Genomic DNA, 56690 nt, shown 5'->3' with positions numbered 1-56690 from the left:
CGCCCGGCTGGGCGTTGAAACCGAACTGTTCAAGCAGGGCGCCAAGCCCGGTGACACGGTGGTCATTGGCGAGGACGACGGCGTGGTGTTCGACTGGGAGCCCACCATGATGGCAGGAGCTGAGCTCCTGGCCTCGCCGCGCGGCACCGACGTCCGATTCGCCGATATCGGCGACCGCCCCACCCGCAGCCAGAAGCGCGAAGAGCAGCAGGAGCGCCGCGACGCCAAGGCTGCCGCCCGCGCGGAGCTCGAAGCGGAGCGGAAAGCCGGAATCTGGACCGAGTCCGTCAGCGGCCGCCGTGCCGCCCAGACCGTCAAGGAAAGCGGACTGGAAGCGGACGATGACCTCTAGGGGCATGACTGCAGTACCCGGCGTGCCTGCGGGGGACAGGAGCGCGCTGGCCGGGGCCCGCCGGATCGTGGTCAAGGTAGGTTCCTCCTCGCTGACCAGCATCAAGGGCGGCATCTCGGAGGAATCCCTGACCGCCCTCGCTGACGCCCTGGCGGCTAAACGCAATGCGGGTGCCGAGATCATCCTGGTTTCCTCAGGGGCCATCGCGGCAGGCCTCGCGCCGCTTGGCCTGGCCAAACGGCCCCGGGACCTGGCCACCCAGCAGGCCGCGGCCAGCGTGGGCCAGGGGCTCCTGATGGCCCGGTACACCCAGGCCTTCGGTGCCCACGGCGTCACCGTCAGCCAGGTCCTGCTGACCGCCGAGGACCTGATGCGGCGCAGTCAGCACACCAATGCCCTCCGCGCCATGGACCGGCTGCTCAACCTTGGGGTGGTCCCGGTGGTCAACGAAAACGACACTGTGGCCACCCACGAGATCCGCTTCGGCGACAACGACCGGCTGGCCGCCCTGGTGGCCCACCTGGTGCGCGCCGATGCGCTCGTACTGCTGTCCGACGTCGACTCCCTCTATGACGGGCCGCCCGCCCAGGGTGCCCGGCGCATTCCGCTGGTCACCGGCGCGCACGACCTCGAGGGCGTGTCCATTGGCAAGGCCGGCAAGGCCGGCGTGGGTACCGGGGGCATGATGACCAAAGTGGAGGCTGCCGGCATGGCGGCAGGATCGGGAATCCACGCCCTGGTGACGTCCACGCCCAACGCAGCCGCGGCCTTGAACGGCGAGGACGTAGGCACCTGGTTCTCCGTCAACGGCTCCCGCAAACCTGTCCGACTCCTGTGGCTGGCGCACGTTGCGTCGGTGCAGGGCCGGCTGGTCCTGGACGAGGGGGCGGTCCGCGCTGTGCGGCACCACCGCACGTCCCTCCTGCCGGCTGGCATCTCCGCGGTGCATGGCGACTTTGAAGCCGGCGACGCCGTTGAGCTGGCCGGAGCCGACGGCACCATCATTGCCCGCGGGCTGGTGAACTACTCATCCGAGGAACTGCCGCGGATGCTGGGACGGTCAACGCATGAGCTGGGCGAGGAAATGGGCAGCGGCTACAACCGTGAAGTTGTTCATGTAGACGACCTGGTGCTGGTCTGAGCTGCCACCTCGCCTAAACTTGGATCATGACTGACGCACTGATCCACGCTGCTGAACATTCCGGACCCACCGCTGCGCAGGCGCAGCCGGGTCCTGCAGCTGAACCGGCATCGGCCCAGGCACCCCTGTCCGCCGCCGAGGTGGAGTCCGCGGTCCACGCCATCACCGACCGCGCCCGCCACGCCGCCCGCACGATGGCCACCGCCAACCGGGCCTGGAAAGACCGTGCCCTCCGCGCCGTGGGCGCCGCCCTGCAGGAGAACGTCCCCGCCATTCTCGCCGCCAACGCCATGGACGTGCAGCGGGGCAACGCCAACGGGACCTCCGCTGCCCTCCTGGACCGGCTCACCCTCACCGACGCCCGCGTCGCCGGACTCGTGGCAGCCCTTGAAAACCTGGCCGGCCTCCCGGACCCCGTGGGCAACGTGGTACGCGGACAGACTCTCCCCAACGGGCTTCGCCTCCGCCAGGTCAATGTGCCCATGGGGGTGGTTGCTGCCATCTACGAGGCAAGGCCCAATGTCACCGTCGACATCGCAGGACTTGCCCTGAAGAGTGGCAACGCCGTCATCCTCCGCGGCGGCAGCGCGGCCGAAGCCACCAACCAGGTGCTGGTCCGCATCCTGCGCGAGGCCCTGGAATCCGTCGGGCTGCCCGCCGACGCGGTCCAGACCGTGGACCAGTACGGACGTGCGGGCGCCACCGTCCTGATGAAGGCCCGGGGCAGGGTGGATGTCCTGATTCCCCGCGGCGGCCGCGACCTGATCCAGACCGTGGTCACCAACTCTGCCGTCCCGGTGATCGAAACGGGGGAGGGAAACGTCCACATCTTCATCGATGAGTCCGCCGACGAGAACATGGCCGTAGAGATCCTGCTCAACGCCAAGACGCAGCGGCCCAGTGTCTGCAATACCGTGGAGACGCTGCTGGTCCATTCCGGCTCAACGGTGCTGCCCGCCGTCGCCTCCGCCCTCCGCAGTGCCGGTGTCCGCCTCCACGTGGACGGGCGCATCAGCGCCGCACTGCCCGCCACGATCGACACCGAACCGGCGACGGATACGGACTGGGGAACGGAGTACATGGACCTGGACCTCGCCGTGGCGATGGTGGACAGCCTGGACGAAGCCGTCCGGCACATCCGTACCTGGTCCACCGGCCACACCGAGGCGATCCTCACCAACAACCTCGCCAACGCCGAGCGCTTCATCGCGGAGGTTGATTCGGCGGCCGTGATCGTCAACGCCTCCACCCGCTTCACCGACGGCGGCGAACTGGGCCTCGGTGCCGAGGTGGGCATCTCCACGCAGAAGCTGCATGCCCGTGGTCCCATGGGCCTGACCGAACTCACCACCACGAAGTGGATCGTCCAGGGCGAAGGCCAGGTCCGCGGGTAGCAACGCGGTAACATAGACCAGAACCCGGAAAGCAGCGGAAGGTTCCGCTGCCTGAAAATCCTTGAACAAGGGGAGAAAATGCTGCTCCAGCAGATTGCCACGTCCGTCGCCGCCGCAGGCGAATCAGGCCACGAGGAGCTCGCACCGCTGTGGGCCGAACCATGGGTCTTCGGCGTGTCCATGTTCGGCATCCTGGTGGTGCTGATGCTCATTGCCTGGTCCTACAACAACCTGGGCAACCGGCACGCCGCCACGGATGAGCACGCGGATCCGCACCGCCAGCACCCCAACAAGCACGATCGCGGGCAGGGCCACTAACATTTCCCACAACCTGCAACGCAATGGGGCCCGGGGGAGGCTGCGGCTGGGCGTGATGGGCGGGACCTTCGATCCCATCCACCACGGCCACCTTGTGGCGGCCAGCGAAGTCGCAGCGGAGTTCGACCTCGACGAGGTGGTCTTCGTTCCCACCGGGCAGCCATGGCAAAAGTCCCATAAACAGGTCAGCGAGCCCGAACACCGCTACCTGATGACCGTCATCGCCACGGCCTCCAACCCGCGCTTCACCGTCAGCCGTGTCGACGTCGACCGCCCCGGTCCCACCTACACCATCGACACCCTGCGCGACCTCAGGGCGCAGCGCCCCGATGCCGACCTCTTCTTCATCACCGGCGCGGATGCCCTGGCGCAGATCCTGTCCTGGAAGGACATCGACGAACTCTGGTCGCTCGCCCACTTCGTTGGCGTGACCCGGCCGGGCCACGTCCTCGACGGTATGGGCCGGGACGATGTCAGCCTGCTGGAAGTGCCCGCCATGGCCATCTCGTCAACTGACTGCCGCGCCCGGGTAGCCTCCAACAGCCCGGTCTGGTACCTGGTCCCGGACGGGGTGGTCCAGTACATCGCCAAGTACGGCCTGTACTCGGACGCACCGGAAGGCGCGGATGACGCAACGTCCGAAGCACGCGAACCAGCCAGCACCGAATGAGTTCTCAATGAGTCAGGAACAGCCACCAATCCGCAGCCGCCGGGAACTCCGGAAGGCCAGGGACGCCCAGCAGGCCACCTCGCCTGCCACGGAGCAGCGCCCGCCAGCCGCCGACCGGCTGGCTGGCAGCGCGCCCGCGCAGGACGGCCAGGACGCTGCGGCCGGCACCGGTTCCGCCGGGGGAGCCGCCCCCGCGGTTCGCCCCCAGGCGCCGGCGGACCAGCCGGCCACTCAGCGCTCCTCCCAGATCCGCGCCCGCGACCGGGCGGCGCTGCGCACCATCAAGGAACTTGAGGAAAAGGAAGGGCAGCTTGCTGCCGGCGGGCCCCCCACCCGGCGCCAGCTGCGGCTGCAGCAGCTCAAGGAGCAGGCCCTGACGGCCGCCAACCCCATCGTTCCGGCCACCGCTGCTCCCGCCGACAAACCGGCCGCCAAGCCCGCAACGCCAGGTACCGCCAAGCCCGCCACGGCGGGCAAAGGCACCAGCGGGGCAGGAGAAGGCGCGGACAATCCCAACGCGGACAATCCCACGCCGGCCCCCGCCGGAGCCCCGGAGGGCATGACGGTGGAGCAGGCCCTGGAGGCGCGCGCACTCATCGCCGCGCAGGCCAGGAACCAGATTGCCAAGATGGAGCACATCGCTTCCCTGGATCCGGAAGCCGTGGATCCCGAAATCCTGGCTGAGCAGATTGCGTTGGCCGAACGGGCCGCTGTCATGAACCGCCGCGCCATGGCCCGGCAGAAACTTGCCGAGCAGGCCGGCAGCCCGGCCGGCGCCCCTGGCAGCGGTCCGGCGCAAAAAGACAACGCGGGCCCGTCTACGGCCAGCAACCTCGCAATGGTGACGCCCCTTGAGTTCGTCCAGGTTCCGGGTGTGGAGCGGCCGGTCATGAAACCGCCTGCCACCTCCCACGTTCCTGTCACCACCCGGCCCGGTATCAAGGTGCCCGGCACGAAGGTACCGGGTGCCGGGAAACGCAGGCCCGCCACACGTCCCAAGGCGCCCGCCCCGGATACGGCTACCGGCCGCTCGCAGGTCATCGCACGCGCCGAAGCGGCTGCCAAGGCCGCCAGCCGTCCAAAGCCGGTTTCGCGCCCGGAAGACCAGTCGGAGGATCTTTTCGAAGACCTTCCCAGGGTTCCCGCCCGGTCCGCCTACGGGCTCGACCCCCTGGATGCCGCAACCGCCGGGCTTACCAGGGCCCGCCGGAACCGCATTCTCCAGTTCTGCATCCTCGCGTTCGGGATCCTGGCCCTCGTCGCCGGCATCATCCTGATCGTCAGCGGCATGTCCCGCTGACCTGCCGGCCGGCACCAACACTTAACCAAACAAGGAGTCCCGTGACTGCAACAGAATCGTCCATCGCCATAGCCCGTACGGCCGCCAAGGCCGCCGCGGACAAGATCGCCCAGGACATCGTCGCCATGGATGTGAGCGAACGTTTGGCCCTCGCCGACGTCTTCCTCATCGCCTCGGCGCCCAGCGAACGCCAGGTCAACGCCATCGTGGACGGCATCGAGGAAGAGCTCGCTAAGCAGGACCTGCGGCCCGTGCGCCGCGAGGGCCGGTCCGGCGGCCGATGGGTCCTGCTGGACTACGCCGACGTCGTGATCCATGTCCAGCACGAGGAAGACCGCGTGTTCTACGCGCTGGAGCGTCTCTGGAAGGACTGCCCCGTCGTCGACCTGCAGCTCGGTGACGACGCGTCCGCTAAGGCCGGCGCCGTTTCCGACAGCGAGTAGGGGCGAATATTCCCGATTTGGAATTTTCGGAAATGCTGTTCTAAGATATTTGAGTTGCTTCGGGGGAGACCCTGAAGAAAGCCCGCAAGGGCAGCAGCAATCCGGGGCTGTGGCGCAGCTGGTAGCGCACCTGCATGGCATGCAGGGGGTCAGGGGTTCGAGTCCCCTCAGCTCCACCGGAGAAGTCCGCCGGAACCGTTTGGTTCCGGCGGACTTTTTTGTGCCCGCATCCCGGCTGCTCCGGATTTCACCGGCGCCCGGACCTTGCACCCCCGCGTTCCCCGGTGATCTGTCCAAGCGCGGGTGCATTCAGGGCGTGGACAGCGGACGGTGACGGCCGATTGGCGTCCAGCGGAAAAGTGCATTACTCTGGTCAGGTTGCTCCGGGGAATTCGACCGGAAAAACAAAAGTACGGGGCTGTGGCGCAGCTGGTAGCGCACCTGCATGGCATGCAGGGGGTCAGGGGTTCGAGTCCCCTCAGCTCCACCGTTACGGAAAGGGAACCATCACATGTGATGGTTCCCTTTTTTGTTGCCACCGGCAACCGATTCTGGGCGGAAAGCCTTCCGGCGCAGGTCAAAGCGCGGTACAACTGTGGTTGAGGGCACATCGTCCCGCCTCCGGACAGCTTTCATCCAAAGCGGCGGCCGCGGGACAGGCTGACGAGGAGGTCACAGATGTCCCACGCAGACGGCTACAGCCGTAACGGCGGAGCTTTTCCCGATGAACCGCGCCTGACGCGCGATACCGCCATCCGCGGACCAGCCAGGCCCGGCCCGTATATCGGCGCCGGTATCCTGCTGGCCGCCGCCATCCTGTTCCCATTGATGCCGCAGCTCTACTCCTTTGACGCGCCGCGGCTGGCCGGGATGCCCTTCTTCTACTGGTACCAGCTGCTGTGGGTGCCGATCTCTGCCGTCCTGACCGGCAGCGCGTACTGGCTGGTCACCAAGGAAGACCGACGACGGCGGGCCGAGGCGCGTGCGGGTGGTCCGCCCAAGGCGGGGACTGGCACCGCCGGGGCCGGTTTGGGAGGGGACCGGCCATGAACACCCGCGAGATCAACTGGACAGCCCTGATCATTGTGGTGCTGCTGTTCGTCATCGTGGCCGTGATGGGCTTCCTCGCAGCCAGATGGCGCCGGAGCACCGATGTAGAGGGGCTGCACAGCCTGGACGAATGGGGTCTTGGCGGCCGCGGCTTCGGCACCTGGATCACCTGGTTCCTCCTGGGCGGGGACCTGTACACCGCGTACACCTTCGTGGCGGTGCCGGCAGCCATGTGGGCCACCGGCGCTGTGAGCGGTTTCTTCGCGGTCCCGTACACGATCGTCCTGTATCCGATCATCTTCATCATCATGAGCCGGCTGTGGTCCGTATCCCACCGCCACGGCTACGTCACCTCGGCGGACTTCGTGGGCGGCCGCTACGGCAGCCGCTGGCTCTCCCTGGCCGTCGCCGTTACGGGCATCGTCGCCACGATGCCCTACATTGCGCTGCAGCTGGTGGGCATCAAGGCTGTGCTCACCGTCCTTGGCCTGGGGAGCTCCGGAAACGTCCTGCTGACCGACCTGCCGCTGATCCTCGCCTTCGTGGTGCTGGCCGCCTACACGTACACCTCGGGCCTGCGCGCCCCGGCGATGATCGCCGTCGTCAAGGACCTCCTGATCTACCTTGCCGTGATTGTGGCCGTCATTTACCTGCCCATCAAGTTCGGCGGCTGGGACACCATTTTCGGTGCAGCCCAGGCCAAGCTCGGCGCAGTAAACCAGGCCACGGGCAAGCCGGCGGGTGTCTTCGTCCCGGGCGCGGCCAACTACTCCGCCTACTGGTCGCTGGCGCTGGGCTCGGCCATGGCGCTGTTCATGTACCCGCACTCGGTGACCGCGGTGCTGGCCTCGAAGGCACGCAACACCATCCGCCGCAATGCCGCCATCCTGCCGCTGTACTCCCTGATGCTCGGCTTCCTGGCCCTGCTGGGTTTCGTGGCCATCAAGGCGGGCACCAAGCCAATCGACCTGGACGGATCCGTCAACCCGCAGCTGGTGGTCCCACAGCTGTTCCTTGACCACTTCCCGGCCTGGTTCGCCGGGATAGCCCTGGCCGCCATCGCCATCGGGGCGCTGGTGCCGGCAGCGATCATGTCCATTGCCGCCGCCAACATGTTCACCCGGAACATCTACCGCGACTTCATCCGCCCCGACGTCGATCCAAAGACGGAGGCGAAGGTGTCCAAGATCGTCTCCCTGGTGGTGAAGGTGGGCGCCCTGGTTTTCGTGATCGCCATGGACCAGTCGGCAGCCATCAACATGCAGCTCCTGGGCGGCATCTGGATCCTGCAGACCTTCCCGGCAGTGGTGGCCGGGCTCTACACCCGCTGGTTCGACCGCTGGGCCCTGCTGATCGGCTGGGCCGTGGGCATCATCTTCGGTACCGTCTCCGCCTACAACGTGGTCAACCCAGTGACCAAGGCGCATTTCGGTGGTTCGGTGGCGCCCATTCCCGGCACGGACTTCAGCGTCTACATCGCCGTATCGGCGTTCGCGCTGAACCTGGTGGTCGCCGCCGTGCTGACCCTGGTGATGCGGGCCCTCAAGGTCCGGACCGGCGAAGACCTTACCCGGCCCACGGACTACGCCGCCGACGAAACGGATCCTAAAGTGGTGCAAATCGAAAAGACCCAGCACTTCACCCAGCCGGGCGGACCCTCCCCGGTGGCCTAGCCGTAAAGTGGCCTGACCTCAGGGTCACCGAGCCGCCCTTCTGCCGGGTTGCGTCCCGGCAGGAGGGCGCTTCCGTCACAGCGCTTTCGTCACAGCCAGCCAGTGCGGCGCAACGGCGGTTCCTCCCCGCCCGGGCGGCGCACCAGGACCTGGTTGACTCCGGTGAGTCCGTTTTCGAATCCGATGGCGCTGGCGGCCATGTACAGCCGCCACACCCTTGCGCGACCTTCTCCGGCCAGTCGCACCGCTTCCGCCCAGTTCTGCTCCAGCCGCCCGACCCACGCACGGAGAGTCAGCGCGTAGTGGGGACGCAGTGCTTCCACGTCGAGGACTTCGAACCGGGCAGTCTCCAGGGCGGACACCATTTCGCCCAGGCTGATCATTTCGCCGTCCGGGAAGACGTAGCGGGGTATGAACGAGTCGGGATCAGGGTCGGTGGGGCCGGCGTTCCAGGAGATGGCATGGTTCAGCAGCCGGCCGCCGGGGCGGAGCAGCCCGAAGAGTGCTGCGGCGTAGGCAGGGGTCTGGGCCCGTCCCACGTGCTCGGACATACCGATGGAGCTGATGGCGTCGTAGGGCCCGTCGTCCACGTCCCGGTAGTCCTGGACCCGGATCTCCACCCTGTCGGTGAGGCCGGCCTCGGCTGCGCGCTTCCGCGCCAGGGTGGCCTGCTCCGTGGACAGCGTCACGCCCACCACTGTGGCGCCGTACTTGGCGGCAGCGTGCAGGGCGAAGCTGCCCCACCCGCAGCCAACATCGAGGACCCGTGTCCCCGGCTGGAGGCCCAGCTTGCGGCAGACAAGGTCCAGCTTGGCTTCCTGCGCCGCGTCCAGGCCATTGTCCGGGCCACCGCCGGCAGGGACGCCTTCGTCCGGCCACACAGCGCAGGAGTAGACCATGGATGGTCCCAGCACCAGGGCGTAAAAATCGTTGCCGACGTCGTAATGATGCGAGATGGCGGCCGAATCCCGTCCCCGGGAATGCATCCTGCCCTTCCTGGCGATCCGCGCCTCCTCGGGCGGCGGGGCAGGGTTGGGTCCCACAGCGCCCAGCCGGACAGCGGTGCGCAGCAGCAGCCAGACTTCGCTGGCGGAAAGCGGCCGGAACGGTCCGGGCTCGGCGAACTTCCCGGCCGAACTCAACGCTGCGAAGGCTGCGAAGACGTCACCCGGGGCGTCGATGTCACCTGCCACATACGCCCGGCTCAGGCCAAGCTGCCCCGGTGACCAGAGCATTCGTCGCAGTGCCTTCCGGGATTTGAACTCAAGAACCGGTGCGTTGGCAGGGCCTGCTTCCGAGCCGTCCCATGCCCGCAGCCGCAGCGGGACGTCGCTGGTGCCCAAAACCACCCCCAGCGCTTTCTCCAGCCTGGCGGCGTGCCCGCCCGCTCCGGTTCCGCTTTGTCCGGCATCTTCAGTGTCCATGCGCCCACCCTAAGGCCGGGCAGCCCTCCGCGACTATCATGGGGGAGTGATTCCTGACCCAACCGATGTGGTGGTCATCGGGGCTGGCCAGGCAGGCCTGTCGGCTGCGTACCACCTCCAGCGCCGCGGGCTGGGCTTCGCCGTGCTTGACGCCGAGGAAGGTCCCGGCGGCGCGTGGCGGCACCGGTGGAAGAGCCTGCGCATGGCCACCGTCAACGGGATCAGCAACCTTCCCGGAATCGCCAAACCAGATGTGGACCCCGCGGAACCAAGCTCGGAATTCCTGACCCGCTATTTCGCCGGCTACGAGGCGGAGCTGGGGCTTAACGTCCACCGGCCGGTGAAGGTGCGTGCCGTGAGGCGTGAGGACAGCAATCCGGCCGGCCGGCTGCGGATCGAAACGTCCGACGGCGACTGGAGCGCCAAGGCACTCATCAACGCCACGGGTACGTGGACCCGCCCGTTCTGGCCCATCTATCCCGGCCGTGCCTCGTTCGGCGGCAGGCAACTGCATGTGGCCGACTACGTGTCCGTGGATGAGTTCCGCGGCCTGCACGTGATCGTGGTGGGCGGCGGGATCTCTGCCGTGGGGCTGCTGGAGGAGATTTCCCGCGTCACCTCGACCAGTTGGTTCACGCGCCGGGAGCCGGTGTGGCGCGACGAGGCGTTTGATGCCAAGGCTGGCCATGACGCCGTGGCGCTCGTGGAGGAGCGCGTCCGCAAGGGGCTTCCACCGCAAAGCGTCGTTTCGGTGACGGGCCTGATCTGGACGCCTGCCCTTCGTGCGGCGAAGGAACGGGGCGCGCTGGAGCGGCAGCCCATGTTTACCGCCATTGAACCCGGGGGAGTACGCCGCGCCGACGGTACCCTGCTGAGGGCCGACGTCATCCTCTGGGCCACAGGGTTCAGGGCGGAACTGGAACACCTGGCGCCACTTCACCTGCGGGGTCCGGGCGGCGGGATCGCCATGGACGGAACCCAAGTGGCGGCCGAGCCCCGCGTGCACCTGGTCGGGTACGGCCCATCGTCGTCCACCATTGGTGCCAACCGTGCCGGACGGGCAGCAGTGGCAGCGATCCTGAAGCTGCCGGCGATGGCGACGGCGGCCGAGCCGGTAACGTGGAGGTGATGCCCCGGGTGCCGGGGCCGGCAGAGGCGACAGAAGGCGGCAGCACACCGGTGGCAGCAAACACCCTGGCGGACATCTTCGACGGGCTGAGACGGCGGCCCGATGTGGAAGCCCCCAACCTGCAGGCCTGGGACGCCACCGACCGGCTCCTGCTTGAAACTGCCGTCCAGCTGGGACGGGCGGGCGGCGCCGTGTCAGTCATCGGAGACCGCTATGGAGCACTCACTCTCGGCGCCGCCGAGGCCCTGGCCCCGGCCTCGCTGCGCGTGCACCAGGACCTCATCACCGGGGAGCGGGCCCTGCGGCTGAACGCGGCCGAACTGTCCGCCAGGCGGGAGGCTGCCGGGCTTCCGGCGGACAGCGCCGGGTCCGGTTTCGTGCAGCTGCCCCTGGGGCCCGAACTGCTGGCAGGGGCGGACACCGTCCTGCTGCAGCTCCCCAAGACCCTGGCTGAGCTTGAGGAGATCGCCGCTACCGTTGCCAGGTACGCCGCGCCGGGCGTCCGGCTGCTTGCAGGCGGGCGGGTGAAGCACATGTCACTGGGCATGAACGCCGTCCTTGAACGGTATTTCGTGTCCGTGCAGCCGCAGCTGGCGCGGCAAAAATCGCGGGTCCTCCTCGCGGCCGGTCCCAAAACCGCCGCCGCCTCCCCGCGTTTTCCGGTGGTGGAGCACCTCGTGGAACTGGACCTGGACGTTGCCGCGCACGGCGCTGTCTTCGCCGGCGCCAGGCTGGACATCGGCACGCGCTTCCTGCTGACGTTCCTGCCCGCCATGAAGCCGGCACGCCGCGCCGTCGACCTCGGATGCGGCACCGGCATCCTCGCCGCAATGTATGCCAGGCAGTTCCCGGACGCCGCGGTAACGGCTACCGACCAGTCTGCGGCCGCCGTCCAGTCCGCGCTGGCCACCGCCCGCGCCAACGGGCTGGCGGACCGGATCTCCGTGCTGCAGGACGATGCGCTCAGCACCTTTCCCGACGGGACAGTCGACGCGGTCCTGCTGAATCCGCCCTTTCATGTCGGAGCTGGAGTCCACGCCGGCGCCGGGCTGAAGATGATTGAAGCCGCCGGGCGGGTCCTGGCTCCAGGGGGCGAGCTGTGGACGGTCTACAACCGGCACCTGGCCTACCTGCCTGCCCTGGAGCGGTCCGTAGGGCCCACCGTGGTGGAGGGCCGAAACCTAAAGTTCACGGTCACCCGGAGCACCCGCAGGTCCCGCTGACCCCATCCTGCCCCTCACCGGCCACGACATCCGCCGCGCCGCTGCCGGACATGTGGGCGGCGGCGGACGCTTGACGTACGATTCAAAGCATCACCACCGCCAGGTAGCCGAAGACGTTTAGGGGACACAGTGTCTGAGATCCGCCAATCCTCTCCGAGGCGCGGAACCAACTTGCCCAGGATGGGGGACTTTAACCTCACCGTCATCCTCGACGCAATCCGCAGGACGTCCGGCGGACTGAGCCGCGTGGAACTCGCCCAGATCGTTGGCCTGTCGCCGCAGACCATCTCGAACATATCCCGCCGCCTGCTGGACCAGAACCTGATCGTCGAAGCCGGCAAAGAGGGCAGCGGCCCCGGAAAGCCCCGCACCATCCTGCGCCTGAACCCCGGCGGCATGTACGCCCTCGGGGTCCACCTGGACCCGGCCGTGACCACATTCGTGGTGCTTGACCTCGTGGGTGCTGTGGTGCGGCACTCCCGGATCAAGACCCCGGGCGGAAACGATCCTGCCGCAGTGATCGCTACGATCGCCGCGGAACTGGCCCAGCTCGTGGAGGATTCCGGCGTGGACCAGGCCCGCATCGCGGGACTCGGAGTGGCCGCTCCCGGTCCCATCGACCTGGACCACGGCACCGTGGTGGACCCCCCGCTGCTCCCCGGGTGGGACCGCGTGGAACTGCGGGACGCGTTGGCCAAGGCCACCGGCTACTCCGTGCTGGTGGACAAGGATGTGACCAGCGCCGCCGTCGCGGAAACGTGGGCGGGCGGCCCCAGCGGCGCCGGCAGCTTCGTGTTCATGTACATGGGGACCGGCATCGGCTGCGGGATCGTCCTCAACGATGAAGTTGTCCGGGGGACGTCAGGCAACGCCGGCGAGATCGGCCACATCATCGTGGACCCGGGCGGACCTCTTTGCGACTGCGGACAGCGCGGCTGCGTCAAATCCTCCGCCATTCCCCAGGTCCTGGTGGCGGAAGCGGTCGCCACGGGCATCCTGGAGGGCGCCCCGTCCGGAAGCGCGGCCGAAATCCAGCAAAGCTTTTCCGAGCTGTGCGCCCGTGCGTACGCAGGGGACGAAGGTGCCGCCGCCATCCTGGACAAGTCTGCCGTCCTGGTTGCCCGGGCGGTCTCCGTGGTCACGAACACCCTGGATGTTGAACGGGTGGTCTTCGGCGGCCCGTTCTGGACGTGCCTGTCGCAGCGCTACCTCGAACTGGTCCCGCCGCTGCTGGACGCCAACAGCGCCGCCCGCCTGATCCACCCGATCGAAGTGGTGGGCACGGGGGTGGGGGAGGACGTGGGAGCCATCGGCGCGGCCTCGCTGGTCCTGGAACATACGCTCGCGCCCCGCGCCCAGCGGCTCCTGCTGGAAAGCTGACAGCGCCATGTTTCGCCGGGCATCCAAAGCCGCATCGCTGGTGGCTGCAGCAGTTTTAGTCCTCACAGCGTGCACCCCTGCCGATCCTGCGGGCGGCAACCGGACCATCAAGGTGGCGTACCAGAAGACAGACTCGTTCACGGCACTGGACACCATGTTCCAGGATGCGAAGAAAGAGTTCGAAGCCGCGAACCAGGGCGTCACGATCGAACTGCAGCCCATCCAGGCCAATGATGACGACTACGGCACCAAGCTGGCCCTGGCCCTGCGGTCGCCTTCGACAGCCCCGGACGTCTTCTACGAGGACACGTTCAAGGTGCGCTCCGACGTGGACGCCGGGTACCTGCTGAATTTGGACAGCCGCCTGGAGGGGTGGAGGGACTGGGACAAATTCGACGACGCTGCCAAGGAAGCAGGCAAAGCGGACGACGGCGGCACGTACGCGGTGCCGTTGGGCACCGACACGCGCGCAATTTGGTACAACAAGAAAGTTTTTGCGGCGGCCGGCATTGACCTGCCGTGGGAGCCGTCCAGCTGGCAGGACATCCTGGACACAGCCCGCGAGATCAAGGCCGCAAACCCCGACGTGGTTCCCTTCAACATGTATGCCGGCAAGGGCACCGGCGAAGGAAGCGTAATGCAGGGCTTCTACGAGCTCCTGTACGGTACGGGGGCGACCCTTTATGACCCGGATTCAAAAAAGTGGGTCGTTGGCTCGGCCGGCTTCAAGGATTCGCTGGCCTTCCTCAGCACCCTCTACGGGGAAAAGCTCGCAGTTCCCCCGGCCGAGGCGCTGGACCCGAACATCTGGAAGAAAGTCTTCGGCGAATGGTTCCCCAAGGCAAAACTTGGCGCAACCGTGGAAGGTTCCTATGCGCCGTCGTTCTGGCAGGACGGCGGAAGCTACGCCTGGCCGGAATACAAGCAGGACATGGGAGTAGCCCCGTTCCCCACCCAATCAGGGGGTGCACCCGGCGCAGTGAGCATGTCCGGAGGGTGGACGTTAGCCGTCGGCGCGGAAACCAAGCAGCCCGACCTCGCATTCAATTTCCTGACCACCGCCCTGAACGCAAAGAACTCCCTGGCGTTCACGGTGGCCAGCTCGCAGATCGCCGTCCGCACCGACGTCGCTGCCGACCCCGGCTACCAGTCGGCCAACCCGTTCGTGAAGGACGTGTCCAGCCTGGTCGCAGTCACCCGGTACCGGCCGGCGACGTCCGACTACCCACGGATCTCCGCTGCCGTGCAGGAGGCCACCGAGGCTGTGATCACCGGTAACAGGACCCCGGAACAGGCGGCAGCCGATTACGACGCGGCCGTGGCCGGAATTGTGGGCGGCGACAAGACCATCCGGAAGTAGCGGTGCCCGCCAGCCACCGCACACGGCAGGTGGTCCGGTACCTGCCGGTACTGCCCGCCGTCGTGCTTTTGCTTGTGTTCCTCGCCGGACCGGTGCTGTGGGCCTTCCACGCCTCGCTGGCCAACGCCGGCCTCACCGGGCGGCACGCCAGGAACCCCGACTGGGTGGGCCTGGACAACTACCAGCGGCTGCTGCACGATCAAACTTTTCCGCTCTCCTTGGCGTTGACCGTCCTCTTCGTCGCCGGATCTGCGATCCTGGGCCAGAACGTGCTGGGGCTCGCCCTCGCAGTCCTGATGCGGCGCGCACGCCCGGTGGTTTCGGCAATTGTTGGGATCGCCGTCGTGGCCGCCTGGGTCCTGCCGGAAATCGTGGCGGCGTTCGCGGCCTACGCCTTCTTCAGCCGCGACGGGACGCTCAACCAGCTGCTGGGCCGGCTGGGGCTGGCGGAGACCGACTGGCTCTACGTTGTTCCCATGGCAGCCGTGATCCTGGCGAACGTGTGGCGCGGGACTGCCTTCTCCATGCTGGTCTACCGCTCCGCGCTTGGCGGAGTCCCCGGCGAGCTGGCCGAAGCTGCCCAGATGGACGGTGCCGGCGCCTGGCAGCGGCTGGTGTTCATTACCCTGCCGGTGATCCGGGGGAGCATCGCGACCAACCTGATGCTGGTCACGCTGCAGACCCTGGCCGTCTTCACCCTGATCTGGGTCATGACCGCCGGTGGTCCTGCCAACGGCAGCACCACCCTGCCTGTCCTGGCCTACCAGGAAGCCTTCAAGTTCGGAGACATCGGCTACGGCACCGCCGTAGCTACGGTCCTGATCCTCATCGGCGGAGTGTTCGGGGGAGCGTACCTTCGTTTGCTGAGGGAGCAGAGGCCATGACCGGTAAACGCAGCACCCTGGCGGATGTGGTCCTGCTGCTGATTGGCGGGTGCTTCCTGCTGCCGCTGCTCTGGCTGGTGCTCGGCTCGCTGGATCCTGCGGCCGGCCATGCGGTCAAGGTCCCCCAACAGCCGGGCCTGGACAACTTTGCCGCCGTCCTCACGCCGGAACTGTTGTTCCGGCCACTGTGGAACAGCCTGCTGCTGTCGGCAGGGACAGGGATCGTGACGCTGGCGGCCGCCGTGCTCGCCGCGTACCCTTTGTCCCGCTACCGCTCCCGCTTCAACACCCCGTTCATGTCAGCCATCCTCTTCGGCACCTGTTTGCCCGTCACGGCCATCATGGTGCCTGTCTATGGCATGTTCGTGCAGTTCCGGCTGCTGGATTCCCTCCCGGCCACGGTGCTGTTCCTGGCAGCCACCAGCCTGCCCATGGCCATCTGGATGACCAGGAACTTCATGGATGCCGTGCCCCTGGCGCTGGAGGAGGCAGCCTGGGTGGACGGCGCTTCCCGGCTGGCGGGCCTGCGTTCAATCGTCCTGCCGCTCATGGGGCCGGGTCTTGGCGTGGTGTTCATCTTCGTCTTCATCCAGGCCTGGGGGAACTTCTTCGTCCCGTTCGTGCTGCTGCTCTCCGAAGCCAGGCAGCCGGCAGCCGTATCGATCTTCAGCTTCTTCGGCCAGCACGGGGCAGTTGCCTACGGCCAGTTGGCCGCATTCTCGATCCTTTATTCAATTCCGGTCCTGGCCCTCTACGCCATCGTGGCGCGCGGGTCCGGCAATTCGCTGGCCCTGTCGGGAGCTGTCCGGGGCTAGTCGATGTCCTCGAGCACCACGCCGAACGGCAGGGTGTCGTCCAGGTGCGCCTGGTGGCCGTGGTGGGTGTCCACCACGCGGACGCCGTGCAGCTTTTCGGCCGCGGACTGCATCAGGATGGGCCTGACAGTGTCGATGACCACCTGGCTCTTGTCGGCGAGATATTCCTTGTAACTGGCTGGGAGCTCAATCATGGCAAAAGGATAGACCTGCCGGACCCGCATGGGGAGGGGTGCCCATTGCCGGACCCGGGCTGCCCGGCTTGGATAGGATGGCGGACGGGACACGGCCGGCCCGGACCGCGCGCCCAAAAACGTCATCAGGGGGAAACCAGTGCTTTCGACCAGCGTGCCCGCACGAATCCAGCCTGCGGAGCTGGCCAGGGCGCAGCAGGTGGCCGCCAACATTTCACGCAGTTTCGACGCGAAGGTGGTTGGACAGTCCCGGCTGCGGGAATCAGTGTTGGTGGGCCTGCTGACCGGCGGCCACATCCTGCTGGAGAGTGTGCCGGGACTGGCCAAGACCACCGCCGCGCAGACCTTGGCCGACGCCGTCAGCGGTGAATTCCGCCGGATCCAGTGCACCCCGGACCTGTTGCCCAGCGACATCGTGGGAACCCAGATCTACGATGCCGCCAAAGGCAGCTTCCACACCCAGCTCGGCCCGGTCCACGCCAACATTGTGCTGCTGGACGAGATCAACCGCTCCAGCGCCAAGACCCAGAGCGCCATGCTGGAGGCGATGCAGGAACGCCAGACCTCCATCGGCGGCCAGGACTACCGGCTGCCCTCCCCGTTCCTGGTACTGGCCACCCAGAACCCCATCGAGCAGGAGGGGACCTACCAGCTGCCCGAGGCGCAGATGGATCGGTTCATGCTCAAGGACGTCCTGGATTATCCCAGCCCGGCGGAAGAGGCCGAGATCATCCGCAGGATCGACGCCGGCGTCTACACCCCGGAGCAGAAGCCTGCCGCTGCGGCCTCCCTGGACGCCGTCACCGAGGTCCAGCAACTGGCTGCCCGCATCTACATTGATCCGGCGGTGATCAACTACATCGTGGGGCTGGTGTACGTGACCCGGAACGCGTCCCAGTACATTGATGCGAGACTTGCCGGATTCATCGAGTTTGGGGCCAGCCCCCGGGCCAGCATTGCCTTCAGTCAGGCAGCCCGGGCGGTGGCCCTGCTGAACGGCCGGGACCATGTGATTCCCGAGGACGTCAGGTCGCTGGCCCACCGGGTGCTCAGGCACCGGCTCATCCTGAACTTTGACGCGGTGGCCGAGCAGGTTCCCGTGGAATTGGTGATCGATGCCATCGTTGCCGCCGTCCAGACTCCTTGACCCCGCATGGCCACCCTGCTCCAGCGCGTGAAATCAAAGCTTGCCATCTTCGCGCACCGCAAAGCCCGCGGCATGCTCGACGGCGAATACGGTTCCGTGTTCAGGGGCCGCAGCCTGGACTTCGACGACCTGCGCGCCTACGTCCCCGGTGACGAAGTCCGCGACATTGACTGGAAGGCCTCGGCGCGCCACGGCTCGCCCCTGATCCGGCGTTACGTGGCCGTCCGCAGGCAGACAGTCCTCCTGGTCGCCGATACCGGACGCAACATGGCGGCGGAGGCGCGGTCCGGGGAAGTGAAGAAAGACATCGCCGTGCTGTCCCTCGGGGTCCTGGGCTACCTGGCCCTCCGCCACGGCGACGTGGTGGGACTGGTGTGCGGTGACTCGGCCGCAACCCGGTCCTTCGCGGCGAAGAGCGGAGAGGCACACCTTGAACGGCTGCTCCGGCACGTGGACTCACACACGGGCCTCGACGCGCCCGGCAGCAGCATCCGGGACCAGCTCGACTATGTAGCGCGGAACATCAGCGGACGGCACCTGCTGTTCGTCGTCGCCGATGAACTGGCTGCGGATGATGCCACCGGACGCCTCCTGCGCAGGTTGCGCGCCCAGCACGAGATCCTGTGGCTGACGGTCAGGGATGCCGAACTGGTGCCCCCACCCCTGGACGACGCAAAGTCGAAGTGCGCCGGCGACTCCTACAGCGTGGCCGATTCCTCCCTCCTGGCCTGGCAGCCGGCCACATCCTCCGTGGTGGCGGCTGCCTACGCCACAGCCGCCGCGGAACGTGGCGCGGCCCGCAAAGCCATGCTGCAATCGGCCGGGATCACCGAAGGTGAGGTAGCCGGCAGCGGGGATGTCATCACCGGCCTGTTCGCCCTCCTGGAGAGGCACCGGCGTGCAGGCTGACCCGGGATTCTACGGGCCGCTGCAATACAGTACGGCCTGGACGTGGTGCGGAGCGGCACTCCTGGCCCTGGTGGCAGGATGGTACGTCGTCGCGTTCGCCACCACGCGTTCCCGTGCGCGCTCCACGCCCGGCCGGCCCAGCCCCCGGTCCGCCCTGACGGACCTGCCCGGGCTCAAAGCGGCGTACCTGCAACGGATCCGCGATGTGGAGCAGGAGGCGGCGGCGGGAAACCTTGACGCACGGGCAGCGCACCAGCAGGTCAGCCTCCTGCTGCGCGGGTTCGTCCGGGACGCAACGGGAGTCGACGCCACCAGGATGACGCACGAGGACCTGGCCCGGCACCCGCTCCCGGCGGCAGCACACGTCATCGAGGCCCTGTACCCCGCCGAATTCGGTCCCGGACCGCTGCCTTCCGTGGGCGCATCGGCAGCAAAAGCTTCCGAGGCGGTGCGCGCGTGGAGCTGATCTTCTGGTGGCTGCTGCCGCCCGCCGCTCTGGCCGCCGGCGCAGCGGCGTGGGTTGCGCTGCGCCGTCGCCAGGGATTCAACGCACGACGCCGGCCCGTGGCGCACGCCGACAGGCTCACCGCGCTCCCGGAATACCAGGCAGCCCTCCGCCGGCACCGCCGCCGGCTGGCAGCCGCCGGGGCCGCCTGCGCGGTGCTGCTGGCCGCCACCGCCGTTGCGGCAGCGCGGCCGGCCGATGTGACCACCATCCGTCCGGAGCAGCACAACCGCGACATCATGCTCTGCCTGGACGCCTCCGGCTCCATGAGCAGCGCCGACGCTGAAGTAGTGGACGTCTTCGCCGGCCTGGCGAAGAACTTCCACGGCGAGCGGATCGGCCTGACCATCTTCGACAGCAGCGCCATCCAGGTGTTTCCGCTGACCGACGACTACGCCTACGCCCAGGAGCAGCTGCAGGCCGCCAAGGACGCCTTCGACGGCAAACCCGGCAGCTCCGGATTCCTGGACGGCACCTGGAGCGGCCGGGGATCCTCGCTCATCGGTGACGGCCTGGCATCCTGCCTCAACAGCTTCCCCGGAGCCACCGGAGGACCTTCCGGTACGGCCGGGAACGCGGCAGACGGAAACACTGCCCCCGCGCGCCCGCGCTCCGTCATCCTGGCCACCGACAACTTCCTGTCCGGCAAGCCGATCATGACCCTGGACCAGGCCACACAGTTGGCGAAGGAACGGTCCGTGCACGTCTACGCACTGAATCCGGGCGACCTTGACTACGGCAGCGGTGCCGGCCAGCCCGGTGCCCAACTCCGTGACGCTGCGGAGTCCACCGGCGGTTCGTACCACGCCCTTGACAGTCCCGACGCTGTGCCGGGAATTGTCACCGCCGTGGAGCAGACCGAAACAGCGGCGATCCAGGGAGCACCGCGGGCCGTGTTCTCGGAAGTGCCGGGCCTGCCGCTGGGCTTTGCGCTGCTGTCCGGGCTCATCCTGTGCGCGGTCCTGTGGCCCCTGCAGCGGACACCACTGCCCAGCCGCGAGGCGCTGCGGCGGGGCGGGATCGTCCTGCTGGTCCTGGTGGCAGCCCTCCGGCCCACCATGCCCGGCGGGTCGGTACAATCCGCCACCGCCGACCTGAACGTGTTCTTCGTGGTGGACACCACCACCAGCATGGTGGCCGAGGACTACGGCAACGGGTCCCCGCGGCTGGACGGCGTCCGCAAGGACATCATGGCCATCGCCGAACAGTTGCCCGGCGCCCGCTTCTCCGTCATCACCTTCGACACCACGGCACACGTCCGGATGCCGCTCAGCACCGACACCCTGGCGCTGGAAACCATCACGGACGTCATGGAACCCCAGGTGACCGCCTACGCCAGGGGCAGCAGCATCACCGCAGCCAGGCAGGTTCTCTCCGAACGGCTGGCCGCCGCCCGGGACAGCCGGCCGGACCGGCCCCGGCTGGTGTACTACCTGGGGGACGGCGAACAGACCAGCGGCAGGGAACCGGAGGCCATGAAGGTCGACGGCGGGCTGGTGGCCGGGGGTGCGGTGCTGGGTTACGGAACCTCCGGGGGCGGCCGGATGAAAGAGAACACCGGACAGGCTGCCGACGCCCGCGGACCGGGCGGCAGCGGCGCCCCGGCACCACCGGCGACCTACGTGCAGGACACCCGGCCCGGCAGCTCCGGGGACGCGCGGTCCGTCATCGACGAAGGACGGCTGCGGACCATCGCCTCCCAGCTGGGCGTGCCCTACCTCCACCGTGCATCCGGCGATCCGGTGGCGGACATGATGGAACAGGCGCGCCCCGGCAGGGCCGAACGTTCAGACCAGGACGGTTCGCTGGCCGCGGCCACTGAGCTTTATTGGATCTTCGCCGCCGGAGCTTTCCTGCTGGCACTGCCCGAAGCGGTGGGTATCATCCGTCAACTCCACGGGCTCCGGCCCGCGTCCCGCAACGGGGGTAAACGGTGAACGCCAACATCCGAAGGCGCCGACTGCTGCTGTGGTCCGCCCTGCCGGTGCTCCTGGCGCTGTGTGTCGCCGCCAAGCTCCTCAGCCTGGGGCTCCTCGCACGTCAGGCCGCCGCCGGTTTCGAGGCTGGAAACGCATCCGCCGTGGGCGGTGCGGCCGGCGGCCTTGGAATAGCCAACCTGGCGGAGCCGCACAAGGCGCCGTTCGCCGCCGGCGACGCCGCCGTGCTGGCCGGGGACGACCAGGCTGCCCGGACCTTGTTCGAACAGTCGCTGGCGATGGTCGCGGGCGGATCCGGTGACGAATGCCCGGTGCGGGTGAACCTGGTCCTGGTGATTGAACGCCTGGGTGACCAGCGCCTCCAAACCGGGGACCCGGCGTCGGCCGTTCCCCTCTTCAAGCAGGCGCTGGACGTTGCCGGGCAGGCGCCGGAAAGCTGCCGGTCCAACGACGCGGAGGGCGGAACGGGCAGCCGGTTGTCGGACGCTGAAGGGCGGCTGAAAGACAAGCTGGGCGCTGCCGGAAACAAGGCGCCGCAGGAACCTGCGCCGGCGGGGAAGACGTCCCCGGACCCGTCCAATGAGAACCGGCAGGGCCAGCTGGACCAATTGCAGGACAGTGCCCGGCAGGCCGAACGGGAGCGGAACAGCGGGCGCGAACGGGAGGAGTACCTGGACGGCAACGGCGGGGCCGCCCCGGAGCAACCTTGGTAGGGCGGCCCCGGACGAACATTATTCTGTTGCCGGAAGAAACAACCTGTAAAACTGCGTCTTAATTCGGCGCCGACTTGTCCCCGGCCCGCCGGGCCCCCTAGAGTCGTAGACAAGTTACCGCGGTAACGTGTCAGCGATCCTCCGCTCCGGAGGGTGTGGGTGCCCCCATGTGGGCCTGACATTTGCTCACGGACTACTTCATTCCAGGCGTAACAGTCGCGGCTGCGTCCTCGTGGAGTCCCTCCGTGTTCCCAAACTCAAATTCATTGCCGGTTGTCCGCCTCTTCAGGCAGGCAGCCCCAATGGCCTAAAAGCCAAGGACGCAAATGTCACCACCAAGCCTTATTGACGCACATCCCCAGCTATCCGAGACCGCCCCGGTGGCGCTCTCCTATGAACTGTTCCCCCCGCGGTCGCCCTCGGCGGCGGAGACCCTGTGGACCACAATTCGCGAGTTGGAGACCACCGAGCCCGACTACGTCTCCGTCACCTACGGCGCCAGCGGATCCAACCGGGACACCGCGCTCGAGCTCATCAACCGGCTTCTGGTTGAAACCACGCTGCGGCCACTGGCCCACCTGACCTGCGTGGGCAACACCCCCCAGGAACTCGCTGCGATCATCGGCGACCTGCTGGACATCGGGGTGCGTGGCATCCTCGCCCTGCGCGGCGACCTCCCCAAGGACGGCGCCCAGCCGGCGGCCGGGTCCCTGCGGTACGCCCAGGACCTGATCGACCTCATCCGTCGCGTGGAGCAGCGCCGTTCGGCCCTGCTCTGTGCCGGGAAGATTGCCGTTGGCGTGGCCGCCTATCCCACCCGCCACCCGGAGTCACCCAGCGAGGACCACGACGTCGAAGTGCTGCTCGCCAAGCAGCGTTCCGGCGCCGATTTCGCCATCACCCAGGTGTTCTTCGAAGCCGCGCAGTACGAGGACCTGCTCAGCCGTGCCCGCCGTGCCGGCGTGACCATTCCCATCATCCCCGGCGTCATGCCGTTCACCAGCCTCCGCCGCCTCAAGCGGCTGGGAGAGCTGGCAGGAGTCGAACCGGCACCCAGGCTGATGGATCGCCTCGCGGCTGCCGATAACGACATTGAACGGCTCCACATCGGCGTCGACGCCACCGTCGACCTGGCAAACGCCGCCCTCGATGCCGGAGCTCCCGGACTCCACCTCTACACCTTCAACGAGCACCAAAGCGCGCTGGAAGTCCTGGACAAGCTTGCCCTGCCGCGCCACCACCGCAGCAGCCACGCCCGGGCTGCCGTTGCACGGCCCCAGCTGGCCAGCTGAACGCCGTCCCGGCACCCCTTCACGCCTTAAAGCGCTAACCCACGCCCTTTTGACCTACCTCCGACCTGAGGAACTTTGCCATGCCTGAAAACAACACTCCCTTCCCGTCCGCCTCACTCCTCGGCTACCCGAGGATCGGCCGCCGCCGCGAACTCAAGAAGGCCGTCGAAGCCTACTGGGCCGGCCGGATCGACGCCGCCGCGCTGGACGCCGCCGCCAAGGACATCCAGCTGTCCACCGCCAGGCGCCTCCAGGACCTCGGACTGACCGAAGCCGCGGCCGTCCCCGGCACGTTCTCCTACTACGACCAGGTCCTGGACACCACCGCCCACCTGGGTGCGGTGCCCGCCCGCTTCGGCAGGCTCCTCAACGCCGCCGGGCAGCTGGACATCGACGGCTACTTCACCCTGGCCCGTGGCACCAAGGAGCAGCAGCCACTGGAAATGACCAAATGGTTCGACACCAACTACCACTACCTGGTTCCGGAAATCGGTCCCGGAACCGAGTTCACCCTGGCGTCCACCGCCAAGGTCGACGAGTTCGCCTTCGCACTGGCCCACGGCATCGAAACCCGCCCCTACATCGTCGGCCCTGTCACCTACCTGCTCCTGTCCAAGGCCTCCGACGACGCCCCGGCCGGCTTCGCGCCGCTGTCCCGCCTCGAGGACATCCTGCCGGTGTACGTCCAGCTGCTGGAGAAGCTGGCCGCCGCCGGCGCCGGCTGGGTGCAGCTCGACGAACCCGCGCTGGTGGTCGACGAGGACACCCCCGCTGCAGAGGTCGAAGCAGCAGTTGCCCGCGCCTATGACGTCCTCACCGCGGCGGCCAACCGCCCGCAGATTCTCGTGTCCACCCCGTACGGGTCCCTCGCCGGCCAGCTGGGGACGCTTGCCGCCACCAACATCGACGCCCTGCACATCGACGTCTTCAAGGGCGCCGTTCCCTCCGCCGCAGCACTGGCGGGCCTGGGCAACAAGACCCTGGTTGCCGGCGTCGTGGACGGCCACAACATCTGGCGCAACGACCTTGCTGCTTCCGCCGCGAAACTCGATGACCTCAAGGCAGCTGCCGGGAAGGTGACAGTCTCCACGTCAACCTCAACCCAGCACGTCCCGCATGACGTTGACGAGGAGACCCAGCTGCCCGCGCAGCTCCGCAGCTGGCTGGCGTTCGCGGACCAGAAAGCCGTCGAAGTCACCACCCTTGCCACCTACCTGGCAGACCCTGCCGCCGCCAAGGCCGCCATCGACCAGGCAACGGCCGTGATCGCATCCCGTGCTGCCGCCGAAGGCGTCCACCGCGACGACGTACGGGCCCGCACCGAAGCCCTGACCGGAGCGGACTTCACCCGGTCCGACTACGCGGTCCGTGAAGCGGCCCAGGACGAGGCGCTGCACCTGCCACCGCTGCCCACCACCACCATCGGGTCGTTCCCGCAGACGTCAGAGATCCGCTCCGCCCGTGCGCGCAACACCAAGGGCGAACTGGGCGACGGTCAGTATGAGCAGCTCATGAAGGACGAGATCAAGCGCGTGGTGGAGCTGCAGGAAGAGCTGGGCTACGACGTCCTGGTGCACGGTGAGCCCGAGCGCAACGACATGGTGCAGTACTTCGCGGAGAACCTGGAGGGCTTCGACGTCACCGTCCACGGCTGGGTCCAGTCCTATGGGTCGCGCTGCACCCGCCCGTCCATCCTTTGGGGCGATGTCACCCGCAGTGCCCCCATCACCGTCAAATGGGCGGAGTACGCGCAGTCCCTGACCAGCAAGCCGATGAAGGGCATGCTCACCGGTCCGGTTACCATCCTGGCCTGGTCCTTCGTCCGCGACGACCAGCCGCTGGGCGAAACCGCCAACCAGGTGGGCCTGGCGCTGCGGGACGAGATTGCCGATCTCGAAGCCGCCGGCATCAAGGTCATCCAGGTGGACGAGCCCGCCCTGCGGGAACTGCTGCCGCTGCGCAAGGCAGACCAGGCCGACTACCTGAAGTGGTCCGTCGGCTCCTTCCGCCTGGCCACGGCCGGCGCCGCCGATTCCACCCAGATCCACACGCACCTCTGCTACTCGGAGTTCGGCGTGATCATCGACGCGATCGACGGCCTGGACGCCGACGTGACCTCCATCGAAGCCGCCCGCTCCCGCATGGAGGTGGTCCACGACCTTGAGGCCCACGGCTTTGGCCGCGGGGTGGGCCCGGGCGTCTACGACATCCACTCCCCGCGCGTTCCCGGCGAGCAGGAAGTCACCGAGCTGCTCAGCACCGCCGTCAGGCACGTCCCGTCCCGCCAGCTCTGGGTCAACCCTGACTGCGGCCTGAAGACCCGCGGCTACGCCGAGACTGAGGAGTCCCTGCGCAACCTGGTCAAGGCCACCCAGGCCGTGCGCGCCGGCCTGCTCGAAACGGCGAAGTAAGACAACGCGCGACGACGGCGGGTCACTCTCGGTGACCCGCCGTCGTCGTCTCTTTCATCCTCACGGCGGAGATGAGCAGCCACACGGTCCAGGCGAGGATGGCTACAATGCCCACCAGGGTGGGAAGCGTGTTCGCTGCTGAGAATCCCGAGGCCCCGATAATCCAGCCCTGGACCAGATAGGCCAGTCCGGACAGCGCCATGAGGTAGCCGATCACGCGGGAAACGTCGCGCGCCGCTGCGACAGCCACACCCCACAGCACCAGTGCGGCGCCCAGCAGGAAGTTCTGGTAGCTGCGCATTCCCCATTCCAGCCAGCGGATACCCTCTGCCGTGGCGAACCGCGCCGCCTTCTCCGGCTCGGGCGCAGCGGTCCACGCATCCACCGCCTGCTTCAGGGCCACGCCGTCCACCGCCTGCAGGGCCGCATAAAGCGCCAGGGCGGCAGCCGCGGAGAGAACACCGAAGCGGGCAGTCCAGGACACGGCGTACTGCTGGACGTCGACGGTGGGCCAGAGGGCCACCAGGCCGGCGCACACCAGGGCCACGCCTATGAACTGGCCCAGATGGACGGCGGTCCAGGTGCCGCTGCCGGCGTAGGCGGTGAATGAGGCAACGTGGTCGTTTGCGTCGTGGGATTCGGCGTGGAACACCCCGGCGACAATCGAAACGGCCACGCCGGCGAGCAGGAGTATGGCCGAAAGCCGCCAGGTCCGGGCTCTGACATCTTTCATGGGTTCATGCTGGAACCGGGCCCGGGGGAGGGCCAGTGCCAAAGGCCCCTTTAGGACTCCCAGACGATTTCGTCGTCCACCACGCCGTCCTGGTCAGCGGATGCCACCAGGACCTCGTCGGTGAAGTGCTCCCCGAGGGTGAAGTCCAGGACGAAATAGCGTTCCGGCTGGCCGGGGTAGATGGCTACGTGCCCCAGTTTCAGGGCCTTGAGGAACACCTCGTTGGTGAGCTGGCTCCGGTCCTGGACGCCAAAGACCTTGTGCAGCTGCTCGTCCTTGAGCGCGTTGCAGTGGAAGTGCAGGTATTCCTGCGGGCTGGTGCCCTCCTGCTCCAGCTCCTCGGCGATCATTTCCCGGACCTCGTCCACCAGTTCAGGCAGGAAGCGGAGCCGGTATTCGACCTTGCGCAGTGCGGCTTCATCGAAGTGCTCGTGGGCGTTGATGTTCAGGTCGAGTTCCAGCGGATGGCCGCGCAGCTCATGTTTGGCGGCAAAGAGATGATCCATGCCGTGGTTGAGCTCAATCTCCCCAAAGTGCTGGCTCGCTACCTTGTTCATAGTCTCAACATAGACCCGAAGGGCAGACCATTCCAGCGTTCGCGCCTAATTCACCGCGGTGCGCATTCCGGCGAGAGTCTCGGCCAGCAGGTCAACGAAAAGCTGCACCCGGGCCGTTTTCCGGTCATTGATCAGCAGCGCAAAGACGTTCCGGGCCAGCCGGATTTCCGGCACGTCCAACACCACCACCCCCGCTGGCTTGTTCCGGAGCGCCAGTTCCGGAACCAGGGCGGCCCCCAGGCCCGCGGCCGCCATCTCCAGGCTGGCGTGGAAGTCGTCGCTGTGCGCCACCACCCGGGGGTGCAGGTTGCAGCCGGCAAACAGCCGCTCAATCACCATGGCGTCGCTGGTGCCGGGATGGTGCATGATCCAGGGCATCTCCGACAAGTGGTCCGCCGCGACCTTCGCGTCGGCCCGGAAACCCCACCCGGCCGGCAGCACCACCCGGAAGTCGTCGTCGCCGATCCACTGCCGATTAATGGTGTTGGGCCACGCGAAACCGGTCTGGCCCACCTGGAACACCACGGCCAGGTCCAGGTCCCCGCCGGTGCGCAGCCCCTGGATGGTCTGGCCCGGTTCCGCCACGGAAACCCGCAGGTCAATGCCCAGCTTCTTCCACGCCGGATTCTTGAGGATCCGCGGCAGGACATAGGTGGCCAGGCTGGGAAAAATCCCCAGCCGCAGTTCCTGGCTTCCGGTGTCCTGCGTCCTTGACGCCGCGGCCATGAGTGCCTCGATGTCGGTGAGGACCTTGGCGGCATGCCGGGTCATGACGACGGCGGCTTCCGTGGGGATCACGGCGCGCGCCGAGCGCTGGAAGAGGGTTACGCCCGTTTCCCGCTCCAGCGCGGACATCTGCTGGGAGACGGCGGAGGCCGTGTAGCCGAGCGTTGCGGCTGCCGCAGCGAACGAGCCCAGCCGCGTGACCTCCAGGAGGGTCTTCAGGTGCACGGGATTTACCACCAGTTCACAGTACTGCACCCATCCAATGCCCTGACCGCGCCGAATTGCCGTCTGTATCACCAGCACAGCGGCAAATGTTCAGCAGAGGAGCAGCAAGTGTCACTTGACCCAGCAGGAAATGCAGGCGGCCAACGGCGCATCGCCGTGATCGGCAGCGGAGTGGCCGGACTGACGGCAGCCTATGTACTGAACCGGCAGGACGATGTCACCCTGTTCGAGGCCGATTCGCGGCTGGGCGGCCACGCCCACACCCATGACCTGCCCCAGGCCGATGGGAGCGTCATCGGCGTGGATACTGGGTTCATCGTGCACAACGAACGGACGTATCCCACCCTGCTGCGGCTCTTCGCGGAACTTGGCGTCGAAACCCAGGATTCGGAGATGAGCATGTCCATCCGCTGCGATGGCTGTGGACTGGAATACGCCGGCGCCCGCGACGGCGCCCGCGGCATCATTGCCAAGCCATCCAGCCTGCTGCGCGGCCGCTACCTGCTGATGCTGCTGGAGGTCACCCGTTTCTACAGGAAGGCGAGGGAACTGCTCAGGACCGCCCCGCCGTCGTCCGTCAGCGACGAAGTCGACGTGCCCGAACTGACGCTGGGGGAGTTCCTGGCGCGGGAAAAGTTCAGCAGCTACTTCATTTCGCACTTCATGACCCCGGTGGTCAGCGCCGTCTGGTCCTGCGATCCCACCACCGCCCTCGCCTATCCGGCGCGGTACCTGTTCACGTTCCTTGGCCACCACGGCATGCTGGGCGTCAAGGGCTCGCCGCAGTGGCGCACCGTAACAGGCGGCTCGGCGCGATACGTCGAGAAACTTGCCGCCACCCTCCCCGACGTTCGCCTCAACACTCCCGTGACTGCCATCCGGCGCCTGCCCGGGGGCGTGGAGCTCGCAACGGCGAACGGGCTGGAAGACTTCGACGCGGTCGTGATCGCCACCCATCCCGCCCAGGCACTCGGGTTCCTGGCCGATGCCACCCCGGAGGAGAAGGAGGCGCTGGGCGGCATGCCTTACTCCGTGAACCACACCGTGTTCCACCAGGACCCTGCGGTCCTGCCGGCGGCGGACAACGCGAAGGCGTCCTGGAACTACCGGCTTCCGGCGTGCGACGCGCGGCCGGACAAGGTCCTGGTGAGCTACGACCTCACCCGGCTGCAGCGGCTCGAGCCCGCGGACCGCCGCCCCTACCTGGTGAGCCTGGGCGAGTCGGAGCTGATCTCGGACAACGCCGTGCTGGAACGGATGGTGTACGAACACCCGCAGTACACCCCGGAATCCCTCAAAGCGCAGCAGGCCATCGCGGCGCTGGGCGACGGCAGGATCGCGTATGCCGGGGCCTACCTTGGCTGGGGCTTCCACGAGGACGGGGCCCTCTCCGGGGTGCGCGCCGCGGAGAAGCTGGGCCGCACCTGGCCGGTTGCCAGGGGCGCCGATTCCGCGGACTCCACCGGCGAGGGGGAGCGGGAACTGCTGTCAGCGGAACCTGTATGACCATGGATGCCTCGATCTACCGCACGTCCATTTCCCATGTGCGGCGTACCCCGTTGAAGAATGCGTTCACGTACCGGAGCTACAGCTGGTTCGTGGACGTCGACAACCTTCCGCGCCTGCCCGGGCTGCTCCGGCCGCTCGCGGTGTTCCGCGCCGGAGACCATCTGGGCGATCCGGACGCGGACATCCGCTCCAACGTGGAGCGGTACCTGCGGACCCAGGGCATTGAGCCCGACGGTGGCGCCATCCACATGCTGACCAGCGCCAGGGTTTTCGGCTACGTCTTCAATCCGCTCACCCTGTTCTGGTGCTACCGCTCCACCGGGGAACTGCAGTGCGTGGTGGCCGAGGTCCATAACACCTATGGCGAGCGGCACTGCTACCTGCTGCACACCGATCCCGGCGGCCGCGCCTCGGTGCCGAAAGCCTTCTACGTTTCACCTTTCAACGACGTTGACGGGCAGTACCGGATGAAGCTCCCGGCGCCCGGGGACAGGCTTGCGGTGTCCATTGTGCTGGAGCGTGAAGGGCAGCGCCCCTTCGTGGCCACCATGGACGGCCGCCGCAGGCCAGCCACCATTTCCAACATCCTCGCGGCTGCTTTGACGGTGCCTGCCGCGCCGCTGCTGGTATCCGCCCTGATCCGGGTCCAGGGCGTTAAACTCTGGGCAAGACGCCTGCCCGTCGTTGCCAGACCACATCACCCCTCACAGGAGGCAGTTCAATGACAATGACTGACGACAACGGAACTGCTTCAGCTTCCGTCGACAACAAGACCCTCGGGCCGGCCGCCACCCACACGCCCGCAGCCTGGACCGCCGGCGGGGTCCCGGCTGCGCCCGCCACCATCGATCCTGCCCTGTGGCCCGGTGTTGCCCAGCCGCCGTCGGGCCTGAAGGCCGATGTTGCAGGGAAGGCTGCAGGCCTGATGTTCAGGGGTGCGGTCAAGCGGCTGCCGCTGCGCGTTGAATACCCTGACGGTTCGGTCCTCGGGATGGGCGGCGCGGACGCCCCCGTGATGACCATGGTGCGGCCCGCGGCATTCGAGGCGCGGATCGGCGACAACGGGCTGATCGGACTGGGCGAATCCTTCATGGCCGGCGACTGGGAGGCGTCCGACCTGGCCGCGGTGCTCGAGGTCTTTGCAGCCTCCGTGGACACCCTGATCCCCATGCCGCTGCAGAAGCTGCGCTCGCTGTACCTGCCGCGGACGCCCCGCCAGGAGCGCAACGCCGAACAGAACACCCGCAGCAACATTTCACGGCACTACGACCTGTCCAACGAACTGTTTTCCAACTTCCTGGACTCCACCATGAGCTACTCGTCGGCGCTCTTTCCCGCCGGGGCCGGCCCGCTGTCCTCGGTGGCGTGGGATTCCTTGGCGGAGGCCCAGCGGGCCAAGATCGACCGGCTGCTGGACAAGGCCGGCGTGGGCGAGGGTACCCGCCTGCTGGAAATCGGCACCGGTTGGGGTGAGCTTGCCCTGCGTGCCGCTGCCCGTGGCGCCACCGTCTACAGCGTCACGCTGTCCAGCGAGCAGCAGGCGCTGGCGCAGGAACGCATTGCGGAGGCCGGGTTCGCGGACCGCGTGACAGTGGCCCTGCAGGACTACCGCGCGGTGGAAGGGGAGTACGACGCCGTGGTGTCGGTCGAAATGATCGAGGCCGTGGGGTATGAGTACTGGCCCATCTATTTCCAGACGATCGACCGGGTCCTGGCCCCGGGCGGAAAGGTGGCCATCCAGGCGATCACCATGCCGCACGGGCGCATGCTGGCCACCCGGAACGCCTACACCTGGGTGCACAAGTACATCTTCCCCGGCGGTTTCCTGCCGTCCGTCCGGGCCATCGAAGGCGTGACCCAGAAGCACACCACCCTGCGGGTTCGGGAGCGGATGGGCATGGGCGACCACTACGCCGCCACCCTGCGGCTGTGGGAGGAACGGTTCCTTGCACGTTCCCGCGAGGTGGGGGACCTGGGCTTCGATGCAGTCTTCCAGCGGATGTGGCTGTTCTACCTGTGCTACTCGCGGGCGGGCTTCCAGTCCGGCTACCTGGACGTGCAGCAGATTGTGCTGGACCGCCGGGAGGCGCAACTATAGGTTGCACGGTGTATCCATTCGGGGAAAGGGAGGACGCATGAAACTGAAGACCCTGGCATGGACCGCGGCGGCGACGGTAGCCACCGCCGCCGCGGGCGGAGCGGCAACGGACCCCCGGAGCGGTTGGTACCTGAAGCTGCGCAAGCCGGACTGGCAGCCGCCCGCAATTGCCTTTCCCCTGGTGTGGACGGCCCTGTATGCGGACCTTGCCGTGACGTCCGCCGCCGCACTCGACAGCGCGGCGGAGCACGACAGGGCCGCCGACAGTCCGGACCCGGCCAGGAAGGACCACCGCCGGGAACTGCGCTCCTACCGGGGCGCGCTGGCCGCCAACCTGGTCCTCAACGCTTCCTGGAGCTGGTTCTTCTGGCGCTCCCGCCGGCCGTGGTTGGCCGCTGCCGAGGCGGCCGTTCTGGCGGCCAGCAGCGCGGACCTGGTGCGGCGGACGTACCGGCTGAACCGGGTTGCCGGAGCATCCCTGGCTCCGTACGCGGCCTGGTGCGGTTTCGCCACTGTGCTGTCCAGCGCCATCGCCCGGCTCAATCCCGCCAGGTTATAGGCGGAAGGGCTGCCGGTTCAGCTTCCTTCGGGTGTGCTGCAGGTCCCAAGGGTCCCTGACCACTACATGTAGTGGTCAGGGACCCTTTTCCTTGTGGCCGGACTGGCGGGCGACACGCCGAAAATCACGACACGCTGACTGTGCATATGTGTTCAACCCCATCCACAGGGTGTGGACCCAGACCGCAAAAATCCCGGGATCCCGGGCATTTTTCCAGCCCTCGCCTGTGGATTAAAGGTGCATTAAATGACATACTTGTAATACATCATCTTGGGGTTCCAAAGAGGCGTCTGCACTACATGTAGTATCTACATACAGCTGGACGGGGACACCGGCCCAGCCAAAGATTTCAACTAAGGGGACAGGGACAATGACCGTAACGGTTTACACGAAGCCTGCTTGTGTTCAGTGCAACGCCACTTACCGCGCGCTCGACAAGAAGGGCATCACCTACCAGAGCGTTGACATCTCCCAGGACGCCGAGGCACTCGAGCGCCTGAAGGCACTGGGCTACATGCAGGCTCCAGTTGTTGTCACCGACCAGGATCACTGGTCAGGCTTCCGCCCCGACAAGATCGAGGAACTCGCGCTGTCAGCCGTTTCCTCCGTGGCCTAGGAGTCACAGCTTTTCCTGCCGGCAACCAACAAGCAGCTGAGGTGACTCCCATGGCAGCACCCACAGCAGAGCAAAGTACTTCGCAACACCACGCGGCTCAGCGCGTGGAGGTGTCCCCGCCGGCCACTTCGCACCACCAGCCAGAGCAGGTTGTCACGGACAGCCGGCTTATCTATTTTTCCTCGGCATCCGAGAACACCAGCCGCTTCGTAGTGAAGCTTGGCCGTGAGGTGGCCCGGATCCCGTTGCATGCAAAGGACGCACCCCTCCTCGCCACCCGGCCGTTCGTGCTGGTGGTGCCCACTTACGGCGGCACCGGGGGAGAGGGGTCCGTGCCCAAGCAGGTCATCCGGTTCCTGAACAACCCGCAGAACAGGCAGCTGCTCCGCGGTGTCATAGGCGCCGGCAACACTAACTTTGGGGACAACTACTGCATGGCAGCGGACATCATCGCCGCCAAATGCCAGGTACCCCGCCTTTATCGATTCGAACTTATGGGAACGCCGGAAGACGTCACCCGGGTCAACCAAGGATTGGACACGTTTTGGACACGACTGTCGCAGACACAGAAGTAACCAGGGCCCAGAAGCCTGAGATGCCGGCTGCCTACAAGGGGCTGGGCTATCACGAGCTGAACGCCATGCTGAACCTTTATGGTCCCAACGGCGAAATCCAGTTTGGGGCCGACCGTGAGGCCGCCCACCAGTACTTCCTGCAGCACGTTAACAACAACACCGTGTTCTTCCACGACCTGGAAGAGAAGCTCGACTACCTGGTGAAGAACCAGTACTACGAGCGTGAGACGCTCGACCAGTACACGATGAACTTCATCCGCGATCTCTTCAACCGCGCGTACAAGAAGAAGTTCCGCTTCGAGACCTTCCTGGGCGCGTTCAAGTTCTACACGTCCTACACGCTGAAGACGTTCGACGGCAAGCGCTTCCTGGAACGCTACGAGGACCGCGTCTGCATGGTTGCACTGCACCTGGCGCGCGGCAACGAACAGCTGGCCATGCAGATGGTGGACGAGATCATCGACGGCCGCTTCCAGCCGGCCACCCCCACCTTCCTGAACGCAGGCAAGAAGCAGCGCGGCGAGCTGGTCTCCTGCTTCCTGCTCCGCATCGAAGACAACATGGAGTCGATCGGCCGCTCCATCAACTCCGCACTGCAGCTGTCCAAGCGCGGCGGCGGCGTGGCGTTCGCACTGACCAACATCCGCGAGGTGGGTGCCCCCATCAAGCAGATCGAGAACCAGTCCTCCGGCGTCATCCCCGTGATGAAGCTCCTCGAAGACAGCTTCTCCTACGCCAATCAGCTTGGTGCCCGCCAGGGTGCCGGTGCCGTGTACCTGCACGCGCACCACCCGGACATCTACCGGTTCCTGGACACCAAGCGCGAGAACGCGGACGAGAAGATCCGCATCAAGACCCTCTCCTTGGGCGTCGTCATCCCGGACATCACGTTCGAGCTGGCCAAGAAGGACGAGGACATGTACCTGTTCTCGCCCTACGATGTGGAGCGTGTCTACGGTATGCCGTTCTCCGACGTCTCGGTCACCGAGAAGTACTACGAGATGGTGGACGATTCCCGGATCAAGAAGACCAAGATCAAGGCGCGCGAGTTCTTCCAGACCCTCGCCGAGATCCAGTTCGAATCCGGCTACCCCTACATCATGTTCGAGGACACCGTTAACCGGGCCAACCCGATCGACGGCAAGATCATCATGTCCAACCTGTGCTCGGAAATCCTCCAGGTTTCCCAGCCCACCACGTACAACGATGACCTGTCCTACGACGAGACCGGCAAGGACATCTCCTGCAACCTGGGCTCGCTGAACATCGCCAAGACCATGGACTCGCCGGACTTCGGCCTCACCATCGAGACGGCCATCCGGTCCCTGTCCGCAGTGTCCGACATGTCCAACATCACGTCGGTGCCGTCCATCGCCAGGGGCAACGACCAGAGCCACGCCATCGGCCTGGGCCAGATGAACCTGCACGGCTACCTTGCCCGTGAGCGGGTCCACTACGGCTCCGAAGAGGGCCTGGACTTCACCAACATCTATTTCTACTCGGTGGTGTACCACGCCGTCCGCGCCTCCAACCTGCTGGCCATCGAAACCGGCCAGACGTTCGGCGGCTTCGAGAAGTCCAAGTACGCCTCCGGCGAGTTCTTCGACAAGTACACGGAGCAGGAGTGGGTGCCGCAGACCGAGAAGGTCCGCGAGCTCTTCAAGGACGTGCACATCCCCACGCAGGCTGACTGGCTGGCGCTGAAGGCCTCCGTCATGGAGCACGGCATCTACAACCAGAACCTGCAGGCTGTCCCGCCCACAGGCTCGATCTCCTACATCAACAACTCCACCTCGTCGATCCACCCGGTGGCGTCCAAAATCGAGATCCGCAAGGAAGGCAAGCTGGGCCGCGTGTACTACCCGGCGCCGTACCTGACGAACGACAACCTGGAGTACTACCAGGATGCGTACGAGATCGGCTACGAGAAGGTCATCGACACCTACGCTGCCGCCACCCAGCACGTGGACCAGGGCCTGTCGCTGACGCTGTTCTTCAAGGACACCGCCACCACCCGCGACATCAACAAGGCCCAGATCTACGCCTGGAAGAAGGGCATCAAGACCATCTACTACATCCGTCTCCGCCAGCTCGCGCTGGAAGGGACCGAGGTTGAGGGCTGCGTCTCCTGCATGCTGTAGCCCCGCTGGTCGAGCCTGTCGAGACCAAAGGTTGAGTACGACGGCGGGTGCCCGCCCGCCGTCGTACGCTTTAACTTAGAGAAACCCACCCAACGCTTAGGGGATGACATGACCGAGAAGGTCAAGCTGCTTAGCCACGTCGAGGCCATCAACTGGAACCGGATCCAGGACGACAAGGACGTGGATGTCTGGAACCGCCTGGTGAACAACTTCTGGCTGCCGGAGAAAGTGCCGCTGTCCAACGATGTCCAGTCGTGGAACACGCTGACCCCGGTCGAGCAGCAGCTCACCATGCGCGTGTTCACCGGGCTCACCCTGCTGGACACCATCCAGGGCACCGTGGGCGCCGTTTCCCTGATTCCGGATGCTCTCACCCCGCACGAAGAGGCCGTCTACACGAACATCGCGTTCATGGAGTCCGTGCACGCGAAGAGCTACTCCTCGATCTTCTCCACGTTGGCCTCCACCAAGGAGATCGACGAGGCGTTCCGCTGGTCCACCGAGAACGAGAACCTTCAGAAGAAGGCCCAGATCGTCATGGACTACTACCAGGGCGACGACCCCCTGAAACGCAAGGTGGCCTCCACCCTGCTGGAGAGCTTCCTGTTCTACTCGGGCTTCTACCTGCCGATGTACTGGTCCTCGCGCGCCAAGCTCACGAACACGGCCGACCTGATCCGCCTGATCATCCGCGACGAAGCCGTGCACGGCTACTACATCGGCTACAAGTTCCAGCGCGCGCTGGAGACCGTGTCCGAGGAGCGCCGCCAGGAAATCAAGGACTACACCTTCGAACTGCTCTTCGAGCTGTACGAGAATGAGGTCCAGTACACCCACGACCTGTACGACGGTGTGGGCCTGGCCGAGGACGTCAAGAAGTTCCTGCACTACAACGCCAACAAGGCTCTGATGAACCTGGGCTACGAGGCCATGTTCCCGGCGTCCGTCACCGATGTGAACCCGGCCATCCTCTCGGCTCTGTCCCCGAACGCTGACGAGAACCACGACTTCTTCTCAGGGTCCGGTTCCTCCTACGTGATCGGCAAGGCCGTGAACACCGAGGACGAGGACTGGGACTTCTAACTGCTTGTTTCTCTGAAACGTACTTAGGCGGCTCATGACAGCCAGTTTCAATGGACCCCGCACGTTCTGTGCGGGGTCCATTGTGCTTCCCGGGACGAATCTCCAGAACACCACCGAGCTCACCGCGCGGCGAGGTACTCGGCCAGGCTGTCTTCTACGTGGGACCGTGGCAGGCGGAAGTAGTCCACTGTGCCTTTGCCCGGCACCATTGCCTTGCGGCCTGGTCGAGTCAGGATGCCAGCGCGCGCCTGCAGTGGCGGAGGCAACTCCGGCGGTTCCCAGTCCTGGTGCTCACTCCTGTATTTGCGTCCTAAGGGCGAAACCCAGCCGGGTGGCTCATTCTTCGATGGAACCGTTGGACGCCACCTGCTGATGTGCCGCAACCGATGGTGCTTTGGACATGGTTGGCCAAGGTTGCTGATCCCAGTAGTCCCGCCGTGATGCCAGGCGAGCAGGTGATCTGCTTCGTTGTCCAGGGAATTGTTGTTGCAGCCAGGGAAGGGGCACTTGCCGTCCCGCAACCGCAGCCACCGTCGCATGGCCTTCCCGGGGCGGTAACTGGTCCGTCCGATCTCCAGCGGTGCGCCGTCGCGGGGATCCACAAGCACCCGGTAGAACGACTCAGCGCCGTTGGCCACCAGATTCAGTGCCACGGAAGCCGGGATGGGACCATACCCGTCAAGCATGGCGGGTTCGTCGGTGGCTCCGAGGAGGGAAAATACGGGGACGGTGACCAGCACTTCCGCGCGGGGAACCGGGACGTCGGCGAGCCCCTTCGGTGGGCCCCCGACCTCGTCCACTCCGACCCCGTTCCGTCCGCAGCAACCGGTGCAGCCAGTGCCCCCGCGAAGTGCAGTGGCGGCGAACAGATCCGCCCGGAGCTGGGTGAGTGTGCGCTCCTCGTTGGGTCCCTGGAGGCCCCGGGCAATGGCGGTGTAGCGGTTCCAGATGGCCGTGGCCTTGTCCGCGGGCAGACGTGCGGACAAGCGCGCCATGCCGTCCTGTTCCGGAGAGAATTCGAGGCACCTCTCCTCGATGCCCTTTGCGTGCCGTTTCTCGATGCTGTCCGGGTGGTGACGTTCGCGCCAAACGCGGGCCTTGTGCCGGAACCGGTACGCCGGCATCTCCCCGGCGGGGCACCCCCGGGCGGCGTTAGGCGCTTCCGGGTCGAGGAAGTGGGCTTCCAATGCGGTCGCGGCCTCCGGGTTGAGGGTGGCGGTTTCGTCCACCATGACGCGGGCGTGCTGCCACGACAAGGTTCCCGCCGTGAGCGCTTCCAAGGTCCGGGGAAGGGAGTTGGTGAGAGCGTAAGACTGTGCCAGAAGTGCACTGGCGGCGCGGTCACCGATGGCCAGGATGCAGCCCACCTCCGCGGCGACGGCCATTTCCTGCGCCTGCACCGGCATGTCCGGCGGAGCCATAGTCCGCGCTGACTCCGCAAACCTGGCCGCTGCCTCGGCTTTCAGGGCCGCGACGCGGGCCTCGGTGCGGGCCACTCCGGCCAGGATGTCCAGGCATTCATCGGCTACGGCGGCTAACGGATCTTCGTCTGCGGGCGGCCCATAGACGGCTCTGGCGACCTCGCCACGGAGCACGGAAAGGGCAGCGTCGATCGCCTCAAACGCCCGTGCTGCGGTGCCCTGTCCCATGTACCAATAATGAAGGGAGGGTCTGACATTTTGGGCGGATGGTGGACGGGCAGGACTTTTTGCCGCAAATTTTTGTCACGCCTATATTTAGGCGAACTGCGGCTTCCGCACCCAACTGGTGTGGGCCGGCGGCGGTTGGGGGGGGGCTGCATCCGGTCTCGGGATGCTCCAGCCGCCGGCCCTGTCCATCTCCAGGACCCTGCCCCAGCGGCCGGATCCTGGCCTCAACCATAGGACCCGTTGCTGAACGGCAACCCACCACCGGCACAAGGTTCGCTCAAGAGCGGGCCCGTCATCACTTAGAGTTCCCAGTGATGCGGCCGTAGCTGTGGGAAACTCCTGCCCCTAGGATGTGGCCATGAGGAAGTGGGGCGAGATCCATCCCGCGCTCCGGGCCGTCCTGGTTGGCGCAGTGGCCTGCGCTGTCATCCTGGTTGCCAGTCTTTTCGCCGGGCAAAGTCTCGAAGACGCCATGGCCAACGCCATCTTCTACGGGCTGATGATCGGTGGCGGCGTCTTCTTTATGACGAAGCGGTTCCAAACGGCCGCGGAGAGACTCGATGAACATGGCGACTTGGTGGTCTTCCTGCGATTCCCGCGTTCATCGCCCGGCTCTTTGAGCAGCGTCTGGAGGATGGGGATCGCTGTCCCTGGTGCGCAGAGGATCGAATTCCAGCCGATCGTCGACGACTCGTTGACGCCCAGTGGCCGCGGCATGACGTTCACCGGAGTTGGGCTTGCGGACATTCCGGTGCGGAAAGCTGACCGCCACGACAATCAACAGGACGTACCGTTCGACTTCCGGATCATCACCCTGGACTCAGACGGCGGCGTCGTTGAAATCGCGGCCGGCCCGGCTACCCTCCAGAAAATCCAGGACGCCATAGGGCCAGCATCCTCGTAGTCTGTGGCCGCCGGATAGCCGGAATCACAGCTCGGGAGGAGTGCAGACGTGCCCTTCGGGGTCCATCGGGTATCCGCAGAGCGGGCACAGCGGACGGCCCGCACCCACCACCTCACGCGTACGCTTGGTAAATGCTCGGGCGGTGCCCACCGGCATCCGCACCAACAGCATTTCGGGGGCCTCGACGTCGTCCCTCTCGAAGGATTCGTCGTCCGGATCACCATCGGCGTCGGTGAGGGGATAAGCCTCGATCACCACCTGCGCCGTTGCCGGGTCCCAGCCCAGGCCCATGGCGCCGGTCCGGAACTGCTCCTCAACCGCCTCCAGCGGATCATTGTCAACCAGCTCGACGGGCGTGCCGGTGGGAACGCTGAACGGGTTGCCGTCCAGCGTGATGAGCTGGTCGAGGATTTCATCGATTTTCTCCGCGAGCAGGGCCGATTGCTGCTTTTCCATGGCGATGCTCAACAGCTGCGCTCCAGCGCGTACCTGCAGGTAGAACGTGCGCGCCCCCGGAGCTCCGACGGTGCCGATGACGACCCGGTCCGGCCAGGCAAACTCGTGAACAAGTGTAGGCATGTCAGAATTCTAGGCGAGATCCCATCCGCGGCGCGGCCTGCCCTGCCGCAGGGGAGTTTACGAAGCACGCAAGTGAGCCAGCACCAGCCCGACGGGTATGCTGACGGCGATCACCACCAGCAGGGCCCGGTATCCCCAGAGAACCCAACCAGACATCGCGCCCCGCCCTTGAACGGTCCGGAACATCAGTGCCAGCGAAACAACCAGCAGCGCCCCGCCGGCATCAACAACCCAGGGGTTACCAACCAACGTGCCACCGATGACTGCGGCGGAGGCGCTGTTCCACGCAACCAGCTCCGCAATGACTTTCCACCCCACAAAGCGTTGCGCCGCCAGGAAGTACTGGCTGATGCCCAAAGCGCCCTGGGCTACTCCTCCGACCAGTACCAGGTAGGCAGCGGCCCACGACCCATGCTCAAGATGCAGCGGACCGGTTACCGCCGCGACCAGCCCGCCTGCGACAACACAAATCAGTGCGACCACGCCGAAAGCCATGGCTCCCCGCAGACTGCCTGCAGCCTTCAATCCTGGCGACTCGCTCATACTTTCCAAGCTACTGCACTCCATGACACCGCAGGCGGCAGGCTATTCCGTCAAGGAGCAGGCTATTCCGCCACTGAGTACGAGGAGCCGGTGGGCGTGCGCTGCAGCAGGCCGAAGTCGATCAGGTAGCGGCGGAGCAGGACGACGTCGTCGGTATAGCTGAGCAGCCGCTCGTTGATTTGCCTCTCTGTGAGCTTTTCGCCGGGTTTGATGATCTCGTTGGCGATCTTTGCCAAGAGGGCCCGCCGCTCGGCCACGTTGGCTGGGTAGCGCTCGATCCGCCCCAGCCGCATGAATTTGTCCAGCCCGGTCCGCTGCTGCCGGCGCGGCTGTTGGGCGAGCAGGTCCCTGAACACGGAGTCCTGCGCAATCAACACACCCGACGCCTGCCGCCCCACGAGCCCGGACTCAAGAAGGGCCGCCAGGGCCCGCTGCCGCCGCTGCTCCTTCACACCGGGCAGGACATCGCCGGGAGCGGCTCCCAGCACGATCTGCGCGTAGGCGATCCTCGCGTCCGTGTTGCCAAGCGTTGCCAGCACCCGCCGCCAATGCGGACCGTTCATTCCTGCGCTTCCGGCCATGTCGGTGTCCTTCCTCTGCCGCTGACCTGACCCACGCCCTGGCGTTGGGCGTGCCGGAAGATCCTAGTCCTGGGGGCATGGTCCCGGGAAGCGGGGGGTGCGGTGGATCTGCAACGGGTGCCCACCGGCGTCGTAAGTTCAACCGCACCGACGACGTCCGGGACACCGTCCAGACAGGACCCGTTATGCGTCCCCGTCCCTGGCGTACAGGGCCAGGAGGTCGCGGCTGAACTCGTGCGGGGATGTTTCGCACGGACTGTGCCCGCCCCGGTACACCCCTATCCGGGCCCGGATTGCCTGTGCGAACAGCCGGTGCAGCTGGAGCGGCCACAGGTCATGTTCGCCTACGGCCACGAATTTGGGCAGCGGCGCCTCCGCCAGTTCCGCCCGAAGGTCCGGGACGTTCTGCATCAGGGTGTAGATATCGCGCACGGAGGCGCGGCGGGTGAAACGGAACCGGTAGTTGACGAACCGCTGCCGTCCCGGCGGCACGTGCGCCACCCGGCCGCTCCGGATGCTCCAAATCAGGAGCGCTGCACCCGCGCGGCCGTTCACCCACGTGCTGAACCGGCCAATACGGCTCACGCCCCGGAAACTCTGGCCGGGTTCCGGCGGGCACCCCAGGAACGTGATGGACCGGAACAGTCCAGGCCGCTGCACGTAGGCGAGCTGGGCGATAATGCCGGCGAAGGAATACGCCACAACGTGTTCCGGCGTGGCAGTGGTTTCCAGGACTGCCAGAAAATCGTCCACGAACAACTCGTAGTCGTAGTGCTTTCTGGCTGGCACCAGGTTCTCCGGGCCGGCGCCGGCCGACTGGTACTGGCCCGCCAGATCGTACGTCAGGGCGTAGTAGCCGGCCCCGGCGAGGTCAGGCATCATCAGCGAGAAATCCTCTTTCGAACCGGTGGCGCCGGGCACCAGCACGACGCAGGGATCATCCGGATTCCCTAAGGCCATGGCGGCGAGCTTCCCGCTGGGGACGTCGATGGTGAACTGAACGGCGCCCGCTGGCGGGACCGACCAATCGACGTCGCCCAATCCGGCGTCCAGCAGGGCGGCTGCATCCACCTGGGCAGAACCGAACTCCTCGGGGTCAACCCCGTACTCTTTCCGGCCCGGCTCCGCCATGGTCCCAAGATAGTCCAGCAACCCTACATCGGGCCGCCATCAAGGATCCGCCGCGCATCTGCCTGCGCCTGGAGGGCCACCTCCGTGACCACCTCACCTTTCAGGTGGCCGGCCGCGGACATGATGCTTCTGAGCTCACCCACGGTCAGCGGCGGGGTCGCGCTGTGTGCCATGGCATGGCAGTTGTGGCAGAGCGGGACAAGGTCCGCAATGGGGTCAAGCTGATAGGTGTTGTCGAGCATTTCCGGCGGCACAACATGGTGGACGCCTATTGCTCCCGTCCCCGCCACACCGTAAGTGGACTCGAACGAGAAGCCGCACGCGGCACATTGCGTGCCGTGGAACGCGGTGCAGGCCAGCCGTGCGTCGGGGTCGCGCTCGTACCGGTTCACGTGGACGGTGCTGAGGGTCTCCGGCGGCAAGGCTCCGCCCGCCACCTCGAGAGGATTCCCCGTGGACCAGGCGTGGGCCCGCCACAGCCGGCGCAATACAGGAACGGACGACGGCGGCACGGTCACCAGGGACGGTACGTCCGCCTTCAACGCAAGGTCGTCGGGGAGTGCCTCGCCCAGGATTCCGGGCCGTACCTGCTCTCCGAACGGAAGAAGTGAATCCCAGGCCACCCAGAAGAACCAGCGAGCGGGTCCGGGATCCGCAGGAGCCGCAATTTGATACGGCTGGGACGTCACGAACCCGTGGCCGATCAGGCCGCTGGCGGCCTCGGTGCTGCCCCCTACGAGGAGCCATGCCTCGCTGCCGGGACCAACAACGCCGGGATAACCGTCCGTGCGCCAGCGATCCAGGAACATTCCCGATCCGGCCACCTTCTCGACGACGGCACGGTAGTTCCAGCGGCGCAGCACGTCAGCGTCACACCCGAGAATTACGGCGGCCACTGTTCACATCCGTTCGCGCTAGGCGGCTGCACACGTCCCCCGGACGGCCGACCATCAAAACCCGCCACGCGCCGTCGACCCCCAAGCGTACGCAAGGCGCGCTAGATCGGTTCCTTGGCCAGCGCCTTGGTCTTTGCGGGCGTCTCGCGTCCCAGCCGCTCATCAAGCGTGACGCGCAGCCGCGCGGCGGCAACCTGCACACGGTGCTCGGCCGGGGTGGCCTTCTTCTGGGCGGGTTTGGCAGCGCTGCTGCGGGGAGCGTGGACGTACCGGTGTTCAGGCGACGTTGCACTCATGGTCCAACCTCCTTGCTGCTGTCTTCATCCGTTGTTCCATTCTCGCCTAAGTTGAGGCGGTCGTCCACGAAGGCCCCGGCCTCCTGCGCGGAACCTGGCCCGGGCCCGGCATCGTCCCCGTTCTCGTCGCCGGACACGCTCTTCCAGGCAATGTCGAACAGCTCGAGTTCCTCGTTGCGCGCCAGTTCGCTCCTGGCCAGGACTTCCAGCGTCGCCAGCCCCAGCGCCTTGGTGCCTTCATCAGGATCCAGGGCCCGGTCCAGCGCCCACTGGGTCCGGCGCCACCACTCAGCCCGGCTGTCCGCCTCGGTCTTTTGCTGCAGCGCGTTGGCGTCGGCCTCGCGTTTCTGGTCGAGCGCTGTCTTGTCGGCGGCGGTGCGCTGCTTGAGCGTGCGCCAGTTGATGTAGAAGGCCAGCAAGGCAGCGGTGAGGACCGCCAGGGGTCCGAGGCCGGCCAGGATGACCCACCAGTCCGCCGGTCCGGAATGGACCACAACGTCCAGCGGGCCGGGGGAGGGAACAGGGGTCACCAGACCAGCTTAGGCCGCAGTGCGGCCGGCAGCCGGGCCGACACCCGCAGTCTGTTGCATCAGCCGCCGCGCCGTGAGACAAGGATGGGTCCGCGGGCGTGATGCAATACCGCGTGCGCCGTTGAACCGATGGTCTCCCTGAGCATCCCGCGGCCCTGCGTGCCCACCACGATGATCCGGGCCTCTTCAGCGGCTTTGAGGAGGGCGTGCGGGACCGAGCTGTCCGTTACTAATTCGGTCTCGACATGGACCGCGGGCGCCGCAGCCGCTGCACGGTCCAAAGCCGACGCCAGAACCGCCCGGGCGCCGGCCGCCGCATCCTGTCCTTCCGGCACTTGGTAGCCGGCAGGCCGGTGCCGGACATGGACCACTTTGAGAGGGGCGTGCCACGCTGCTGCCAGCGCGCAGGCGTCATCCAGCGCGGCAGGGGAACCCGAGTCATCGACGGCGGCGACGACGGGGCCGGCCGGATGGTGTTCCTCCCGGATCACGGCAACAGGGCAGGTGGCAGTGGCTGCCAGCTCCAGGCCCGCCGAGCCCACCAGGAGGCCAAGGAAGCCGCCCAGGCCGCGGCTGCCGACAACCAGCATGCGTTCGCCTGCGGAAATTTCAGCAAGAAGCTGCGCCGGCAATCCGTGGAGCAGGGTGCTCCTGACCTGAAGCCCGGGTACCTCCGCGGTGGCCACCGCCACGCCGTCGTCAAGGATGGTCCGGGCGGACTGTTCCAGGCCACTTCCTGACACACCGGGGACCGGACCGAGGTGCCGGGTCAGGAGCGGCCACAGCGAACAGTGCACAACATGGAGGGAACAACCGATGGCGTGCGCGTGGCGTGCCGCCCAGCGGACCGCGGCCGCAGACTCCTCCGAACCGTCAAAACCGGCAACAATGGACCCTGCATCCTGCGTCACAGCACTGCGCTCCTGCCCAACACGATCTTCACAGGACCTTAGGCCCTTTGGCGGCCCTGCTCCCTGGTTTCATCCTGATTCTAAACAGTGGGGAGGAACATGGGCAGCATCGTGCGCCGGATAGCCGTGGTGGTGCTTGCCCTCGCCGCCCTGCTGATGGGCGCCGCGGCGCCCGGCACCGCGGTGGCACCTGTGGCTGTCATTGTGGAGGACACCGCAGGGGTGCTTGACCAGAACACGCTGGTGCCCGCCGTCGAACGCATCCAGTTCTATGAGCCCACCCGCGTCGCTGTCTTCACCTACAACGGCGCGGCGGCGGACAACCTCAACGAACAGGTTCTGAAGTTCGCGCGGTCCACGCATCCGGAGTGGATCAGCCCGGACGGCCAAAAATGGGCCGACGGACTGTTCATCTTCGCCCTCGACCCCGTCGGCCGGCACGTGGGGACCTACATGGGCGAGGACCGGAAAGTGTCGCTCGAGCAGCGCAGCGACATCCAGGACGCGTCCAAGGAATTGTTCCGCGATGCCCAGTGGACCGACGGCACCATCGCCGGCATCCGCCGCGGCGCAGAGCTTATTAACCAGCCCTGGTACCGCTCGGCGGCGTTCGTGGTCACGGCCTGGGTCCTCGCGGGAACCGCGGCCCTGGGGGCAGCGGCATGGCTGGTTGTGCGCGCCGTGACCCGGAGCCGGTGCCGCAGGCAGATCGAACGCGGGGACCGCAGCTACTCCAGCGTCAGCATGGACCTGGAGGTCACCGAACTGAACGCAGGCACCATTCCAGAATCATCCAGTTACGGCAGCCAGGTGCTGGAGAAGCACCGGACATTCCTCAGCAAATATGCCGCTGCCACGGAGCTGTCCAACCAGGTGCACGCACTGGGTAAGCGGGCATTGAGCAGCAGGAAGAACCTCAAGCTGGCCCGCCGCTTCGCCGACAGTGCCGCGGAGCTGGATGCCCTGGACGACGTCATCTCGGACAGCAATGCCCTGCTGAACCGCGCCGATTCCTGGCCCACGGCCTGGGACCGGCAGCTGGCGCCCTTCCGCAAAGACCTTGCGGGGCTGGAGCAGCTCCTGGCCAAACGCCATGGGCAGGGAGACGCGGCAACGGCAACGGCGCTCCGGTCCTTCCGGGACGAAAGCCTGCGGGACATTGAGCGCTGGACGGCCGGACTCGCTGACCGGCGGATCACACCGGAGGAGGCTTTGGACCGGCTGTACAGCGCCCGTTCCCGGCTCTCGGAGCTGCTGGAGAACCACGCCGAAACCGTGATCCAGGGCTTCGCCCGGACAGACCGAGAGGCACGGCTGATGCGTGAACAGATGGAAACTGCCCACGGCGGTACGGACCACCGCAGGCAGCGTACCTACGAACCGAGCATCCTTGGCACGGTGTACCCGTCCTACACGTTCTTCTCCGTGGCCACCTTCAATTCCGGCTTCAATACCGGGGTCAGCAGCGTCAATTCGGCCAGGGGCGGGGGCGGAACCACCGGATACGGCAGCAGCGGCGGCAGCTTCTCCGGATCCGGCAGTTCCTCAAGCTTCTGACTGTGGACCCGCGCCGCCGGGCTCAGGCGGCCCCGAGGTTGTTCAGCCTCCGGGGCGCACGGTGGACGGCATACCGCGGGTGCTGCGGGGACACCCGGACAACACCGGAACGCGAAGGTACCACGTCTTGGATCAAGCCCGTGCCCGCGCACTCGCGGACCTCCTCGATGGCGGCGGCCGCCGCCCGCTTGTCCGTAAATTGTCCGGAAACCGCCAGCACGTGTCCATCGGGCATCACAAGCCGGAACCGAATCTGTGAATCATCATCGACAAACAGTTCGAACGTACCTGCCATAAGCCTTGTTCTCCTCAATCGTCCTGCCTCCATTGGTGAGGCTGCATGCCCTGCTGGCACGGCACGGCAAAACCCAAGGCGCACTACGCCATCGTGGTGCGCCTTTCGACCTAAACCACCATCTCAGAGGGCAAGTCCCCGCTTTTAGGGACCAAGGTCCCTGATCGCAGGTGCCCGGGGGAGTCAGGCCGCTACGCGCGACAAACGGATCAACGCAACTCCGGTGGCGATGAACCACGACCACAGCAAAATGCCGTACCCCCAATAGACGCCGGGGGCTGCGTGGCGAAGGAGCTCGCTGACGACCCCCAGTGCGCCGGTGGCAATGCCCAACCACGCCAGGTACCGCGGGAAGGTTGCCTTGCCGGACGTGAGCATGGCCAGTCCCATCAGCAGAATCCCAAGGGCGGAGAGGACGCCGACAATGGCCGGGGTGTTGTTTTCGGCGATGATGGCTTCGGCGGCGGTGGCATAGGTCCTGCGTTCCTCCTCGGTCCCGGCGGCCACGAAGCGGTCGCTGAGATAGACCAGGTTGAGGGATCCGCGGCTGCTGACCGGAACGGCAAGCAGCAGCGCCCAAGGGAGGGCGCCGACGACCAGCGCCATTAGGGGCAAGCTCTTCCGGAAGGCCGAGAGGGCAACGAAGAGGGCAGTAAAAACAAGGACTGGGAAGATGTTCGGGAGTATCCACAGGATTTGCTCGGCCACATAGCCCGCCTTGTGCGACGCAATGAAGTCAAGGGTGGCGGCTCCGCCGTGAACGGGAGGGGGAGCCATGAAGTCGAGCACCAGGGCCGCTATCAGCAGAAGCACGAACAGGATGGACGACGCGCCCGCCACAAGGTAGAGGAGCTTCCAGCCGTGGTGGTCGCCGGCCTGGACGTGGGCACCGGCGGCCCCCGGCGTGCGCCGGACGCTCGGACTGCCAGTCATGAGGAACGGTTCCTGGTCATGCCCCGACTCTGCTACCTGACCCGCGGGCCGGATAGTGCCGTAGGGCCCGACGGGCTTCAGGTTCTTCCGGGTTCCGTGACCAAGGGCCCTTGGCCCTTCAGCGGGGTCTGGGAAGCTTGTTGAATTGAATCATGGTCCCGCACCAGGAGGCAGAGATGGCGACAAATGGCCCCCATTCAGGCCACGGCACGGAGGAGCAGCTTCGGATAGAGTTGGAGGATGCTGCATCCGTGAAGTGGTGGGCGCGGATCCTGTACACGCTTGGTTCACAGTACGGGCGGACACAGCTGCGGTTCGTGGGAAAGGCTGAGGACGGCCGGCGGCTTTATACCGGTGACACGTTCCCCGGGCCGCCCCTGAACCGAACGCCTCCCGAGGAGGCGTGGGCACCTGGCCTGGAGGCGAGCCTTACCCGGCTGCGGCAGGAGATCGTCCGGGACGGATGGTTAGAAACCAGTCGCGGCACGCAGCCCTGGGAGGTGACCTACAGCCGTTGCCGGGGGTCCTGACCGCTGTGCTTGGCGGCTGGCGGGTTTCCATGGCCGGCCACGGTTCCGGCCGGTTCTGGTTCGCCTGATCCGGGCCTCAGGCGATCGGCCAGACCACCTTGGTCTGCCAGGTGGCCGGATCCGGCTGCTGTTCGGGATCGGTCAGGTAGTACTCCCACATGGAGTCCGCCGGGGTGGCGCCGTCCGCTTCCATGCTTTGCCGGATGGCGTCGTACGTGGTTCCCAAGCTGTCGTAGGGGCCCGTGTGGATGGCTTCAAAGGCATCTGCATCGGGAAGCACGCCGCTGGCCACCTCGCCGGTGCCGTGGAAGTCCCCGGCGACAGCGAACCCGGCTTCGACGTCCACCGTTTCCCCCGGCATTCCGTGGTACCTCGCGAACGGCGGACCCGCCGGGCTGGCGCCCTGCACCTGGACCGCGGCCATCACGGCACCAAAGGCCCGCCCGAAGAAACCGGTGAGCAAGTCCATGGGAACACGTTCGCGGACCACTGCCACGGGCTGTTCGGTGATGTGGACCTTTTGCGGCTGCGGGCCATGTTCAGTCATGGCACCAGCCTCGCGGTCCTGGCCCCGGCATGACAGGGCCTTAGGACTCTAAAGGCCATGCTGGCCGGGGCCAAATGCCCTAGCCCGGCCGTCGGCAGCAGGGTAGGTTCGGTTTCATGCTTGATGACCGCAACCAGCACCTGCCAAAGAGTCCTGGATGAGGAAGCAGGCCGCCCCGCCTGCGGCCACCGGCGGCAGCCCCGGCAGCTTTGACGCCGGGGAATCCGCGGGGTCGCCCGTCGAAAGGGCCTGGGGCTTCGTGAGACGGTATCCCGTCGTCGCGCTGACCTGTGCAGTGCTCGCAGCGGTGCTGGTGCTGCTCCAATTCGACCTGGAACTGCAGGTCCGCGTCCTCGCCTCGGCCTATGCGGCCGTGATCGTGTTGGCACGTTCTGCCGGCATGGTCCGGTCCTTGCGGGAGGGACGCTGGGGGATCGACCTCCTGGCACTGACGGCGATCGCCAGTACCGTGGTGGTGGGCGAATACCTCGCTGCCCTGGTGGTCATCCTGATGCTGACCGGCGGCGAAGCGCTGGAGGACTTTGCCCAGGGACGTGCCGCGCGTGAACTGCGCTCCCTGCTGGACCGGGCGCCGCGTTTTGCCCACCGCGAAGGTGCTGGTGCGGTCCTCGAGGACACTCCAATCGGCGACGTAGCCCAGGGTGACGTGCTGGTGGTCCGCCCCTCCGAACTGGTACCCGTGGACGGCGAACTCCTGTCCGACTCTGCCAGCCTCGACGAGTCATCTCTGACCGGGGAAAGCCTGCCGGTGGAGCACACCATGGGGGATAACCTGCTCAGCGGCTCTGTCAACGGGGTGGCCGCCATCCGCATGCGCGCGTCAGCCACCGCCGCGGACTCCCAGTACAGCCGGATCATCGCGTTGGTCGAAGAGGCATCCAACAGCCGCGCGCCGGTGGTCCGCCTTGCTGACCGTTACGCTGTTCCCTTCACCATCCTGGCCCTGGCCATGGCCGGCACCGCGTGGTTCCTGTCCGGCGAACCCCTCCGCTTTGCCCAGGTGCTGGTGGTCGCCACGCCCTGCCCGCTCCTCATCGCCGCGCCCGTGGCCTTCCTCGCCGGTACCAGCCAGGCCGCCCACAAGGGCATCATCATCAAAAACACCCGGACCCTCGAGCAGTTGGCGAAGGCGCAGACAGCGGTGTTCGACAAGACCGGAACCCTCACGTCGGGGCGCCCGGTCCTGGACGCTATCCAGGTGGCGCAAGGCCAAGGCGAGGCACTGGGCAGCCAGAGGATCCTGCAACTGGCTGCCTCCGCCGAGCAGTACTCCTCGCACGTGCTGGCAGGCTCCGTCATCGAAGCCGCCGCGGCCGCCGGACTGACGCTCCTTCCCGTGCAGCAGGCTACGGAGAACGCCACCCACGGCGTGGAAGCCGTCTGCGACGGCCGGCTGGTTGTGGTGGGCAAGGCCGGCCTGGTGCGGAGTTCCTCAACCGGATTCCAGGAGGCCACCGTCCACAGCGGGCAGCTGGCGGTCCATGTGGCCGTGGACGGCCGGTACGCAGGTGCCCTGATCATGAAGGACCCACTGCGCCGCAACGCCGTGGATACGCTGGCCCGGTTGAACGGCCTGGGCGTGCGGAACACCATGCTATTGACCGGTGATGCCCAAGCGACCGCCGCGCATATTGCCGAAGAAGCGGGAATCGGCCGCGTCCAGGCGGACTGCCTTCCGGAGGACAAAGTCAACACGGTGGCCGGCATCCAGGAACGGCCTGTCCTGATGGTGGGCGACGGCGTCAACGATGCGCCCGTCCTTGCCGCCGCCGATGTGGGAATCGCCATGGGCGCCAAGGGAGCCACGGCGGCGAGTGAGTCCGCTGACGTGGTGATCATGCTCGACGACGTCTCGAAAGTTGCGCAGGCCGTGGCCATTGGGAAGCGGACAGTATCCGTGGCGTTGGTCAGTATCTGGACAGGGATAGCACTCAGCCTGGTACTGATGGCCATCGCCATGACGGGATACATACCCGCCGTCGCCGGCGCCCTCCTGCAGGAATTTGTGGACCTGGCCACTATCCTGAACGGCCTGCGCGCGCTGCACGGGGCCGAGCCCAAAAAGCAACGCTGACCGGACAGACCTGCCCGACCGGAAAGCTGCGGCGCAGTGCCAAGGGCCGGCCACTTCCGGCCGGGAGCGCCGGCATGACCTTTGGCCCTTACCCCGGCATTCCCCGGCCGGGATCGTGGTTCCCATGAATGCAGAAACAGGGGCCAAGCCCGTCATCGTGGGTGTGGACGGTTCTGAATACTCCTCCGCCGCGCTCCGCTACGCGGGCACACTGGCAGCCCGTTTGGGCACCCGCCTCGAAGTCATCTCCTGCGTCGGGATGCCTGACTACCTGGTGATGTCACGCCTGGAAGGGGCGGACCGGCAGTTCACCGCCAGGCTTGAGGATGCGGCAGGACGCCTGGTCGAGGACGCCCTGGGCCGGGCCTTCTCCGGGGACCGGCCCGAAGACATCGACGTCACCATCAAGTTCGGGCCACCGGCAAAGGTGCTGGTGGAGGAGAGCAGGCGGGCGCAGATGCTGGTGGTGGGACGGCACGGCGAGGGCGGCCTGCTGAAGGCGGCCATGGGCTCGGTCAGCAAGGCCTGCGCAGCCCACTCCGTGTGTCCGGTCCTGCTGGTAGGACAGGAGGCGGACGCCGTGTGAGGGCCGCGGAGGGCCTGAGCTCTGCGGAGGCGGCGCAACTCCTGAAGCAGGCGGGCCCCAACCAGCTCCCCACGGAGAAGCCCGCGTCCCAGTGGCGGAAGCTCTGGGGGGAGATGACGCACTTCTTCGCCCTCATGCTGTGGTGCGCCGCCGCGCTGGCCTTCATCGCGGACATGCCGCAACTGGCAGTGGCGATCATCGTCGTCGTCATAGTCAACGGGGTGTTCGCCCACATCCAACAGGAACGCGCCCAGCACGCCGCCGCGAAACTGCGGGGCCTGCTGCCTGCCGACGTGCTGGTCCGGCGGGACGGGAAGGTACGGAAGGTCCACGCCGGAGAACTGGTGGTAGGGGACGTGGTGCTGCTGGCGGCCGGGGACCGGGTCCCGGCAGACATGGCACTCCTCGCCGCTTCCGCCTGCGCGGTGGACGAATCGATGCTGACCGGGGAAAGCGACCCGGTGCCCAAAGCCGCAGGGGACCAGGCCTGGGGCGGCACGTTCCTGGTCAACGGTTACGGGGAGGCCGCCGTCACCGCAACAGGCGCCAGGACCAGGCTGGCGGGGATCGCGGCCCTCACCAGCGCCGCGGTTCCGCCACCAACACCGCTGTCCCTGGAACTGAGGCGGATCGTCCGGGTCACTGCGGGCATGGCACTGGGCATTGCGGCGGTCTTCTTTCTGGCCTCGCTGCTGGTGGGTTTCCAATGGCGGGATTCTTTCCTGTTCTCCATCGGCGTCGCCGTGGCGCTGGTCCCGGAAGGACTCCTGCCCACCGTCACACTGTCCCTGGCCATGGGCGCCCAGCGTATGGCAGCACGCCAGGGATTGGTCCGCAACCTGGAAGCAGTGGAAACCCTGGGCTCAACGACCTTCATTTGTACGGACAAAACCGGGACCCTGACGCAGAACCGGATGAACGCCGTCGAAGTCTTCACCCCCGACGGCGCCATCCAGGTGGCAGGGGACGGGTATGCCCCTGAGGCGCGCATCGAGGGCGGCGGCGTCGAGAAGGCTGCCCAGGCCGCGCTCGCCGCCCGCACCGCTTCCCAGGGCCGCGCTGAGCTTCACGACGGACAATGGCGGGCCCTGGGTGATCCGATGGAAGCGGCCATGGACGTCCTGGCACGCAGGCTGACGGGCACCGTGGCCGGGCCCGTGCCGTTGCAGCGGTTCCCCTTCGATCCTGTGCGGCGCAGGGAGTCGGCGATTCTGGGGCAGGACCTTTTCTGCAAAGGTGCCCCGGAAACCGTCCTTCCCGTGTGTGAGTCAGTGCCTGGCCCGGTCAGGGACCAGGTGGACGTGATGGCGAACCGGGGCCTGCGGGTCATTGCGGTGGCCCGCAGGCGGCTTGGAGGCGCCCCTGGAACATGGCAGTCCGCGTCCGCAGCAGAGCTCGAAACGGGCATGGAACTCCTGGGCCTGATCGGGCTGCAGGACCCGCCGCGGCCGGATGTTGGGGACGTGATCCGTACCGCGCGACAGGCAGGGCTGCGGGTAGCCATGGTCACCGGCGACCATCCTGCCACCGCGGCGGCAATTGCCCGGCAGATCGGCCTGACCGGGACACCCGAATACGTTCTGGAAGGCGCAGACCTTCCGGAAGACGACCAGGTACTCGGAGCACTCCTGGACCGTGACGGAGTGGTGGTCAGCAGGGTCTCACCCGAGCAGAAGCTTCGCGTCGCCAAGGCCCTGCAGTCCCGCGGGCACGTGGTGGCCATGACCGGCGACGGCGTCAACGACGGCCCGGCACTGCGCGAAGCCGACATCGGGGTGGCAATGGGCCTGAGCGGAACCGATGTGGCCCGCGAAGCCGCGGACCTGGTCCTCCTCGATGACCACTTCGGCACCATTGTGGCCGCCATCGAACAAGGCCGGGCAACCTACGCCAACATCCACCGGTTCCTCACCTACCATCTGACCGACAACGTGGCCGAACTGACCTCCTTCGTCATTTGGGCGCTCTCCGGCGGCCACTTCCCGCTGGCCCTGGGCGTCCTCCAGATCCTTGCCCTGGACATCGGCACCGACCTGCTGCCGGCACTCGCCCTGGGCGCCGAGCCGCCGGGCAGAGGGGTGCTGTCCCGTCCGCCCGAACGCCGGCACCTGATGGACCGGCACCTGATCATCCGGGTGTTCTGCATCCTGGGCCCGGTTGAAGCAGCCGTCGAAATGGCCGTGTTCTCCGCTGTCCTGGCAGGCGGTGGCTGGACCCGGGGACAGGACCCACCGGTGCCCCTGCTGATGGCCGCCTCCGGGGCCGCCTTCACCGCCGTCGTCCTGGGACAACTCGCCAACGCGTTTGCCTGCCGCAGCGCAACGGTGCCCCCATGGAAGCTGGGCTGGGGAACGAACCGGCTCCTGGTGTGGGCCGCGCTCGCAGAAGCGGCCATCCTGGGGGCATGCCTGTACCTGCCGTCGCTCGCCGCGCTGCTGGGCCAGTCCCCGCCGCCCCCCGAAGGGCTCCTCCTCGCACTCCTGGCAGCCCCTGCCGTCCTGCTGGCGGACTGGATCCACAAATCCGTCCGGGGGCGGCTGCGCCGCACTTAGGCACTGGGCGCCGGGACCAAAGCCTCTGACTGCCCCAGCTGCCCCCGGGCAAGAATCGAGCCATGAGTGCCGCCGCAGAATCCTCCGTTACTGCCACCAACGTCATTTGGATCGAGGAGACCGGGATCGCGGACATCCCCTCGGTGGGAGGAAAGAACGCCTCCCTCGGGGAGCTCAGCCGGGCACTGAAATCAGCCGGGGTCCGGGTTCCTGAGGGGTTTGCCACCACGGCCTCCGCCTACCGTGCTTTCCTTGCCGCGAACGACCTCGAACCCCGGATCGAGATGCACATGGAGGAACAGCGCGCCGGGACTCTCACGCTGCGCCAGGCGGGGGCCGCGATCCGTGAACTCTTCCTGCAGGCAACCTTTCCGGAAAGCATCGCCGCGGATATCCAGGAGCACTACCGGAATCTCTGCCAACGGGCCGGGCAGCCCGCCGTTTCCGTAGCGGTCCGCAGCAGTGCTACAGCTGAAGACCTGCCGGATGCCAGCTTTGCCGGGCAGCAGGAAACCTTCCTTAACGTGGCCGGCGAGCGCGGGGTCCTCGACGCGTGCCGGCGCTGCTATGCCTCGCTGTTTACGGACCGGGCCATCAGCTACCGCGAGATGAAGGGGTATGACCACCTGGACGTTGCCCTGTCCGTCGGCGTGCAACGCATGGTCCGCTCGGACGTTGGCGCATCCGGGGTGATGTTCTCGCTCGATACCGAATCCGGATTTCCCGGCGTGGTGGTCATCAGTGCGGCCTGGGGACTGGGGGAGACAGTGGTGCAGGGGACCATCAACCCGGACAAGTACCAGGTGTTCAAGGGGCTCCTCGCAGACCAGCGCTTCAGCCCGGTCATCGAGAGGGAGATCGGGGCTAAAGAACGCAAGATGGTTTACAGCCAGGGCGGGGATGCCCGGACCCGGATGGTCGATACTACGGAGCGGGAGCGGCGCTCGCTGGTGCTGGATGACCGGGAAGTGGTCCTGCTGGCCCGGTGGGCAGTGGCCGTTGAGGACCACTACGGCCGTGCGATGGATATGGAGTGGGCCAAGGACGGCGTGACCGGCGACCTCTTCATGGTGCAGGCGAGGCCGGAAACCGTGCAGGCGCGCCGGAGCACATCCAGCTTCCGCACGTACCACCTGGAAAAGCCCGGCCGCGTCCTCGTCACCGGCGCAGCAATCGGCGACTCCATCGCCAAAGGCCGGGCATGCGTGGTCCAGGATGCAAAGGACATCGAATCCTTTGTTGATGGCTCCGTGCTGGTCACCCGGATGACTGACCCGGATTGGGTGCCCATCATGAAGCGGGCCGCGGGCATCATCACCGACCACGGCGGTCCAACCAGCCACGCCGCGATCGTCAGCCGGGAGCTGGGGGTGCCCGCCGTGGTGGGAACACGGAACGCCACGGAGGTACTGCCCGACGGCGTCCCCGTCACGTTGTCCTGCGCGGAAGGCGAGGAGGGCCGCGTCTATGAGGGGCTGTTGGAGTTCTCCGTGGAAGACGTGGACATGCACGCATTGCCAGCCACCCGCACGGCCGTGATGATCAACATCGCGAGCCCGGCGGCAGCTTTCAAGTGGTGGCGTTTACCCGCCGCCGGCGTAGGCCTGGCCCGGATGGAATTCATCATCAACAACCTGGTCCGTATCCACCCGATGGCCCTGGTCCACCCCGAAAAGGTGGCGGACCAGGAGGAGTCGGCGCTGATCCGTCAGCTCACCAGCGGCTACCCGGACCCGCAGGAGTACTTCATCGACGTACTGGCCACGGGAATCGCCAAGATCGCCGCACCTTTCCACCCCAAGCCGGTGATTGTGCGGCTCAGCGACTTCAAGAGCAATGAGTACGGCCACCTGATCGGAGGCAGTGCCTTCGAGCGGCCGGAGGAGAATCCCATGCTGGGGTTCCGCGGGGCATCCCGCTACTACAGCAGCCACTACCGGGAGGGGTTCGCCCTGGAGTGCAGGGCACTGAAACGGGTCCGGGAACAGGCGGGGTTCGCCAATGTCATTGTCATGGTTCCCTTCTGCCGCACGGTGCGGGAGGCCGACCAGGTCATCCAGGCGATGGAGGAGCAGGGGCTGGTGCGCGGCGTGGACGGGCTGCAGCTGTACATGATGTGCGAGATCCCCTCCAACGTGGTCCTGGCGGAGGAATTCGCCAAGCGCTTCGACGGCTTCTCCATCGGGTCCAACGACCTCACCCAGCTGGTACTGGGGGTAGACCGCGACTCGGAAGAGCTTTCGGGACTGTTCGATGAGCGGGACCCGGCCGTGATGTCGATGATTGCCCAGGCGATCAGCAAGGCCCACGCCGCCGGGATCAAGATCGGGATCTGCGGGCAGGGGCCCAGCAACCATCCGGACCTGGCGGAGTTCCTGGTCAAACAGGGAATCGACTCCGTCTCGCTGAACCCGGATACCTACGTCAGGACCCTGCCCGTTATTGCTGCGGCAGAGGCAGCCTTGGCCAAGGGGCAATAAAATGCGTGGCCCCCACAGGGCCACGCACCGGCGTCGTACCTTGACTGTCCTCAATCCCTGCTGATGGGGATCTTCGACGCCGCGGCTGTCTGTCCCTGCTCCGGCATTGGCGCCCGCACCTCAAGGACTCCGTCCTTGTAGGATGCCGTTATGTCGCCCTGCTGAACTCCACTTGGGAGGGGAATCCGCCTGACAAACGAACCGTAGCGGAACTCGGAACGGTAGCTGTCCTTGTCCTTGTGTTCCTGCTTTTCCTGCCGTTCGCCTTTGATCGTCAGGACGCCGTCTGTAACCGTCACGTCCACGTCCTTCTCCGGGTCGACGCCGGGCAGCTCGGCCCGCACCACCAGCGTATTGCCGTCCACCATTTCTTCAACCCGGATGGCGGACGTCCCCACATCGCCTTCAAAAAGCCGTTCGATGACGTCCATGGGGGAGCGGCGGTTCTCGAACCATTTCATCAGGTCAGTCATTGTTGTCTCCTGCTCAGGTGGATGCCGGCCCATCGCGTTGCCCGGCAGTTCCACCATCCCCTTCCCGGGAATCCGGTTCCAGAGGCAAAGGTCCCAGCCCCGGTCCGCTGGCCGCGGCGGGCGGGCGGCGGGTAAG

At 66.7% G+C, this 56690-nt stretch carries 55 protein-coding genes and 2 tRNA genes (2 of these 57 cut by a window edge); 38 read left to right on the top strand and 19 right to left on the bottom strand.

Annotation, left to right across the window (positions count from 1 at the left end):
• The 11 genes from obgE to mctP all read left to right on the top strand — a co-directional run.
• Window positions 1-352, top strand: partial view of a GTPase ObgE gene (gene obgE, locus ACZ9J7_RS18365; RefSeq protein WP_476211416.1) — the 3' portion only. 1238 nt of this gene lie to the left of the window's left edge; only the last 352 of its 1590 coding nucleotides appear in the window; its start codon lies beyond the left edge, outside the window; the stop codon is at window positions 350-352.
• A gap of 4 nt (window positions 353-356) precedes the next feature.
• A complete protein-coding gene (proB, locus tag ACZ9J7_RS18360) occupies window positions 357-1493 on the top strand; it encodes a glutamate 5-kinase (RefSeq protein WP_476211415.1) in 1137 nt (378 codons plus the stop codon).
• A 26-nt stretch (window positions 1494-1519) separates the two neighbouring features.
• Complete coding sequence (locus tag ACZ9J7_RS18355; RefSeq protein ID WP_476211413.1) at window positions 1520-2887, top strand: glutamate-5-semialdehyde dehydrogenase; 1368 nt, start codon at window positions 1520-1522, stop codon at window positions 2885-2887.
• A 78-nt stretch (window positions 2888-2965) separates the two neighbouring features.
• Window positions 2966-3205 (top strand): hypothetical protein, encoded by a 240-nt coding sequence (locus ACZ9J7_RS18350; protein ID WP_141160230.1) that lies wholly within the window; start codon window positions 2966-2968, stop codon window positions 3203-3205.
• Window positions 3144-3875 (top strand): nicotinate-nucleotide adenylyltransferase, encoded by a 732-nt coding sequence (nadD, locus tag ACZ9J7_RS18345; protein WP_476211411.1) that lies wholly within the window; start codon window positions 3144-3146, stop codon window positions 3873-3875. The genes ACZ9J7_RS18350 and nadD overlap by 62 nt, the downstream gene beginning before the upstream one ends.
• A gap of 7 nt (window positions 3876-3882) precedes the next feature.
• Window positions 3883-5175: a hypothetical protein gene (locus ACZ9J7_RS18340; RefSeq protein WP_476211409.1), complete on the top strand. Its 1293-nt coding sequence runs from the start codon at window positions 3883-3885 to the stop codon at window positions 5173-5175.
• 41 nt (window positions 5176-5216) lie between these two features.
• Window positions 5217-5618, top strand: coding sequence for a ribosome silencing factor (gene rsfS, locus ACZ9J7_RS18335; protein WP_476211407.1), 402 nt, complete (start codon window positions 5217-5219; stop codon window positions 5616-5618).
• Between the two features lie 103 nt (window positions 5619-5721).
• Window positions 5722-5794: transfer RNA gene (locus ACZ9J7_RS18330), tRNA-Ala, on the top strand.
• Between the two features lie 238 nt (window positions 5795-6032).
• Window positions 6033-6105: transfer RNA gene (locus tag ACZ9J7_RS18325), tRNA-Ala, on the top strand.
• A gap of 191 nt (window positions 6106-6296) precedes the next feature.
• Entirely contained in the window at window positions 6297-6668 is a 372-nt protein-coding gene (locus tag ACZ9J7_RS18320; RefSeq protein ID WP_476211406.1) for a DUF3311 domain-containing protein, read from the top strand.
• Window positions 6665-8341, top strand: coding sequence for a monocarboxylate uptake permease MctP (mctP, locus tag ACZ9J7_RS18315; RefSeq protein WP_476211404.1), 1677 nt, complete (start codon window positions 6665-6667; stop codon window positions 8339-8341). The genes ACZ9J7_RS18320 and mctP overlap by 4 nt, the downstream gene beginning before the upstream one ends.
• Before the next feature lie 89 nt (window positions 8342-8430).
• Here the strand turns inward: mctP and ACZ9J7_RS18310 are convergent, their stop codons facing one another.
• Complete coding sequence (locus ACZ9J7_RS18310; RefSeq protein WP_476211403.1) at window positions 8431-9765, bottom strand: class I SAM-dependent methyltransferase; 1335 nt, start codon at window positions 9763-9765, stop codon at window positions 8431-8433.
• A 46-nt stretch (window positions 9766-9811) separates the two neighbouring features.
• Here ACZ9J7_RS18310 and ACZ9J7_RS18305 point away from each other — a divergent pair, with 46 nt between their 5' ends.
• The 6 genes from ACZ9J7_RS18305 (at window position 9812) to ACZ9J7_RS18280 (ending at window position 16556) form a co-directional block, all read left to right on the top strand.
• A complete protein-coding gene (locus ACZ9J7_RS18305) occupies window positions 9812-10894 on the top strand; it encodes an FAD-dependent oxidoreductase (protein WP_476211402.1) in 1083 nt (360 codons plus the stop codon).
• Window positions 10895-10944: 50 nt separating this feature from the next.
• Window positions 10945-12117, top strand: a complete 1173-nt coding sequence (locus tag ACZ9J7_RS18300) for a class I SAM-dependent methyltransferase (RefSeq protein WP_476211400.1) — start codon at window positions 10945-10947, stop codon at window positions 12115-12117.
• Window positions 12118-12297: 180 nt separating this feature from the next.
• The gene (locus ACZ9J7_RS18295; protein ID WP_476211398.1) at window positions 12298-13497 is read left to right on the top strand and encodes an ROK family transcriptional regulator; all 1200 of its coding nucleotides are present in this window, start codon (window positions 12298-12300) and stop codon (window positions 13495-13497) included.
• A gap of 7 nt (window positions 13498-13504) precedes the next feature.
• Window positions 13505-14857 carry an extracellular solute-binding protein gene (locus ACZ9J7_RS18290; RefSeq protein WP_476211397.1) on the top strand — a complete coding sequence of 451 codons (1353 nt, stop codon included), beginning with the start codon at window positions 13505-13507 and terminating at the stop codon, window positions 14855-14857.
• A gap of 2 nt (window positions 14858-14859) precedes the next feature.
• On the top strand, window positions 14860-15741 hold the full coding sequence (locus ACZ9J7_RS18285; protein ID WP_476211396.1) for a carbohydrate ABC transporter permease: 882 nt from the start codon (window positions 14860-14862) through the stop codon (window positions 15739-15741).
• Complete coding sequence (locus ACZ9J7_RS18280; protein ID WP_476211395.1) at window positions 15738-16556, top strand: carbohydrate ABC transporter permease; 819 nt, start codon at window positions 15738-15740, stop codon at window positions 16554-16556. Before ACZ9J7_RS18285 ends, ACZ9J7_RS18280 begins: the two co-directional genes overlap by 4 nt.
• Here ACZ9J7_RS18280 and ACZ9J7_RS18275 read toward each other — a convergent pair.
• Complete coding sequence (locus tag ACZ9J7_RS18275) at window positions 16553-16780, bottom strand: hypothetical protein (RefSeq protein WP_476211394.1); 228 nt, start codon at window positions 16778-16780, stop codon at window positions 16553-16555. The two genes, ACZ9J7_RS18280 and ACZ9J7_RS18275, sit on opposite strands and share 4 nt — an antisense overlap.
• Window positions 16781-16889: 109 nt before the next feature.
• Here ACZ9J7_RS18275 and ACZ9J7_RS18270 point away from each other — a divergent pair, with 109 nt between their 5' ends.
• The 7 genes from ACZ9J7_RS18270 to metE all read left to right on the top strand — a co-directional run bounded on the left by ACZ9J7_RS18270 (window position 16890) and on the right by metE (window position 25664).
• Entirely contained in the window at window positions 16890-17897 is a 1008-nt protein-coding gene (locus ACZ9J7_RS18270; RefSeq protein WP_476211392.1) for an AAA family ATPase, read from the top strand.
• Between the two features lie 6 nt (window positions 17898-17903).
• Window positions 17904-18806 (top strand): DUF58 domain-containing protein, encoded by a 903-nt coding sequence (locus ACZ9J7_RS18265; protein ID WP_476211390.1) that lies wholly within the window; start codon window positions 17904-17906, stop codon window positions 18804-18806.
• Entirely contained in the window at window positions 18796-19272 is a 477-nt protein-coding gene (locus tag ACZ9J7_RS18260) for a hypothetical protein (RefSeq protein WP_476211388.1), read from the top strand. Before ACZ9J7_RS18265 ends, ACZ9J7_RS18260 begins: the two co-directional genes overlap by 11 nt.
• Complete coding sequence (locus ACZ9J7_RS18255; protein WP_476211386.1) at window positions 19263-21248, top strand: vWA domain-containing protein; 1986 nt, start codon at window positions 19263-19265, stop codon at window positions 21246-21248. Before ACZ9J7_RS18260 ends, ACZ9J7_RS18255 begins: the two co-directional genes overlap by 10 nt.
• Entirely contained in the window at window positions 21245-21961 is a 717-nt protein-coding gene (locus tag ACZ9J7_RS18250; RefSeq protein WP_476211385.1) for a hypothetical protein, read from the top strand. The genes ACZ9J7_RS18255 and ACZ9J7_RS18250 overlap by 4 nt, the downstream gene beginning before the upstream one ends.
• 326 nt (window positions 21962-22287) lie before the next feature.
• Entirely contained in the window at window positions 22288-23253 is a 966-nt protein-coding gene (locus ACZ9J7_RS18245; protein WP_476211384.1) for a methylenetetrahydrofolate reductase, read from the top strand.
• An 80-nt stretch (window positions 23254-23333) separates the two neighbouring features.
• On the top strand, window positions 23334-25664 hold the full coding sequence (metE, locus tag ACZ9J7_RS18240) for a 5-methyltetrahydropteroyltriglutamate--homocysteine S-methyltransferase (RefSeq protein ID WP_476211382.1): 2331 nt from the start codon (window positions 23334-23336) through the stop codon (window positions 25662-25664).
• Window positions 25665-25686: 22 nt separating this feature from the next.
• On the opposite strand, the gene ACZ9J7_RS18235 is transcribed toward metE, so the two are convergent.
• Genes ACZ9J7_RS18235 through ACZ9J7_RS18225 form a run of 3 tightly spaced genes read right to left on the bottom strand, consistent with a single transcriptional unit; the run spans window position 25687 to window position 27917 of the window.
• A complete protein-coding gene (locus ACZ9J7_RS18235; protein WP_476211381.1) occupies window positions 25687-26397 on the bottom strand; it encodes a DUF4386 family protein in 711 nt (236 codons plus the stop codon).
• A gap of 50 nt (window positions 26398-26447) precedes the next feature.
• On the bottom strand, window positions 26448-26954 hold the full coding sequence (locus ACZ9J7_RS18230) for a DUF2004 domain-containing protein (protein WP_476211380.1): 507 nt from the start codon (window positions 26952-26954) through the stop codon (window positions 26448-26450).
• Window positions 26955-26999: 45 nt separating this feature from the next.
• Complete coding sequence (locus ACZ9J7_RS18225; protein WP_224026280.1) at window positions 27000-27917, bottom strand: LysR family transcriptional regulator; 918 nt, start codon at window positions 27915-27917, stop codon at window positions 27000-27002.
• Window positions 27918-28013: 96 nt separating this feature from the next.
• Here ACZ9J7_RS18225 and ACZ9J7_RS18220 point away from each other — a divergent pair, with 96 nt between their 5' ends.
• From ACZ9J7_RS18220 to nrdF, 8 genes are all read left to right on the top strand, one after another.
• Entirely contained in the window at window positions 28014-29411 is a 1398-nt protein-coding gene (locus tag ACZ9J7_RS18220; RefSeq protein WP_476211379.1) for an NAD(P)/FAD-dependent oxidoreductase, read from the top strand.
• Window positions 29408-30139: a DUF1365 domain-containing protein gene (locus tag ACZ9J7_RS18215; protein WP_476211378.1), complete on the top strand. Its 732-nt coding sequence runs from the start codon at window positions 29408-29410 to the stop codon at window positions 30137-30139. The genes ACZ9J7_RS18220 and ACZ9J7_RS18215 overlap by 4 nt, the downstream gene beginning before the upstream one ends.
• The gene (locus ACZ9J7_RS18210; RefSeq protein ID WP_476211376.1) at window positions 30136-31512 is read left to right on the top strand and encodes a class I SAM-dependent methyltransferase; all 1377 of its coding nucleotides are present in this window, start codon (window positions 30136-30138) and stop codon (window positions 31510-31512) included. The genes ACZ9J7_RS18215 and ACZ9J7_RS18210 overlap by 4 nt, the downstream gene beginning before the upstream one ends.
• 37 nt (window positions 31513-31549) lie before the next feature.
• Entirely contained in the window at window positions 31550-32071 is a 522-nt protein-coding gene (locus tag ACZ9J7_RS18205) for a TspO/MBR family protein (RefSeq protein WP_476211375.1), read from the top strand.
• A gap of 370 nt (window positions 32072-32441) precedes the next feature.
• The gene (gene nrdH, locus ACZ9J7_RS18200) at window positions 32442-32687 is read left to right on the top strand and encodes a glutaredoxin-like protein NrdH (RefSeq protein ID WP_013601222.1); all 246 of its coding nucleotides are present in this window, start codon (window positions 32442-32444) and stop codon (window positions 32685-32687) included.
• 104 nt (window positions 32688-32791) lie between these two features.
• Window positions 32792-33262 (top strand): class Ib ribonucleoside-diphosphate reductase assembly flavoprotein NrdI, encoded by a 471-nt coding sequence (nrdI, locus tag ACZ9J7_RS18195; RefSeq protein ID WP_476211896.1) that lies wholly within the window; start codon window positions 32792-32794, stop codon window positions 33260-33262.
• Window positions 33263-33282: 20 nt separating this feature from the next.
• The gene (gene nrdE / locus ACZ9J7_RS18190; protein ID WP_476211371.1) at window positions 33283-35403 is read left to right on the top strand and encodes a class 1b ribonucleoside-diphosphate reductase subunit alpha; all 2121 of its coding nucleotides are present in this window, start codon (window positions 33283-33285) and stop codon (window positions 35401-35403) included.
• Between the two features lie 108 nt (window positions 35404-35511).
• Window positions 35512-36486 (top strand): class 1b ribonucleoside-diphosphate reductase subunit beta, encoded by a 975-nt coding sequence (gene nrdF, locus ACZ9J7_RS18185; RefSeq protein ID WP_015937302.1) that lies wholly within the window; start codon window positions 35512-35514, stop codon window positions 36484-36486.
• A gap of 119 nt (window positions 36487-36605) precedes the next feature.
• Here the strand turns inward: nrdF and ACZ9J7_RS18180 are convergent, their stop codons facing one another.
• A complete protein-coding gene (locus ACZ9J7_RS18180) occupies window positions 36606-38135 on the bottom strand; it encodes an HNH endonuclease signature motif containing protein (RefSeq protein WP_476211369.1) in 1530 nt (509 codons plus the stop codon).
• Window positions 38136-38493: 358 nt separating this feature from the next.
• Here ACZ9J7_RS18180 and ACZ9J7_RS18175 point away from each other — a divergent pair, with 358 nt between their 5' ends.
• The gene (locus ACZ9J7_RS18175) at window positions 38494-39039 is read left to right on the top strand and encodes a hypothetical protein (RefSeq protein ID WP_476211368.1); all 546 of its coding nucleotides are present in this window, start codon (window positions 38494-38496) and stop codon (window positions 39037-39039) included.
• 24 nt (window positions 39040-39063) lie between these two features.
• Here ACZ9J7_RS18175 and ACZ9J7_RS18170 read toward each other — a convergent pair whose 3' ends face one another.
• The 8 genes from ACZ9J7_RS18170 to ACZ9J7_RS18135 form a co-directional block, all read right to left on the bottom strand.
• Window positions 39064-39618, bottom strand: a complete 555-nt coding sequence (locus ACZ9J7_RS18170) for a DUF3090 domain-containing protein (protein WP_476211366.1) — start codon at window positions 39616-39618, stop codon at window positions 39064-39066.
• A 57-nt stretch (window positions 39619-39675) separates the two neighbouring features.
• Window positions 39676-40161, bottom strand: coding sequence for a hypothetical protein (locus tag ACZ9J7_RS18165; RefSeq protein WP_476211365.1), 486 nt, complete (start codon window positions 40159-40161; stop codon window positions 39676-39678).
• A 62-nt stretch (window positions 40162-40223) separates the two neighbouring features.
• The gene (locus ACZ9J7_RS18160; protein ID WP_476211364.1) at window positions 40224-40742 is read right to left on the bottom strand and encodes a DUF2087 domain-containing protein; all 519 of its coding nucleotides are present in this window, start codon (window positions 40740-40742) and stop codon (window positions 40224-40226) included.
• Between the two features lie 183 nt (window positions 40743-40925).
• Entirely contained in the window at window positions 40926-41873 is a 948-nt protein-coding gene (locus ACZ9J7_RS18155) for an alpha/beta fold hydrolase (RefSeq protein WP_476211363.1), read from the bottom strand.
• A gap of 23 nt (window positions 41874-41896) precedes the next feature.
• On the bottom strand, window positions 41897-42769 hold the full coding sequence (locus tag ACZ9J7_RS18150; protein WP_476211361.1) for an HNH endonuclease: 873 nt from the start codon (window positions 42767-42769) through the stop codon (window positions 41897-41899).
• Between the two features lie 101 nt (window positions 42770-42870).
• A complete protein-coding gene (locus tag ACZ9J7_RS18145) occupies window positions 42871-43065 on the bottom strand; it encodes a hypothetical protein (RefSeq protein WP_476211359.1) in 195 nt (64 codons plus the stop codon).
• A complete protein-coding gene (locus tag ACZ9J7_RS18140; RefSeq protein ID WP_476211358.1) occupies window positions 43062-43595 on the bottom strand; it encodes a hypothetical protein in 534 nt (177 codons plus the stop codon). Before ACZ9J7_RS18140 ends, ACZ9J7_RS18145 begins: the two co-directional genes overlap by 4 nt.
• 59 nt (window positions 43596-43654) lie before the next feature.
• On the bottom strand, window positions 43655-44506 hold the full coding sequence (locus tag ACZ9J7_RS18135; RefSeq protein ID WP_476211356.1) for a universal stress protein: 852 nt from the start codon (window positions 44504-44506) through the stop codon (window positions 43655-43657).
• Window positions 44507-44605: 99 nt separating this feature from the next.
• On the opposite strand from ACZ9J7_RS18135, the gene ACZ9J7_RS18130 reads away from it, so the two are divergent.
• On the top strand, window positions 44606-46063 hold the full coding sequence (locus ACZ9J7_RS18130; RefSeq protein ID WP_476211354.1) for a DUF5129 domain-containing protein: 1458 nt from the start codon (window positions 44606-44608) through the stop codon (window positions 46061-46063).
• Window positions 46064-46085: 22 nt separating this feature from the next.
• Here ACZ9J7_RS18130 and ACZ9J7_RS18125 read toward each other — a convergent pair whose 3' ends face one another.
• The 3 genes from ACZ9J7_RS18125 to ACZ9J7_RS18115 all read right to left on the bottom strand — a co-directional run bounded on the left by ACZ9J7_RS18125 (window position 46086) and on the right by ACZ9J7_RS18115 (window position 48368).
• The gene (locus tag ACZ9J7_RS18125) at window positions 46086-46358 is read right to left on the bottom strand and encodes a YegP family protein (protein WP_476211353.1); all 273 of its coding nucleotides are present in this window, start codon (window positions 46356-46358) and stop codon (window positions 46086-46088) included.
• Between the two features lie 183 nt (window positions 46359-46541).
• Window positions 46542-47291: a DUF4386 family protein gene (locus ACZ9J7_RS18120; RefSeq protein WP_476211351.1), complete on the bottom strand. Its 750-nt coding sequence runs from the start codon at window positions 47289-47291 to the stop codon at window positions 46542-46544.
• Between the two features lie 606 nt (window positions 47292-47897).
• Window positions 47898-48368, bottom strand: a complete 471-nt coding sequence (locus ACZ9J7_RS18115) for a GyrI-like domain-containing protein (RefSeq protein ID WP_476211349.1) — start codon at window positions 48366-48368, stop codon at window positions 47898-47900.
• A gap of 157 nt (window positions 48369-48525) precedes the next feature.
• Between ACZ9J7_RS18115 and ACZ9J7_RS18110 the strand changes: the two genes are divergently transcribed.
• The 4 genes from ACZ9J7_RS18110 (at window position 48526) to ppsA (ending at window position 56081) form a co-directional block, all read left to right on the top strand.
• Window positions 48526-50463 carry a heavy metal translocating P-type ATPase gene (locus ACZ9J7_RS18110; protein WP_476211347.1) on the top strand — a complete coding sequence of 646 codons (1938 nt, stop codon included), beginning with the start codon at window positions 48526-48528 and terminating at the stop codon, window positions 50461-50463.
• A 124-nt stretch (window positions 50464-50587) separates the two neighbouring features.
• The gene (locus tag ACZ9J7_RS18105) at window positions 50588-51049 is read left to right on the top strand and encodes a universal stress protein (protein WP_476211345.1); all 462 of its coding nucleotides are present in this window, start codon (window positions 50588-50590) and stop codon (window positions 51047-51049) included.
• Entirely contained in the window at window positions 51046-53601 is a 2556-nt protein-coding gene (locus tag ACZ9J7_RS18100) for a cation-translocating P-type ATPase (protein ID WP_476211343.1), read from the top strand. The genes ACZ9J7_RS18105 and ACZ9J7_RS18100 overlap by 4 nt, the downstream gene beginning before the upstream one ends.
• 62 nt (window positions 53602-53663) lie before the next feature.
• Window positions 53664-56081 carry a phosphoenolpyruvate synthase gene (gene ppsA, locus ACZ9J7_RS18095; RefSeq protein WP_476211342.1) on the top strand — a complete coding sequence of 806 codons (2418 nt, stop codon included), beginning with the start codon at window positions 53664-53666 and terminating at the stop codon, window positions 56079-56081.
• A gap of 50 nt (window positions 56082-56131) precedes the next feature.
• Here ppsA and ACZ9J7_RS18090 read toward each other — a convergent pair whose 3' ends face one another.
• Together ACZ9J7_RS18090 and ACZ9J7_RS18085 are read right to left on the bottom strand one after the other, a co-directional pair.
• The gene (locus ACZ9J7_RS18090; protein WP_476211341.1) at window positions 56132-56554 is read right to left on the bottom strand and encodes an Hsp20/alpha crystallin family protein; all 423 of its coding nucleotides are present in this window, start codon (window positions 56552-56554) and stop codon (window positions 56132-56134) included.
• A gap of 13 nt (window positions 56555-56567) precedes the next feature.
• Window positions 56568-56690, bottom strand: partial view of an HAD-IC family P-type ATPase gene (locus tag ACZ9J7_RS18085; RefSeq protein WP_476211339.1) — the final stretch only. The gene runs 2397 nt beyond the window's last position; 123 of the gene's 2520 nt are visible here — the last part of the coding sequence; its start codon lies off the right edge, out of view; the stop codon is at window positions 56568-56570.

This window comes from Pseudarthrobacter sp. TE9888, from assembly GCF_056279345.1.
This window is presented reverse-complemented; position numbering and strand designations above follow the sequence as displayed.

Coding starts and splice junctions, on each gene's coding strand:
- proB (WP_476211415.1), top strand. CDS start 357: ATGACTGCAGTACCCGGCGTGCCTGCGGGGGACAGGAGCGCGCTGGCC.
- ACZ9J7_RS18355 (WP_476211413.1), top strand. CDS start 1,520: ATGACTGACGCACTGATCCACGCTGCTGAACATTCCGGACCCACCGCT.
- ACZ9J7_RS18350 (WP_141160230.1), top strand. CDS start 2,966: ATGCTGCTCCAGCAGATTGCCACGTCCGTCGCCGCCGCAGGCGAATCA.
- nadD (WP_476211411.1), top strand. CDS start 3,144: ATGAGCACGCGGATCCGCACCGCCAGCACCCCAACAAGCACGATCGCG.
- ACZ9J7_RS18340 (WP_476211409.1), top strand. CDS start 3,883: ATGAGTCAGGAACAGCCACCAATCCGCAGCCGCCGGGAACTCCGGAAG.
- ACZ9J7_RS18320 (WP_476211406.1), top strand. CDS start 6,297: ATGTCCCACGCAGACGGCTACAGCCGTAACGGCGGAGCTTTTCCCGAT.
- mctP (WP_476211404.1), top strand. CDS start 6,665: ATGAACACCCGCGAGATCAACTGGACAGCCCTGATCATTGTGGTGCTG.
- ACZ9J7_RS18310 (WP_476211403.1), bottom strand. CDS start 9,765: ATGGACACTGAAGATGCCGGACAAAGCGGAACCGGAGCGGGCGGGCAC.
- ACZ9J7_RS18295 (WP_476211398.1), top strand. CDS start 12,298: ATGGGGGACTTTAACCTCACCGTCATCCTCGACGCAATCCGCAGGACG.
- ACZ9J7_RS18290 (WP_476211397.1), top strand. CDS start 13,505: ATGTTTCGCCGGGCATCCAAAGCCGCATCGCTGGTGGCTGCAGCAGTT.
- ACZ9J7_RS18280 (WP_476211395.1), top strand. CDS start 15,738: ATGACCGGTAAACGCAGCACCCTGGCGGATGTGGTCCTGCTGCTGATT.
- ACZ9J7_RS18275 (WP_476211394.1), bottom strand. CDS start 16,780: ATGCGGGTCCGGCAGGTCTATCCTTTTGCCATGATTGAGCTCCCAGCC.
- ACZ9J7_RS18265 (WP_476211390.1), top strand. CDS start 17,904: ATGGCCACCCTGCTCCAGCGCGTGAAATCAAAGCTTGCCATCTTCGCG.
- ACZ9J7_RS18245 (WP_476211384.1), top strand. CDS start 22,288: ATGTCACCACCAAGCCTTATTGACGCACATCCCCAGCTATCCGAGACC.
- metE (WP_476211382.1), top strand. CDS start 23,334: ATGCCTGAAAACAACACTCCCTTCCCGTCCGCCTCACTCCTCGGCTAC.
- ACZ9J7_RS18235 (WP_476211381.1), bottom strand. CDS start 26,397: ATGAAAGATGTCAGAGCCCGGACCTGGCGGCTTTCGGCCATACTCCTG.
- ACZ9J7_RS18230 (WP_476211380.1), bottom strand. CDS start 26,954: ATGAACAAGGTAGCGAGCCAGCACTTTGGGGAGATTGAGCTCAACCAC.
- ACZ9J7_RS18215 (WP_476211378.1), top strand. CDS start 29,408: ATGACCATGGATGCCTCGATCTACCGCACGTCCATTTCCCATGTGCGG.
- ACZ9J7_RS18210 (WP_476211376.1), top strand. CDS start 30,136: ATGACAATGACTGACGACAACGGAACTGCTTCAGCTTCCGTCGACAAC.
- ACZ9J7_RS18205 (WP_476211375.1), top strand. CDS start 31,550: ATGAAACTGAAGACCCTGGCATGGACCGCGGCGGCGACGGTAGCCACC.
- nrdH (WP_013601222.1), top strand. CDS start 32,442: ATGACCGTAACGGTTTACACGAAGCCTGCTTGTGTTCAGTGCAACGCC.
- nrdE (WP_476211371.1), top strand. CDS start 33,283: ATGCCGGCTGCCTACAAGGGGCTGGGCTATCACGAGCTGAACGCCATG.
- nrdF (WP_015937302.1), top strand. CDS start 35,512: ATGACCGAGAAGGTCAAGCTGCTTAGCCACGTCGAGGCCATCAACTGG.
- ACZ9J7_RS18180 (WP_476211369.1), bottom strand. CDS start 38,135: ATGGGACAGGGCACCGCAGCACGGGCGTTTGAGGCGATCGACGCTGCC.
- ACZ9J7_RS18175 (WP_476211368.1), top strand. CDS start 38,494: ATGAGGAAGTGGGGCGAGATCCATCCCGCGCTCCGGGCCGTCCTGGTT.
- ACZ9J7_RS18170 (WP_476211366.1), bottom strand. CDS start 39,618: ATGCCTACACTTGTTCACGAGTTTGCCTGGCCGGACCGGGTCGTCATC.
- ACZ9J7_RS18165 (WP_476211365.1), bottom strand. CDS start 40,161: ATGAGCGAGTCGCCAGGATTGAAGGCTGCAGGCAGTCTGCGGGGAGCC.
- ACZ9J7_RS18160 (WP_476211364.1), bottom strand. CDS start 40,742: ATGGCCGGAAGCGCAGGAATGAACGGTCCGCATTGGCGGCGGGTGCTG.
- ACZ9J7_RS18155 (WP_476211363.1), bottom strand. CDS start 41,873: ATGGCGGAGCCGGGCCGGAAAGAGTACGGGGTTGACCCCGAGGAGTTC.
- ACZ9J7_RS18145 (WP_476211359.1), bottom strand. CDS start 43,065: ATGAGTGCAACGTCGCCTGAACACCGGTACGTCCACGCTCCCCGCAGC.
- ACZ9J7_RS18130 (WP_476211354.1), top strand. CDS start 44,606: ATGGGCAGCATCGTGCGCCGGATAGCCGTGGTGGTGCTTGCCCTCGCC.
- ACZ9J7_RS18125 (WP_476211353.1), bottom strand. CDS start 46,358: ATGGCAGGTACGTTCGAACTGTTTGTCGATGATGATTCACAGATTCGG.
- ACZ9J7_RS18120 (WP_476211351.1), bottom strand. CDS start 47,291: ATGACTGGCAGTCCGAGCGTCCGGCGCACGCCGGGGGCCGCCGGTGCC.
- ACZ9J7_RS18115 (WP_476211349.1), bottom strand. CDS start 48,368: ATGACTGAACATGGCCCGCAGCCGCAAAAGGTCCACATCACCGAACAG.
- ACZ9J7_RS18110 (WP_476211347.1), top strand. CDS start 48,526: ATGAGGAAGCAGGCCGCCCCGCCTGCGGCCACCGGCGGCAGCCCCGGC.
- ACZ9J7_RS18105 (WP_476211345.1), top strand. CDS start 50,588: ATGAATGCAGAAACAGGGGCCAAGCCCGTCATCGTGGGTGTGGACGGT.
- ppsA (WP_476211342.1), top strand. CDS start 53,664: ATGAGTGCCGCCGCAGAATCCTCCGTTACTGCCACCAACGTCATTTGG.
- ACZ9J7_RS18090 (WP_476211341.1), bottom strand. CDS start 56,554: ATGACTGACCTGATGAAATGGTTCGAGAACCGCCGCTCCCCCATGGAC.